Source organism: Geodermatophilus sp. SYSU D01119 (assembly GCF_054049975.1).
In genome coordinates this window covers 55,937-111,520 of the sequence record NZ_JBJGYL010000011.1, presented here as the reverse complement: position 1 = coordinate 111,520, position 55,584 = coordinate 55,937, and the positions used below count along the sequence as shown (strand labels likewise).

Here is a 55,584-nt window from a genome sequence, read left to right as displayed (position 1 = left end):
CATCCCGAGCACGTAGCTCTTGAAGTCCCAGCCGTCTACACTGCCGCGCAGGTCATTAGCGATGCGCCAGATCGTCTTGTGCAACTCGGCCCGCTGCTTTTCCTTGGTATTGCTCATAGATGACTCCAATTATAAAGCATCGGCAGGTCAGTGGTTGCAGCTTAGACGCCCGGGCCGACAGAACCGGTGAGCAGCGCCCGGTGTCGCCCGTTTGCAGGGCCGAGCGTAGCGATCAATGCCGGGCGAGGCTCTCACTGAGCAAGCCGCGGACCACGGCGTGAGGGAGCATCAGGCACGGTGTCCGACGCTGTCTCCCCGTGCCCGTGCGCGCGGTCGCTTACATCGCGTCAGTCAGGCTCGCGACGGGATGATCAGCCCGTAGCTGCAGCAGCGAGCGATTGAGGACCACTGCCGGCGACTGTCGCGTTGCTCATCGCACCGAGCTGACAGAGTGCGGCGGCTAGCGGTCCTCGTCGCGCCAAGTCTCGACTTGCGCTTCATTCTCGAAGCCGGGCGGTAGGGCAATTGCACCCGGGGCTGGGTCGGCGTATCGCCCGACCCCAATGAGGCCATCCGGGTAGTCGATACCGATCACCAGCTCGACGAGCAGCTGGATACTACCTCTTAGTCTTTCGTAGAAGCCTTGCTCGAGTGCGTCCCGGAAGTCAGGGCGGTCCGCGGCATACAGTTGCGACGCCACATCAGACGGGAGCGGCCGGTCCGTCGCAAGTAGTCGCGTTTCTGGATCGAAGTCGGCAGCCTCCCCGACAAGTATTTGCAGCATCAGCGCCACGTCCAGCAAGTCAGTACCAGGCTGCGGCCAGTGCGTATGCACGACGTACTCAAAGAGTCTGCGGACACGTCCCCAATCAGTCACGCCGGACCCCTCGAGCCGGAGGTGTCGCAACCTCGGCACGTCGCTCAGCAGTCCGGTACTGAGCGCTTTGACGGCCCAGTCGCGCCGTTCAAGACTAAGGTCCAAGACGATTCGAATCAGGCGGTCGGTTTCTGCTTCGCCCCCGGACTTGTATGACCATCGCCTCGGCCGCCTGCTTGGGGCGGAGTGGTTGCGCTTCGCACGGCGACTGTTCGCTGGAGACAAGGGCGCCAGCTAAGTGGGTATACGCCTCGTCCTCTAAGCGCCGATACGCCCGCTCGCTGCGTTGCATTTCCTTCTGTAGCGCTCTGCGCCGGAAGTCCAAGTCACTGTCGTCCGGCCCGTGCAGGTTGAGCGTGCGGGTGAGGATGATGTTGAGCCTGGTCCTCATGACCAGCTTGTCGACGGCGCAGCGGATGACGTTGTACGCGGCGACGTGGCGGTCGCCCTGAGCCAGCCGGCGCAGGGTGAGCTCATGCGTGGTTGCGCGCAGGCGCCGCAGATGCGGGCAGCCGTCTTCGATCTTGCGCATCGAGATGCCCTCGCGCTGCCTGAGGAGCTGCAGCTCCGCGAGCACGTCCTTGGAGGCGGCCGGTGGTGGCTCGATCTCCTCCGAGACGGTCTCGCTCACGACGTCATCCTGCCTTGCGTCGCGGTGGGTGGTCATGTTCGAGGGTGCCCCGGTCACTGGCGTGCCCTTTGCAGGCACAACCGGCGAATCAACGGGTCTGTGGCGAGCTCGTCCTGCACGGCAGCGTCCTCCTTGTCGCCGACCGGAGGCATAAGGCCGCCGGTCCACCGATTCCCCGAAAGAGGTCACGGTGAGCTCCCTCAGCACCTACTCCGCCAACCTCCCCAGCCGGCCGTCTCGGCGCGGCCTCCGCGCGATCGACGGACTGACAACGGACGGGCAGGTTCGACAGACGGCCGTCGACATCGAGACGGACCTCGCGCTGGCCAAGTTCGACTCCTTGACCACCGCCACTGGAGCGGCCTTGGGTGCCGTCACCCGTGTGGCCCAGGCACAGACGGCGATGGAGCAGCTGACGCCGCAGGCCAGCGGCCGGCTCAACTTCATCGCGGACATGCACGCCTCCGCCGTCGCCAGCGAGCTCGACCGGCTGCACCAGCGGATGCGGCGGCTGTGACATGGTCACGCTTGTCGTAGTGCTCATCCTGATCACCCTGATCGCAGCCCTGGTGCTGCACGACACGGTCAGGTGGCGCCGCGTCCAGCACCGCGAGGCGCGGTTGCAGCTTGAAGCCGAGCTCGCCCGTCGTCGGATTGATGTACTGACGCGAGCGACAATCTCGGCGATGCGGGCGGTCGTCCGAGAGGACGGCCGCAGGAGGCGCGGCGGCATCTCATGACCGACGCTTGCTGCAAACGCAAGAGACTGCCGGCGTGAATACCGGCCCGCGGTCGTGGACCACCAGCATCGTGGGTTTCGCGCTCATGGTGCTGGTGGTCTCCGCGGCCCTCAATCTCGCTGCCGAGCTGCTGCGCGAGGCGCTGCCTGTGCTCATACCCACTGCCATCGTCGTGCTTATGGGCTACGGAATCTGGCACTGGCGGACACGCGCTCGCGGCTGGTGAATGCGTCGCAAATACTGCTGTTCGATACGTTCCAATCGCTGCCGTGCTATGCACAACGATGATTGACCGTTGATTTATCGCAACGTATAACAAAAGGACGTGCGTTGATACAAGTCAACACTAAGGCGGCACGGCGAAAGGAGGGAATGTGAGCAACAAGCAACAGCAAGGAAGGCAAAAGGGCCGGGGGACGCGTCGCATTTCTGTCCGGGCCGTTCGCCGCGACCAGCCCGACGTGCACAAGCTCAGTCGGGCGCTGATCAAGCTCGCCATGGAGCAGGCAGCCGCCGAGGCGGCGGCTCAGCAAGAGGTCGGTCGGCACGACAGGGAGGCTGCCGATGGCTAGCGCCGGCTCTCCCGTCTGGCACGAGCTGCACTGGCGCCGCCCGCTGGATGTCGACCGCGCCGCTTCCGTGCTGCGTGCCTGGGCAACTGACCGGCGCAGCCCCGTCGTGTCGCTGGAAGCCCGTGCCCGTCCTGAGGGTGTCCGCTACTTCCTCGGTGCTTGGCCCGAGGCACTACCGATCCTGACTGCGCCGCTGCACGACCTCACGGCGACAGCGGCCACCAAGGCCACGCTCGCCGACCGCGCGCCCGTGCAGGCCGTCGGCAGCCTGCGTTTGAACACCCGTCATCGGCCGCTGCGTGTGACAGCACCCGAGGCCGATGTCTTCACCGTCCTGGCCGCCCTGACACGCCTCCGTCCCGACGAGGAGCTTGTCCTTCAGCTCCTCCTCGGGCCGCGGCGCATCCCGCTGGCCGTGCCGACGGCCAGCCCGTCCTCAACCACTGCACCCTGGTACGTCACTGCCTGGCACGGCGACGGAGCAGGCGAGGCACCTGGACCTGTCCCGATCGCCTTGGCGCTGGCCGCTGCGGCTCGGTGTGCCCGAGCTGCTGCCCCTGACGCTCTGGCCGCTCGGTGACGCCGTCCTGCCGGGACAGCCCGCTGTCCATCCACGGCAGCTGCCGCCGACGCCGGGCACCACCGGCAGTCGTCGGGTCCTGGCCGCCGTCACGGCACCGGGGCAGGGCGGCAGGCTAGCGCTCGGCCTCCCCCAGGCACTCAAGCACCTGCATGTCATCGGGCCGACCGGGACGGGCAAGTCGACGCTGCTCGCGAATCTCATCAGTCAGGACATCACCGATGGCCGCGCCGTGGTGGTCGTTGAGCCGAAGGGCGACCTTGTCCGCGATGTCCTCGCCCGGGTGCCGCGCGAGCGTTGGGACGACGTCGTCGTTCTCGATGCGCAGGACGCCGCCCCCGTCGGCCTCAATCCGCTGGCCGCCCACGGCCGCCGACCGGAGCTGGTCGCTGACAGCGTGCTCAGCGTCTTCAAGCAGCTCTACGGCGCCAGCATTGGCCCGCGCAGCCAGGACATCCTTTACGCCAGCTTGCTGACGCTGGTCCGCCAGGGCGACGCCACGCTGGCCCTGCTGCCGCTGCTGCTGACGCATCCCGGCGTCCGTCGCACGTTGACCGCCGGCATCCACGACCCGCTGCTGATCGAGCCGTTCTGGGCGACCTTCGAGAGCTGGTCGCAGGCGGAGCGTCTGAACGCCATCGCGCCGGTCATGAACAAGCTGCGGCCGCTGCTGCGGCCTGGACTGCGCGATGTGCTGGCGCAGCGCCGGCCGCGCTTCTCGCTTACGCAGGTGCTCACCGAGCGGCGCATCCTGCTGGTGCCGCTGCAGCGCGGCGTCGTCGGCGAGGATGCCGTCCGGCTGCTCGGCTCGCTGCTTGTCGCTGAGCTGTGGCAGACCTTGCAGTCCAGGGCGGCCATCCCACCGGAGCGCCGCCACCCCGTCATGGTCTACATCGACGAGGTTCAGGACTACCTGCATACCGGCACACCGCTCGACGAAGTGCTGGCTCAAACCCGCGGCTACGGCGCTGGCTTCACGCTGGCGCACCAGTTCCTCGGCCAGCTGCCGGACGGCATGCAGCGTGCCGTCCTCGCCAACGCCCGCTCCCGGGTGGCCTTCAGCCTGAGCGAGGCGGACGCCCGGGTTATCGCCCGCGGCCATCCCGAGCTCACTTCCGACGACCTGACGGCACTTGGCAGCTACGAGATCTACGCCAGTCTATACACCGGCGCCGGCGTCAGCCCGTTCGTCTCGGGCAGGACGGTGCCACTGCCGCCGCCGACCGCTGATCCTGCCGAGCTGCGCCGCCGCAGCCGCGAACGCTGGGGCCGACCTGTTGACGAGATTGAAGCCGACCTGGCGAGGCTCCTGCCGGACACCAGCGGACCTGCGGCACCGACGGGCCGCCGCCGGAGGCCGTCATGACGGCGGATCAGAGGTGGTCCGGTCGCCCGTCCGCTCGCGTTGAGCTGAGCGAGATGAACGGCGAGGTCGGCAGCCGCTACCGCGCTGCGAAGGCGCCCGAAAGTCTGTCCTCCCGTGGACTGTCCGGAGGGTCTGTCACGCGGCGGCGGACAGGCGCCCGGCGACTGCTCCGGCTGCAGGCCGACCTCAGCCCACGGGAACGCGGCGTACTGCTCAGCTTGGCCGAGAGCCGGTTGCTCTCGACAGGTCAGCTGCAGCGCCTGCACTTCGCCGACCATGCGACCGAAGGGGCAGCCAGCCGCATCTGCCGACGTGTACTGGCACGCCTGCACAGCCTCGGCGTCGTCGAGCACCTTGACCGCCGAATCGGCGGAGTGCGGGCCGGCTCGGCCTCCTACGTCTGGCGCGTCGGCCCCGTTGGTGAGCGCCTGCTGCGCCAGGACGCCGATACCCCGCGCGGCCGGCACAAGCAGCCCGGCCTGCGCTTCGTCGATCACACCCTGGCCGTCGCCGAGTGTGCCGTCGGGCTCGTGGAGGCCGACCGCCGCGGTGACCTAGAACTGCTCACCCTGCAGCACGAGCCGGCGAGCTGGCGGCCCTACCTCGGGCCGCACGGCGCAAGCGAAGTGCTCAAACCCGACCTCTACGCCGTCACGGCGGGTGCGGAGTACGAGGACAGCTGGTTCATCGAGCTGGACCGGGCGACCGAGAGCCTGCCGACGCTGCTCCGCAAGTGCGCTCAGTACGCGCGCTACCGGCAGACCGGACGCGAGCAGGCAGCCCGCGGCGTCTTCCCGGCGGTGCTCTGGGTGGTGCCGGACGACCGTCGCGCCACTGCCGTCGCCCAGGCCATTCGTCGCCAGTACGGCCCGGACCACGACCTGTTCCGGGTGACGACGACGGCCTGCTTCGTGCCGACCGTTACCGGCCAGGGCTGCGAGCGGACAACAACTAATGGAAAGGAGGTGACATGAGTGAGACACAACATGACCGCGACAAGCTGGAGGACGCCTGGAACGTCTTCCAGATCTGGACCGGCGGCCGCAACGCCGACCACTTCCGCCGCAGCTATCTCGGCCACTATCCCAGCCGCGACGCCTTCGGCCAGGACCTATTGGCCCGGCTCGGCGCCGATGGCCGCATCCAGCGCCTGCCTAATTGGCTGCGGGCCTACATCCGATTTGACGGCGAAGCCGTGGTGCGGGACTTCGAGGCGTCCGGCCATTTCTACGTTTACGACGCACCGCGCCGCGCCGGCACCTTCGTCTTTGACGCTTTCGAGTTGGCCGCGGAGGGCGTATCGGGACAGCCCCAATCGGCGTTGTGAAATAGGCGGCCAATCGTTGCTCCAAATCAACAATGGCGCAATAATAGAAGCACTAACCGGAGCCCTGCCTATGACCACCGCCCAACGCACCGCCCTCGCCGCACTGCTCGTCAGGCGGCGCACCAAGCAGGGCATGTCCATCCGTGGCGTCGCCAGCGCCGCCGGCGTCGACGCCGCCACCGTCCTCAAGCTGGAACAGGGGCGGATCGAGCAGCCGAAGGCCGCCAAGCTGCAGTCCATCGGCAAGGTCCTTGGCATCCCCGCGGCTGAGTTGTACGGGGTCGTCGGCTGGCTGCCACCGGCCGAGCTGCCGGCCTTCCGGCCCTATCTCAGGAGCAAGTACCGCGACCTGCCGCCCGAGGCCGTTCAGGAGATTGAGTCCGTCTTCGACCGCGTGGCCCGCGACTACGGCCTGCAGGGCCCCCAGGACGGCGAGGACGAACGCCCCTGACCAACACCGCAACCACTAACGAAAGGAGGAACGCCATGAATCAAGCACCCACAACTGAGAACCACAGTGTCCTGGCGTCCCTCCGGGCCGTCATACCCGTGCGCGCGCTGGAGCCCGGCGAAGCCCTGCAGGTCGCCGAACTGCAGGCCGCCCGTCTGCTGGAGCTGACGGACAACACCGAGACGCCCCTCGACTGGACCGTCATCGCCGGGCTGCCACGCATCCGTGTCCGGCGCGAAGAGCTGCCGACGTCGGGCATGAGCTTCTGGGACGGCCGGAGTTGGATCATCGTGCTGAACGCCAGCGAGCCGCGCACCCGCCAGCGCTTCACCCTTCTGCACGAGTACAAGCACATCGTTGATCACGGGGCGACCGACCGGCTGTATCCCGACCACCGCCGCCGGACGGCAGATGACCAAGCCGAGCAGGCCGCCGACTACTTCGCTGGCTGCACCCTCATGCCGAAGCGCCTGCTCAAGCGGCTGTGGGGGCGCGGCGTGCAGCGACCGGCTGAGCTGGCCCGCTACTTCGACGTCTCGGAGCGAGCCATCACCGTCCGACTGGCGCAGCTCGGCCTGAGTGAGCCGCAGCCGCGCTGCACGCCGCCGTCCACAAGTCGGACGAGCTTCCGGCCGCGCCGGGCCTACTATCGCCAGCTCTCCCCCAGTTGGCTACGCCAGCCCGCGCGCGAAGGGGTCCCCGCATGATCAACCGCCGCCTTGAGGCGCCGCAGCGGGCCGTGCTGTACCTGCGGGTTAGCACCGTCAGCCAGGTCACCACGGACTACGACCCCGAAGGCATCTCCATCCCGGCGCAACGGGCGGCTTGCCAGCGCAAGGCCGAGCAGCTTGGCATCGAGATTGTCGACGAGTACGTCGAGCCGGGCCGCTCCGGCACGAGCATGAAGAGCCGCCCGGCCTTTCAGGCAATGCTCAAACGGCTGAAGGCCGACCGCGACATCGATGCCGTCATCGTCTACAAGCTCAGCCGGATGAACCGCAACTGGGAGGAGAGCGCCCAGGTGATCATGCAGCTGCGCGCCGCCAAGGCGCAGCTGCTGTCCGCCACCGAGAACATCGACGAGACGCCGGTCGGCCGCCTGACGCTCGGGATCATGAGCGCCATCAACGAGTTCCGCTCCGCCGAGGACGGCGAGGACATCCGCTACAAGATGGGTGAGAAGGCTAAGCGCGGCGGCACGATCAACAAGGCACCCCTCGGATACAAGAACGTCCGCGAGGACTTCGAGGGCAGGCTCGTCCCCAGCGTGGCGCTTGACCCGGAGCGCGCCCCGCTGGTCCGTCAGGCGTTCGAGCTGTACGCCACCGGTGAGTACAGCTTGGACCGCCTGACGCAGACGATGGCCGACCTTGGGCTGCGGTCTCGTCCGACGAAGCGCTTCCCGGCCAAGCCGGTGTCGCTGGAGCAGCTGCGGCAGATCCTCGCTAACCCGTACTACACCGGCGTGCTGGCCTACCAGGGTGCGCTGTACCCGGGTCGGCATGACCCGATCGTGGACGGGCCGCTCTTCGAGCGCGTCCAAGAGGTCGCCGACCAACGCTCCCGCCGGGGCTCCCGTGACGTCGTCCACCAGCACTTCCTCAAGGGCATGCTGTTCTGCGGCCGCTGCCAGCGGGCCGGCCGCGAGCACCGGCTGATCTTGACGCAGGGCAACGGCCGTGGCGGCTCGTATTACTACTTCCTCTGTCGCGGCCGGCAGACCGGCGTCTGCGACCTGCCGTACCTCCGCATCGAAAGCGTTGAGGACGCTGTTGAGCGGGAGTACGCGAACCTGGCGCTGCCGGCGGACTTCGCCGCCAGCGTCGAAGCCCGCGTCAGCGAGGCGATGGCCGACGAGCAGCGTTCGACCCGGCAACTGTGCAGCACCCTCAGCGCTGAACTGGAGCGACTGAGCTCCGCTGAGGAACGCCTCATCGACCTGGCCGCCGAGGGAGCGCTGCCGGTCGCCAAGGTGCGCAGCCGCCTGACGAAGTTGGGACAGGACCGGGACCGCCTGCGTCAGCAGCTGGAGACCGTTGATCAGGACCTGACGGAAGGGGCTGAGTCCCTGACGGCCGCCCTCCGCCTGCTCGACAAGCCGCAACAGCTGTTTCAGAACGCCGGCGACACCACCCGTCGACTGCTGACGCAGACCTTCTTCGAGCGCCTATACATCGACGATGACGACGTGACTGAGGTGCGCTTCCAGGAGCCCTTTGGTGACCTGCAAGGGGCCGGACGGGCGTGGCTGGATCAAGCCGGTAGCCGTCGCCGACCCAGGCGCGGAACAGCGAAGAGCCCCGACACCAACGGTGCCGGGGCTCTTCATGGGGGCTGGGCCGGCTTGCTCGCCTCCGCGTCCTTGGACGTGGGTTCGAGTAAGACGGTCCTGGTGGGGTCTTCGTGGATCAGTGAACTGAGAGGTCAGGGCATCCGTTTCTACGAACGCGCCGCGGGCTCCGCACCCATCGGGGCCGAAATCAGCACCCCCTGCCGAACAGCTGAAGCGGAGCTACCGCCCGTCGACCGGCTTGGAGCGGAGAACCCAGCGGCGAGAGGTCTTCGCACCCACTGGGCCGCCCTTGAGCAACTGCTCGATGACGCGCTCCGTGGCCACACGGCCCTTGACGCTCTTGATCTTTCCAACGATGGCGCCTTCGGCGGTGTGGATCACAATGTCGGCCTCGCCCTGACGAGGTCCTCGCTTTACGCCGTTCTCGGCGACGCTGTCTGTGGTCATCCCGCCTCCCTTCATGGTGGTGCGCACGCTAGGTGGTCCGTACGACAGAACGGTAGAGGCACGCGGCCTCGAGGACAGCCCAGGTCTGAACCCCGGCGATCAGCGCCCAGGCGATGCAGGTCCACGGCGACGTCAACGGCACCGTGACGACCAGCGCCATGCCGAACAACACGAAGGAGGACACGACCAGTACACGCCGCAGCGGCCAGTGGAGTCGAGCCACCATCACGTGCTCTGGCGCACGACTGAGCCAGGACAGCAGCAGCGCCGGACCCGCCAGCAGGATCGACGCAGGGGACGATCCCGCCGGACTCTCGGCGATGAAGACGTCCGGGAAGGCCCGGGCCATCAGCGCGAGCGCTACCAGCACGCCGGTCAGCACGGCACCCCAAAGGGAGACACGGGGCAGCCCCCGGCGTTGCGGCGTGAGCACGATGTCGGCTGTCGCCGTCGTGAGGCGGTGATCCGGACGGCAGGCAACATGCGCGACGGTCTCCGGGTCCCGACGGGGAGCCCGGTCCTCCCATTCGTTGCCGAGGGTCCCGTCGATGTCGTACTCCCGGACGCGCAAGGCGCGAACACCGAGGCCCGCCGGAGCTTCGACCTCGAAGTGCCAGCTCGCCGCGATACCGAACTGGGGGATGCTGCGGGCGATGGTGGTCGGGATGCTGACCTTTCGGATCTCCGGCAGTTCGTCCTCGTACGAGTACTTCACGATCGAACGAGTCCCGACCACGGCGGCTTCGACTTCGACGGCGAACAAGAAGTTGTGCGCCAACTGGGCGGTCATGGAGGCGAAGACCTCCTGCGCGGGCCCGGACTCCATGTCTTCCTGTGAACCGAGCCAGGCCTCGAACTGCGCGACGGCCTCCGGAGCGCCGTTCGGGGAGCAGTACACGACCCCCTCGAGCATGTTTCGGCACTCCTCGGACGAGACGATCGTGTCCGGCAGCACCTGTCCGGCCAGCGCCAGCAGCATCTCGACAGCCAGGCTGCCGTTCTCTTCGGAGTCCAGGATGGGTAGCGGCTGACCGGATGCACCCCGGGTGTTCACCTTCCGCAGCGCGCCCTTCCGGACGAAGCCGAGGGGTAGGAGGACCCGCTTCCCGCTGCGCTCGATCGCCGGAGAAGGCAGCGTGTAGTCCAACGACACGTGCAGCGTCGTGCCGCCGTTGGCGTCCATGCGCAGCGACTCCACCCGCCGGTGCATCCAGGTGTTCGAGCGCAGCATGAGACCGGCGAGGATGACCCCGGTGCTCGGCCGTGCGGTCAGCCGTCGCAAACGAGATGTCAGGTTCCCCACGCGCTCACGCGGAGAGGTCGTCATGCGACCGGTTCGGCGGCAGGGCCCTCCGTCGTCGACATGACCGACACGGGTTCCCTCCAGCTCGTCCGTCGGATCCTGGCAGGCCCAGGCCCCGGCAGCCTACGGAGGCGTCAGCTGACCGACGACAAGCCCCCCTTGCCAGGTTTGCCCGGGCATCGGCGCGTCGGGGGCAACTGCCACTCCCCCGCCACCGGGGCCCTCCACCGACGCGGTCAGCCAGTCCGAGTCGGGTGCAGCGCGTCCAGGGCCGGGGCTGCGCCATCCCACAGCTGGCGGAAGGCGATCAGGACGTCCTGGATAAGCGCGTCGGGAGCCAGCGGCGCGCCAGCCGGGGGCAGCACGTAGCGCCAGAACGGGAACGTCCGACTCGACGACCCCTTGAGCTGTGCCCGCACCGGTCGCATGGCGTCACTGATCTGTCGCCGGCGTTCCTCATCGGCCGCGTCAGCGGGCAGCCGCACGGCAACGTACGGCCACTCGTTAGAGCCCGGTGCAAGTAGGCGGGCACGTTCCCACTGGATGACGACGCTGACGTCCGCGGTTCCGTTGTGCTGCCAGATCGGACGGCGCAGGCCAGCTCTGGGCCAGGAGCCGGAGTCCAGATCGTTGGTCTCCAGCTCAGCGTCGAGTTCCTCGGCGAGTTCTTCCAGCTGCGTCACGACGCCGACAAGGTGCTTATCCAGGAGCTGGCGGCCTTCTGAGCGCAGAGCAGCCCAGGTCTCGATGTCGTGCCGGTGGTCGAGGTAGAACCACGCCTTCGCGTCGGCATCTTCGCGCGTGGGGATGGTCGGGTCAGACACGGTGGTACGCCTCCAGGGTGGCGATGTAGTCGTGGACGCCGGGTGCCGCCCCGGTCATCGAGGTGGCAGCCGCCCGGGCGATGTCGGCGACCTGCTCCCACGTGAGGGCTCGCCACTGGCCGCGGCTGTCCACCGCGGTGGTCGGTGGGCGCTGGCCGCGGGTGAGGAAGACGAAGCAGGGGGCCGACTCGTCCCGCCAGTGCGCGTACAGGCGGTCCAGTTGGCGGTCCTGCTCGACGGCGAAGGTCTTGGCCTCCAGCACGATCGTCCAGTCGCCGCCGTAGACGATCAGGTCAGCGCGGGTCTCGTCCCGCTGTTCCTCCAGCACCACCCGCACGCCGGCCTCTGCACCGGAGCCGTCGATCGCGAGGTGGTCGAGCAGCCCGTCGAGCACAGCGGGGCCGAGGCCGTGGTGGCCATCCGACCGCAGCAGCCAGGCCAGCCCGGCGGTCATGGCTAGTTCCCGGTACTGCTGGTCGAGGGCCGCGAGCAGCGTGCGCGGGCCGCCCCTCCAGCGGCCGGTCTGCACGAGGTCCCGCTGGGTGTCCTGCAGCTGGCCGAGGCGGTCCTCCCACTGCGTCACCACTGCAGCGCCGTGCGCCCGTTCGGCGACGCTGAGGGCGCGCCACCCTTCGGCCAGCGCCGCGTGGCGCTCTCGCCATCCCTGCATGACGTCGACGGGCGCAGCCGACGCTGGGAGCTGGCCTGTCACTGGCCGGGAGCGAACGTCGCGTCCACTGTGAACGCGAGGTCCTCGTATCGCTTGTACTCACCGCCGAGGCTCAAACCGAGCTCCCTCAGCTTCACGGCTGCGCCGGCGTTCACCGATGCCGACTGCTCCGTCTTGATGCCGAAATGGAACTGCTCGGCGCCAGCGTCGGCAGAGGTGCGCATCAGCTTGAACATCGGATCTCGGCCAGGCCAGATCAGGTCATCCAGGACTGGCCTCGCCTTGCCCGCGCCGGTGATGCGGATGGCCAGCTTGCCGCTGTCATCGCGACCGAACCCCATCGCGAGCGAGATGTCCTCAGCGTTGGGCAGGTCGATGCGCCCTTCAGCCTTCGCTGCCTTGCCGCTCGACTCCCGCCAGGTGATCTCGATGTCCCGCGCGCCCAGCGACAACAAGTACCTGGCGGCCTCGACTGACTTCTCGTTCAGAACGAGGCGATGGAAAGCGGCGTAGGGCACGTAGTCGCGGCGTCGCAGTGGATGCCTGGCGTAGACCTGACCGCTGCTGGGTCCGCCCTCTGGGAAGAAGAGGAGATCCCGCTGGACGAGGTTTCGTGCGTCCTCCACCTCCATCAGTGCAGCGTGTGGCGGTTGCGCCGACCCGGTACGACGTCCCGTCAGCATCAGCACAGCCAGAGGAACCGCCGCAAGGCCGCCGGTGGCCACGCCGACCGTCGCGGTGACAACATCAGTCGTTGTCCAAGATCGGTCCTTCTTGATGAGGGCGTCGGGCGTATCGACGACGGCGAGTACGTCGCCCAAGTCCCAGCTGTCCAGGTCGACCCTGTGCTCAGGTGATGGAGCTGCGCTCACGCGGTGACTCCGCCGTGGCGAAGTAGGGCAGCGTGTTTCATGTAGGCGGCGCCTTCCTGCTTGTTCGGTGGGCAGCAGTGCTTCGTCATCCGTGCCGTCACGCGACCGTGACGTCGGGAAGAGCACGCTCTCTGACCTGGTGAAGAACGGTCACGATGCCGTCCACGTCATCCTCGGTGAAGATCGAGTCTGGGCCGTGGGGCGCGCTGTCAGTGAACGGCGATTCGTACAGACGGCCCACGTCCATGACCCCGTTCGCGGTCAGGTGCTCGACGATGAGCTGGACGAACCGGATCTGGTTGGCCGAGTACGCACCGGCGGACAGGTAGCGGTCGAACGCGGCGGTCGCGGCCTCCCGGTCGAGGCCGACCAGGGAGCGGATGAACAGCCCGAGCCCGTGGGACTCCTCGCGGGCGCGGGCGATGTCGGCCTCGCTCCCCGCGCCGGACTCCACCAGCATCCCCTCCAGCGACGCCAGATCCTCCGGCGTGAGCTGGAGGTTGCGGCGCAGCCGCTGCAGGGCCAGGTGGTCTTCGTGGTCGCGCAGGTAGGCGCGGGCCTTCGCGCGGAACCGTTCCCAGTTCGTGCCGGGGGTCACGCCGGGCAGTTCGACAATGCTGCTCTCGCCGAGCTCGTCGGCGAAGTTCGAGTAGACGACGGCGCGCCGGGACTTCTCCACGAACCGCACGAGCGCGCGGATTCGGCGCCGGGCAAGCTCGAGCATCGGGAGGGTGACGTCGACCCACCACTCGTCGCCGGACAGCTCCTCGAGTAGCTGCTCCTGCGCCTTGACCGAGGGGATCGTGGTCTGGCCAAGCAGCGCGGCGGCGATGTCCTGCACCTGCGTACGCAGCCGCTCGAACAGGACGGCATCGCCGTCGAGTCGGGCCAGCTGCAGCCGCAGCAGGATCAGGTCGAAGCGCTTGGCGTCCTCGTCGTCGTCCCGCTTGGTGGAGGGCAGGCCGGCGAGGTGGTGGGCGATGTCGCCGACCTTCTCTGGGGTTAGCTGATGCCAGGCATCCCAGTCGGAGTACGTCTCGACCCATTGCCGAGCCGGGCGGACCAGGAAGTTGTCGACGTTCATGCCGACCACCACCTCGTGCAGCGTCCAGGCCACGTCCACGCGCAGGCCGCGCTCACTGGCCTCACCCTGGCCGACCTCGGGCTCGCCCCCGGAGTCGGCGCCGGCGCCGGTCTGGTCCAGTGCAGCGAGCAGTCCCAGGCGGGCCTCGAACAGCCGCTCGGCGAGCGACTTCTGCAGCGACCCGCCGGAGTCGGGCAGGTCCTGGCTGAAGAACTCGAGGTTGCCGCAGAAGTCGAAGACGTAAAAGTTCTTCTTGTCCTCGCCCGGGCCGTACAGGTCGGGGCACAGGCGGGTGCCGCGGCCGATCATCTGCCAGAACTTGCTCTTGGCGCGGATGAGTTTGAAGAAGACGAGGTTGACGACCTCGGGGACGTCGATGCCGGTGTCGAGCATGTCGACGGAGATGGCGATGTGGGGCGCCTTGTCCTTGCTCGAGAAGTCGTCGATGAGACTCTGGGCGTAGGCCACCGAGTGGGTGATGACGCGGGAGAAGTGGCCGGCGTACTCGGGGTAGTTGACGTCGAAGCGCCTTTGTATGAACTCGGCGTGGGCCTGGTTCTTGGCGAAGATGATGGTCTTGCCGAGCCGGTCGCCGCCGGCGACCTTGTGGCCGTCCTTCATCAAGGTGGCAAGGACCTTGTCGACGGTGTCGGCGTTGAAGAGGAACTTGTTGAGCTCCTCTGCCGAGACGGCGTCAGGGATGTCGCCGTCCTCGCTCCACTCGAGCGAGTCCCAATCGTCCTTCTCCTCCTCGCTGAGCTCGTCATAGCGGATGCCTTCGCGGAGGAACTTCGTGGGCACCGACACAGCCACCGGCGGCACGAGGTACCCCGCGGCCACGGCCTCGTCGAGGCTGTAGGCGTCGGTGGGAACCCCGTCTTCGAGGTTGAACAACGAATAGGTGTTGCGGTCAACCTCGTCCTTCGGCGTGGCGGTGAGGCCTACCAGCAGCGAGTCGAACCAGGAAAAGATGGAGCGGTACTTCTGGTAGACCGAGCGGTGGGCCTCGTCGATGACGATGAGGTCGAAGTAGCCCGGTCCGAACAGCCTCCGACCCGCGTCGGTCTCGTTGATCAGGTTCATCATCGTGGGGTACGTCGAGACGTACACCCGGCCGTCGGCGACCTTCTCGGTCACCAGGTTCACCGTGGTCACGTTCGGCAGGTGGGTTTTGAAGGCCCCGACGGCCTGATTCACCAGGGCAGTGCGGTCGGCGAGGAACAGCACCCGCTTGACCCAGCCGGCGCGCATCAGCTGATCGACCAGCGCGATGACGGTTCGGGTCTTGCCGGAGCCAGTGGCCATCACCAGCAGGGCGGCGCGCTGCTTCGCGATGAAAGTCTCTCCTACCGCCCGGATGGCCCGCTGCTGGTAGTGGCGCTCGACGATGCTCTTGTCGATGGGCGCGTCGGCCAGCGGCAGGCGGCCGGTGCGGCGCTGCACCATCAGTTCGAGCTCATCGGCGGTGAAGAAGCCCTCGACCCGGCGCGGCGGGTAGCCGGCGGCGTCGTCCCATAGCCAGGTCTGGTAGCCGTTGGTGTAAAGGATCACCGGCCGGCGGCCGGTCATCTGCTGTAGGCAGTCGGCGTACAGCTTGGCCTGCTGTTGGCCTACCGCCGGCTCGACGGTGGTCTTCTTCGCCTCCACGACCGCGAGCGGCAGCCCGTCGCTCCCCCACAACACGTAGTCGACGTAGCCCTTGCCCTCCGCGTTGGGCATGCCGGTGACCTCGAACTCGCGGTCCCGGACATCGGTGAGCTGCCAGCCCGCCTCGCGGAGAAGTTCGTCAATGATGAGGTCGCGGGTCTGGGCTTCGGAGTAGTCGTGCGTGTCGGTCAGCGTGTTCGCGGCCTGCGCGGCCTTGATCTGCTGGCGCAGCTCCTCGATCTCGGCGTCTTTCGCCGCGGCGAGCTCATCCCGCTCCCTCATCGCGCGGGCGTGGGCCTCGTCCTGCTCCTGGAACTTTGCCGCCAGCTTGACGACGTCGGCGCGGCTCAACGGAGCTTGACTGCCGGCGAGCCTCGGATCGAAGACGGCTCCGGTCGGCACCACCGCCGGGTTGGTGGAGTAGCGGAAGGCCGTCCACACCACCACGTGGTGCAACTCGCGGAGAACGTCCACGGCGGCTCGGGCCGGGATGGGCTGCGTGTCGTGGACGGCCCGGTTGCCGAGCTTGCGGATCAGGTTCAGCTTCTGCCCGATGCCGACGCCGACCCGCCGCTGGAACGCCGGCTCGTTGATGCGGGCTGAAAGGTCGTCCTTGTAAGGGATGGCAAGCCCGTCGACGTCGTAGATGAGCCCGACGAGTTGCTCGGCCGCGCGGCGGGCGTAGAAGCACGCTGACCTCGGATCCGACGCCAGATAGCCCTCCGCCCGCACACAGTCGACATGGATCTGCGGCCACTCTGCCGCGACGAAGCCGAAGTTGCTCACCGGTCAACCCTCGCAGGTATCCATCAACGGAAACTCGAGAAAGCGCCCGCTCGCAGGGCACCGAACAGTTCGCCTAACACATGCAAGTCCATGATCCCGCGCACTGCTTCGATGCGCTGAACCTGATCAGCGAACGCCACCTGCAGCTCGATAGGGGGAACCGGCATGAGAAGGGACCGCAGCAGGGCCTGACTCAGATTCGGCTGGGCGCCACCGGACCTCTTCAACAAGAGCGACGCATTCATGGCCCGAAGCGAAGCGACCAAATAGCGACGGTCGAGTCGCGGCCCCGGGAGCACGGAGCAGATCGCCTGGTTCGTCGCGGCCTCAATCCCCAGGACCGAGACCGCGCCAGCGGTTGCTCCGTACATGGCGACCAAGACCGTGCCAACCGGCATCAGCTTGGCCGCACTGCCCGCCAAGCCTTCCTCCGTAAGGCTCTCTTCTGTACCGAACACGACACCTGCATGAAGCTCGCCCGATTTCACCCACGGGATGGTTCCCCCATAGTTCTCGGGCCTGGCTCGGCTCGGTGTCCCTCCGCTCGTGGTCGTAGCCAGTGAACCGAGCTGGTCGGTCGGCCAGCCTCTGTCGTTCGTCACCGGGTTGCCGAACATCTCGAAGTAGGTCGCATCGACCAGTTCCTCCAGGCACTGCAAGGCCTGGCGTCGCTTGGCATGAAGGGAGTCAGCCTGGTCCAAGACCGCCGCGATGCGGCGCTGCTCGTCGACGGATGGGAGTGGAACATGCACGGAGGGAAACGCCTGCTTCGTGGACAGATTCTTCATCGTGGTTCCACGAATGAACGGTTGAAGCGCTCCCCGGAAAGCTGCTGTCTGCATGAAGTGGAATAGGTACTTCGGATGAACCACATCCGGATCCACCCGCAGAACCCGAATGAAGTTGCTCGCACACGTGATCTGCGCTGGCGCCTCCTCGACCATAGCAACAACACCGCAGTCACCCGAGGTGGTCAGCAGCAGATCGCCCGCGAGTAGCCGACTCTTCGCGACTTCAGACGATCGGAAGCCTCGCTGTGGAAGAGCGGCCCAGTTCACGCCCCGACCTGGTTTGATGTCACCATTGCGGACGACGAGCACGTCAACGTCGCCGCCGCTGGGTTCGGATCCCCAGAAGCCGGCGGCGGCTGAGACAAGAAGATCCTCAAGCGACTTTGTGATCACGAAAGTCTGGCCTTCAGGTCGATGAGGCCCTGCTGAATCTCGGCTTCGAGCCTCTCCAGGTCGGCGATGATCTCGAGGGGAGGTCGGTGTTGAGCCTCATCGCGGACGACTTCCTTGTATCGGTTCAAGGACAGGTCGTACCCCTGGGCGGCGATGTCGGACTTGGGCACACAAAAGCTCTGTTCAGCGCGGGTGCGCTTCAGTTCCAATCCGTCGCGCTGAGCCCAGCGGGCGAGGACGTCGGGAAGGTCATTCGCTTCCGTCGGTGTCCGCTTGTCGTCCAGGCTGAAGCCGTCGGCCTGGACGTCGTAGAACCAGACGTCCTCGGTGCCCCCGCTGTTGGTCTTACTGAAAAGCAGGATCGCAGTCGACACGCCGGCGTACGGCCGGAATACACCCGGGGGCAGCTTCACCACTGCGTCGAGTTTCTGGTCCTCGATCAGAACCCGGCGCAGGGTCTTGTGGGCCGTCGATGATCCGAAGAGGACTCCGTCGGGGACGATGACCGCCGCGCGCCCGCCGGGCTTGAGCAGCCGCAAGAACAACGCGAGGAAAAGCAACTCGGTCTTCTTGGTCTTCACCACCCGCTGCAGATCCTTCGACGTCGACTCGTAGTCGAGGCTGCCCGCAAAGGGCGGGTTCGCCAAGATCAACGAGTAGAGGCCTTCCTCCCCTGACGCCCCCTCCGAGAGAGAGTCGCGGTAGCGGATGTCCGGCTGCTCGACCCCGTGCAGCAGCATGTTCATGCTCCCGATGCGGAGCATGGTGGAGTCGAAGTCGTACCCGTGGAACATGCTGCGGTGGTAGTGCTGCCGCTGCTCCTCGTCCGTCATGACGGTGGGGTGCTCGCGGCGCACGTACTCGGAGGCAGCGACGAGGAAGCCGGCGGTGCCGCACGCCGGGTCGCAGATTTCGTCCGACGGTTGCGGAGCGGTCATCGCGACCATCAGCTGGATGATGTGCCGCGGCGTCCGGAACTGGCCGTTCTGACCGGCGCTGGCGATCTTGCTGAGCATGTACTCGTAGAGGTCGCCGTTGGTGTCGCGGTCCTGCATGGGGACGTCGTCGAGCATGTCGACAACTCGAGAGAGCAGGGCTGGCGTCGGGATGGTGAACCGGGCGTCCCTCATGTGCTCGGAGTAGGTGGATCCGTCAGCCCCGAGCTGGCGCAGGAAGGGGAAGACCCCCTCTCCGATCACCTGGTGCATGACTCCGGGCTCGAAGTCCTTGAACCTGGACCAGCGCAGGTCCGCCTCGCCGGGTTGGAAAATCGGGTCCTCGATCGGCTTACCGGTCCGGTTGGCTTTCCGCTCCTTCAGCGTCTGAAGGTCGTCGAGCCGACGTATGAAGAGCAGGTAGGTGATCTGCTCGATGACCTCGAGGGGGTTGGAGATGCCTCCGGACCAGAAGGCGTCCCAGACCCTGTCGATCTTGCCCTTCAGATCGCCGGTGATCATTCTGACACCCCCGTCACCGGCGCCAGCAGCAGCATCGGGGCGCGAAACTGGTGCGCTGCCGTGAACAGCGCGTCCTCCATCGTCAGCGGTTCGGACCCGTTTTGGTTCGCGCGCGGCGGCACGTGCAACTCCCTCTGTCGGTTCAAGCACAGGCACGGTAGCCCGACGACCGCCGCACAGTGGAGAACCGGACACGGTCGGTCACGCCAACGAGCGGTTCACCTCCTCTCGGCGTCGTCATGACTCACATGCGTCTCCAGCGTCCAGGCATCAGCGGGTCCGGACGGCGCGCGACTCGGGCGATGGCGCCGTCGAACATCACCTCCTCTGGCGACGGCTGCCAGCCGCCGGCGACCCGGCGTCTGTCGATCTCTGTGAATTTGTCAAGCTGCGATCGGCGGCACCTCGGGACGCCGCCGCCGGCACGGTCACGGGGCGCTTTCCTTCGTCAATCTGGCTGCCCAGTCGAATGCCCGGACGGATTTAGCCGGCACAGCTGAGGGCGCGGATCGTCCGCCGCGGCCCATTGGGTCGCCAGCAACCGGAGGTGCCGGCATGTCCGTGCTCCCCTTCCCGTCCGTCGACAACGGCCACCGGCCGTGGCCGGCGGATCGCGTCGCCACCGCCTCGGACCAGGCTGTGCTCGCCCGCGTCGCGGATCTGGTGGGCATCCCCGCTCATCTGCTGCCGCTTCCGCTGCGCTGGGGTCCCGGCCCCGCGCAGCTGGCGGTCCTCCGGGTCACCGCGGAAGTGCTCCTGTCGCGGCTGGAGGAGACCTCCGGTGCATGCTCCGACTGCGCTGGCTCCGACCGGGCGATGGACTGCGCCCGTGAGCTCGGGAAGCTGGAGGCGCGGCTGGACGCGCTGGCCCATGACGCCGAGCTGGTGCTGGGCTGGATGGCGGCGCCGAAGGAGCGGTGACCGGGGCTTGTGCCCTGGGAAGCCGCGCGGAGGGGTGACGCGGACGGGCCTGGGCCCGTTCGCATCACCCGCACCGCCGGTGCCGGGGACGCCGATCGGCACGGAGAAGCCGATGACCCTCAACTCACACACCCAGGGCGCCGTCACGCCTGAGCCGCTGCGCGACTACCGGCTGAGGAAGCTCCTGGTTCGCCGGCAGGCGCTCGCCGACGCCGCGGTCGAGCACCTCTGCCACGACCTGCCCGGCGCGGACCTTCTCTGGAAGAGCCTGCACCGCGTCGAGGAACGGCTGCGGCAGGAGTACCCCGCCGTCTGGGCCCAGTCGAACGACGAATGGGTGGCGGCCGACGCCGCCCGGCTGCACACCGCTGGCCGGCCGGCATCGGAGTCCTGCCGGCTCTGTCGGCAGTGGCACGTATCCGACGTCGAGGTCCGCCCGGCGTCCTGATCGCCACCGTGGACCCGCCCGCAAGGGCGGGGCCACACCCATGTCCGGGTCGGGTGCGCCGCCGGTCCACACCAGCAGCGGCAGCCAAGCACCTTCCCCGCGGCCGGATCGACCTCATTGCCGATCCGCCCTTTCGCCGGACCCGTACCGGGCATGACCGCTACCGCCGACGGCCGGGGTCCCCGGCTCGACGACCCCGCTGAGCTCGACCGCTTTCTCGCCGACTACGCCCCGACCGGCGTGGCCGCCCAGTGCTGGGCTGTTCTCGCGCCCGACGCCATCGCCCTGGTCAAGAAGGCGGGGCCGCTGACCCGGACCCGCGTGGAGAAGGACATCCAGGCGCTGGGTGCGGTCGCCGCCCGACTGGTCGAGCGCAACCGCAACCTGTCGCTGGGCGAGGCCCTTGCGGACACGACGCTGCTGGACTTCGACCTCGCACTGGCGCGGGGCGACGCGTCGGACAAGACCCGGGAGAACCGCCGCGGCATCCTGCGCCGGCTGCAGGCAGCCCACCACGACGTGCCGTGGCGGCAAGCCCGGCGTCCGGACGGCGAGCGGGTCGACGCCCTACCTTCACCGTCGCTCGCGAGCGAGATCGCCCGCCTCTTGGCGGTCGCCGAGACGGACCACGGCGCCGACGCGGCCGCCTTCGTCGCCGCGGTGGATGCGGCCCGTCGCGCTCGCCGCGGGCACGGCGAGGCGGGCACCGACGACCCGGCGGCCTGGCGGCGGGCCCGGTCGTTCGCGGAGCGCCACGGACTCGGACTCACCCAGCGGGTGCTGGCCGCGGCGGTCACCCACGAGGTGCTGCTGACCGAGCAGCCGGTGGCGGTGCTGATCGCCGCGGCGGGGCTGACCCGGCGCGACCTCGACCTCGGCCTCACCCACGCCGCAGCACTGCCGGACCAGCCGTCCGACCGGCACAGGGCGGTGCTCCGCGGCGCCTGACGACGGCCAGTCGCGGTGATTGCCGTGCCGAGCGCCCCCCGCACGGTCCCGGCCCGAGCTGCCCGGAGAGGCCGGGCAGCCGGACCGGGGAGCCGACCTTGACGAGCAACTCCACCCGACCGCGCAAGCCCAGTAAGGCGGCGATGGCCCGCCAACTGGCACAGATGCAGGCCCAGCACGAGCAGCAGCGCGAGCTGCCGCCGGTGCTGGCGCAGCTGATCGACGACTACGCCGGTGCCAGCTACACGGCCGTGCAGATGGCCGCGATCCGGCCGTTCCTCCGCACCGTGATCACCGCCAGCACGCTGACCGGCGTCGAAAGCGTTCGCAAGCACTGCACGCACATCGCCGGACTGGCGGCCTACGCGATCCGGCGCGGCGTCACCCTCGAGCCCGTCCAGGTGCTGACCACAGTCTTCATCGACGAGTACGTGCGCCTCGGCATGGCAGGAGCCGGCGACTCGGTCAAGGCCGAGCGCCGGCGGCGCCTGCTCGCCCTCGCCCGCACCGTCAACCCGGGACCGACCACCCCGGCACGGCTCACCCCGATCGGGCACAGCGCGGTCAAGCCGCCCTACACGCCGACGGAACTGGCGGTCATCACTCGCGTCTGCCGCACCCAACCCACCGACAGCAAGCGCCGCGACCTGTCGACCGTCGTGGCCCTCGGCGCCGGCGCCGGCCTGGACAGCGTCGACCTCCGCCATCTGCACATCGAGCACATCGAGGACCTCGGCATGCAGGGCCTGCAGGTCCACGTTCAGGAGCCGAGGCCGCGGATCGTGCCGGTCCGTGGGCGGTTGGAGGACCTCCTCCGCTCCGCCGTCGACGGCCGGCGGAGCGGCGAGCTCGTGCTCGGCGACAAGGTCGACCGGCGGAACACCGCGGCCCGTGCCGTCGAGAAAGCCGCGCTCTACAACGTCCCGCACATCGAGGCGGCACGGCTGCGCGCCACCTGGATGGCCGACCTGATGACCGACACCGTCCCCATCGGCGTGCTGCTGAGTGCGGCCGGGCTGAAGTCCGCCCGCACGCTGGTCGACCTGGTTCCCCACCTGGGCCCGTGGCTGGAGCACAAGGGCCTGTCCACGCCCGCCGCCGACGCGCTGCGCGGGGGCGCCCGATGAGCGCCAAGCACCTCACCCCGGCCCTGGTCGACCGCACCGTGCACGTCATCGACAGCAGCGGCATCCTGGACCTGGCTTGCCCGCCCCGACAGCCCGGCAAGCCCGGACGGATCGGCAAGATCCGGGACAACACCCGCCTGCTGCTCATCGGCATGCACCTGTGCACCCGGCTGGGGCACGAGACCACGCTGGCCAGCATTCACCAGGTACTCACCGAGGCCCTGCCCCGTGACAAGCAGTGGGAGCTCGGCGTGCTGCGCCCGCCGACCACGACGAAGCGCACCAACGCCAAGCCGTTCGACCCCGACGCGCCCGCGCTGGTCAAGAACGGCAAACCCCGCAAGAGGATCTGGGCCGAAGACGGCGTCGAGGAGATCGGCTACGACGACCTGTCCAACGCCGCCACCGCGCTGCGGAAGCGGCTCGACTACGGCCACGGCGCGGCCCCGCAGCTCGACGACGCCGAGCGCGCCGTCCGCCAGGGGACCGTCGCGCAGATCATCGACGCGCTCATCGCTGTCACCACCATCTCGCGGACCGGCAGCACCAGTGCGCTGGACGCCACCGGGCAGTGGGCCTGGACCCGCGGCCCTGGCAAGCGGAAGAAGGAGCTGGAGAAGGACCTCGCCGACGGCGTCACCGACGGGGCGGACCCGGACGCGCTCGAGGTCGCCGGCATCGCCACCGACGACGAGGGCGCCACCGCCCCCGAGGACCAGAGCGCGCCCGCGCCCGCCGCCGCCCGCGGCCGCTGCCTCGACGCGGCCTGGGGCTACAAGACCAGCAAGAGCGGCGAGAAGGAGGTCGGCTTCGGCTTCCACCAGCACACCATCTGCCGGGTGCCCGACCCGAACGCCGACGACGACGCCGAGCCGGTGCTCATCGACGGGTTCGTCCTCACCCCCGCGAACGCCGACGTCGTCGAGGCCTCGCTCGGGCTGATCGACCGCATCCGCAGCCGGCACCAGATCACCCGGCTGGTGGGCGACATGCTGTACACCAACCTCAAGGGCGGCCGGTGGGCCGTACCGCTGGCCCAGCGAGGCATCGAACAGGGTCTCGCCATGCGCACCGACAACCACAGGGTCGTCGACATCAATGGCGCGCAGATGCAGCACGGCTGGCTGCACTGCGCCGCCGCTCCGATGGACCAGCGGCCGCTGCCGCCGGAGCGCGCCACCGCCGAGGAGTGGGAGACCTTCCACGACACCGTCGACGAGTTCCAGCGCAACTGGGCCTTCGACCGCAAGGAGAGCGGCCTCGGCAAGAACCTGACCAGCAAGTGGATCTGCCCCGCCCGAGCCGGCCGCGCCGGCTGCCACGCCCTCGGTGCCGCGCAGGTGGAGGCGGCCACCCAGCTGGGCCTGCCGATCATCACCCCGCCGGAGGACCACACCACCCGCAAGTGCTGCACGAACAAGACGATGGACTTCACGCCCGACCCGGACGACGCGAACCACCAGCGCAAGCTGATGCAGCCCGAGTACTACGGCAGCCGCCGGTGGCGGCGGCTGTTCAAGCGGCGGGCGCTGGTCGAGGGCGTCTTCGGGATCCTCAAGAACGCCAGCCGGCAGCGCCTGCGCCGCGGTCAGAACCGGCTCCCCGGCCTGGCGATGGCCTCCATCGTCGCCGCGGTCAAGGCCAGCGTCTTCAACGAGGAGCAGCTCCGCAGCTGGCACGACCGCACCGGCCGCGGCCCGGCCGACCACCCGCTGCTGCAGCCCGACCCGCCCTACTGGGGCTTCCGCGACCTGACGAAGGAGGAGGCGAAGGCCGTCGACGCCGAGCACCTGCGTCGCCTCCGCGACGGCCACATGCAGCCGGTCCTCGAGGCTGCCTGACACCTGCGTGAGACGACGAACCGCCCCGGACCTGTAGGTCCGGGGCGGTTCGTCAATCTACGAAGAGTCTCCGCACAATCTGCGAAGACCTCCTGGTGGAGGTGGCGGGAATCGAACCCGCGTCCTGCGACGCATCACCAGGGCTTCTCCGAGCGCAGTCCGCTCTGCCTCTGCTCGACCCTCCCGATCGCACGAACACGTCGAGATGACAGGCCCAGTCGCTGTTCGGTGTCCCGTGAGCGCCCGCGACCGGCGCTCACGGTGAGTCATCTAGCTGATGCCAGGATCCGGGCCGATGACGAACCCGGGCTGACAGAGTCGCCTCGCTACTTAGGCAGCGAGGGCGAACTCGCGCTGACTGGAGTCGGCGCTTGTGTGTTTTCCGACGCGTGGTTAACGAGCTCATCGTCGGCTTCCTCGGCTCGCTTCCCCTGGTCACCCGACCGCAGTCGAGACCAATCACCCCCTGTGCAGTTGTGCACCCATCGTAACCGGGGCGGCCACCTGGTTGTTCCCCGGCGTCCCGGCGCGGTGGCGGCCCGTCGGCGGAGCGCCGGCCTCAGATCCAGTCGCGCCGCTTGAACACCGCGTACAGGGTCAGGCTCACGCCCAGCATCAGCACGAGCGCGAACGGGTAGCCGAGGTGCCACGAGAGCTCGGGCATCTCGTCGAAGTTCATCCCGTAGACCGTGCCCACCAGCGTCGGGGCGAACAGGATGGCCGCCCACGCGGAGATCTTCTTGACCTCCTCGCCCTGCGCGATCGAGGCCTCGGTGAGCTCGCGGATCTCGTCGTTCTGCCGCTGCGCCACCAGGGTCGCGTTCACGGTGAGGATGTCGCGCAGCTGCAGCCGGAACGCCTCGATGCGCTCGGTGACCTGGGTGACGTGGTCGGCGACGTCCCGCAGGTAGCTGCGCAGCTCCTCGTCGACGCCGTACTTGTCGAACCCGGCGGTGATCGCGGCGAGGATCCCGGTCAGCGGCTGGGCGGCGCGCTGGAACTCCAGGACCTCCTGCGACAGCTCGTAGATGCGCCGCGAGACGCCGGGGTCCCCGCGGAAGACCTCGGTCTCGATCTCGTCGATGTCGTTGGCCAGGCCCGCGACGACCGGGGAGTACCCGTCGACGACGGCGTCGAGGATCGCGTACAGCACCGCCTCGCTGCCCCGGCCGAGCAGGTCCGGCTCGCTCTCCAGCCGGCGCCGCACCCGCGCGAGGTCGGGCGACTCGGAGTGCCGGACGGTGATCGCGAACTGCCTGCCGAGGAACAGGTGCAGCTCGCCGAACTCGACCTCCTCGGCCGCGTCCAGGTAGCGGGCGGCCTTGAGGACGACGAACAGCGTGTCGCCGTAGCGCTCGAACTTCGGCCGCTGGTGGGCCTGGATGGCGTCCTCGACGGCGAGCTCGGGCAGCCCGTACTGCTCGGCGAGCTCCCCCAGCTCGGCGGGCTCGGGCCGGTAGAGGCCGAGCCACACGAGGCGGTCGTCGAAGCCCTCGGTCAGCCAGTCGTGGCTCTCGGCCGCCGACGGCGGGGTCGCGATGCGCCGGCCACCGGCGTAGACGGCGTTGTCGATGAGCTTCGACTGCCGCACGACCGGCGCGGGCGGGGCCGGCGGCGGGACGGGGCGCACGACCGGCGGCCGCGGGCGGCGGCCCAGGGTGGACAGGGCGGTGAGGGGCGCGAGGCGACGGTCGGCCATGACGGGCTCCCGGGAGGACGCTGGGCGGAGGACACAGCTCAGGTCCTCCACGCGGGCCCGGGCGCGGCGGCGCCGGGAGCTAGGCGGGGAGGACCTCGGGACTGGGACTGGGGGGTTCGCTGCGCATGCGCTCGCCCTCCCTCCGTCGACCGGCGCCCGTCGTCGTCCGGGCCGTCGTCCATCGTGACACGCCGTCCGGCGTGCGGGCTCGCCGGAGAGGGAGACTTCCCCCTCCGTTCACCCCCCGCTCAGACGTCGAGGACGAGCCCCACCATCAGCGGCAGCAGCACCACGATCAGCAGCGCGCCGAGCACGTCGAACGAGATCCCGGACCGGATCATCTTCGTGATCGGCACGACGCCGGAGCCGTAGACGATCGCGTTCTGCGGCGTGGACACCGGCAGCATGAACCCGAAGGACGCCGCGAACGTGGCTGCGAGGGCGGGCACGAACGGGTTGATCCCGGCGGCGACGGCGACCGGGATGATGATCGGCACGACGACGGCTGCCGACGCGGTGTTCGAGGTCGTCTCGCTGATGACGATCGCCAGGATCACCGCGAACACGGTGATGGCGAGGGTGCTGCCGAGGCCGAGGGTGTCCGCCGAGGCGTTGCCGATCGTCTCCGCCAGGCCGGTGTCGGCCAGCAGTGAGCCGAAGACGATCCCGGTGCCGAACAGCAGCACCGTGCCCCAGTCGATCGTCGCGGCGTCGGACCAGCGGAGGGTGAACTCCCGCCGCTTCCAGTCGGTGGGCAGCAGGAACAGCAACGAGGCACCGAGGACCGCGACGATCCCCTCGTCGATCCGGTCGCTGATCGTCGTGTACAGGTCGGAGTCGGTGCCGGCGGTCAGCGCGATGACGCCGGGGAAGATCCACAGCGCCACGGTGATCCCGAAGGCGACCAGCGTGTTCTTCTCCGCCCGGGAGACCGGGCCGAGCTGCGCCCGCTCGGCCTGCACGTACTCGTGCACGCCCTCGATGCGCTTGATCTCCGGCCGGTTGAGCAGCAGCAGGACGGCGGCCAGCGCCACGAACATGAGCGCGCAGATCGGCAGCGCCATCAGCATCCACTGGAGGAACCCGATCCGCTCCCCCGTCGCCTCCTCGATCAGCCCGCGGCCGATGAGGTTGGGCGGCGTCCCCACGGGCGTGATCAGCCCGCCGACGCTCGCGCCGTAGGCGAGCATGAGCATCAGCGCGACGCCGACCCGCAGCCGGAGCGGGTCGAAGTCGGGCTTCACCAGACCCTTGTCCTGCAGCAGCTTGGCGATCACCGAGAGGATGCCGAGCGCCGTGGGCAGCAGCATCGCGACGGTGGCGGTGTTGGACACGAACGCCGATAACAGCGCGGTGATCAGCCCGAAGGCGATGACCAGCCGAGACGTCGAGCCGCCGACCCAGCGCAACGACAGGATCGCCATGGCGAAGCGCCGGGCGACGCCGTGCTTGAGCATGGCGGCGGCCAGGATGAACGCGCCGATGAAGGTGAACACCGTCGTCGACCCGAAGGGCGCCACGGCGTCGTCCGCCGGCACCACCCCGAGGACGACGATCGCCCCCAGCCCGATGAGGCCGCCGATCGGGATGGGCACCGGCTCGGTGATCCAGAGGACGATGACGCCGAGGAGGACAGCGGCGAGCAGGTGCTGGTCGCGCGGCAGGTCGAGCGGGAGCAGCGCGAAGACGATCGTCACGACCGGCGCGAGGAAGAGCCCGACGGTGCGGCGCCCCTTCTCGAACCGCTCCTCCGCCGGGCTCAGCTGCTGCTCGCCCAGGCTGCGGTAGGTGGCCGAGCCGCGGAAGGCGGCGTCGACGTCGGTGCGCTGTCCGGGCTGTCCCGGACGATCGGTCAGCGTCATGGCGGCTCCCCGGGGCGCGGTGGTGAGCCACACCATAGGGACGGCGGCGCTACCCGGCGACCTCTCCGTCCGACGGCGGCACCCGCATCGCGACGAGGAACCGCGACACCATGCAGTAGCCGCCCACCAGCACGGTCAGCTCCACGACCTGCCGGTCGTCGAGGTGCTCGCGCAGCGCGGTGAAGACCGCGTCGGGGACGTCGACGGCGCGGGCGGAGGCGTCGGTGAACGCGAGGACGGCGGTCTGCACGGGCGTCCACACCGGCTCGGCCGCGGGCTCGGCGGCGCGCAGCCGGCGCAGGTGCAGGTCGGTCAGCCCGGCGCGGCGGCCGATCGGCTCGTGCGCGGTCCACTCGAACTCCGCGCCGGTGAGGACGGCGACCCGCAGGACGACGAGCTCGCGCAGGTCGGCGGGCAGCGTGGTGCCGCCCCGCAGGACGCCGAGCAGCGCGTTCCAGCCCTCGGCCACCGGCGGGCTGTGCAGCAGCAGCCGGTCCAGCACGGTCAGCGTGCCGCCGCGCCGGGCGCGCAGCAGGTCGGCGGTGGGCCCCTCGCCGGGCGCCTCGGGCAGGCGGGCGGTCACCGGCCGGCGAAGACGCCGGCCGGGTAGGCGCCGTTGGCCACCAGCGTGCTCGACAGCGCCTTGCCCAGGGCGATGACGCGGGCGGTGCGCTCGGGGCCGAGGTGCGCCCAGGGCGTGGTGGACAGCGCGTCGGTCTCGGTCTCGAGGTCGGCGCGCAGCTGCTGGCCGGCGTCAGTGAGCCGGTCGCCGTCGAGCAGGCCGCGGCCGGCCAGCCGCGCGGCGGCGGCGTCCCACTCCTCGTCGCTCCAGCCGCGGGTGGCCTTGGCCGAGGAGGGCAGGAACCCGCGGCCGGTGGCGGTGTGGGTGACCAGGGCCTCCAGGCCCGACAGGTCGTGGCGCACCAGGACGGCGACGTGCCCGTCCCCGCGCCACTCGCGCAGCAGCGAGGCGGCGTGCCAGAGCCGGCTCACCACGTCGGCGGGCCAGGCGAGGTCGGCGTGGCCCGCGTACAGCGGGCGGCCCTCGGGGGTCAGCACGCTGCACGCCTCGGCGAGCAGGCCGGCGAGCTCACCGACCTCGGGCGCGGCCGCGGCGTCCTCGCCGCCGAGCAGCCGGGTGAGCGAGGCGCGGGCGGCGGCGAACCGGGCGGCGACGACCTGCTCGGGGGTGGCCAGCGTCCACGCCCGCGGGATGTGGCGGGCGACGATCGCCGGCGAGAAGTTGGAGAACGTCGCGGTCACCACGCCCGGCCCGACGGCGCCCATCGGCGCGGCGCGGCCGGCGAAGTAGACCATCCGCCCGGGCCGCAGCCCGGCCGCCGTCAGGTGCTGGTCGGTCTCCGGCACGAAGTAGACGTGGTTGTGCAGCGGCTCGACGGCGCGGTACGCGCGGGCGACGAGGGCGGGCTCGAGGACGGGCTGATCGGCGCTGACCATGCCGGCGACCCTAGGCGGGACCGACCGGGCGGCGGAACAGCAGGTAGGCGCCGTCCTCCCCCGCCGGCGCGAAGCCGGTGGCCTCGTACAGCGCCCGGGCCGGGTTGTCCCGGTGCACGCCCAGGCGGACCTCCGCCAGTCCGGCCTCCCGCGCCTGCGCCTCGACCACCTCCAGCAGCCGGCGGCCGTGCCCGCGGCGGCGGTGCGGCGGCAGCACCTGCACGGTGACCACGAGCGCGGCGTCGCCGTCGGGCGTCCACACGACGAACCCGGCCGGCCCGCCGTCGGCCTCGAGCACCGTGGTGCGCGCGAGGTTCTCCCGCCACAGCGCCCGGTTGCGGTCGAGCGCCGCCGTCCAGCCGGCCTCCTCACCGGGCTCGACGTCGCGGATGTAGGCCCGCTCGGCGTCCTCGACCAGCGGCAGGTCGTCCTCCCGCGCCGGGCGCGTCACCGGGCGGCCGGCGGGACCACGTACGCCCAGGCGTGGTGGGTGCGGGACACCCGGAAGCCGACCCGCTCGTAGAGGGCGAACGCGCCGGTCGTGTTCTCGGTGTCGACGTCGAGCGCGGCCTGCGCGTACCCGGCCTCCTGCGCGGCGGCCAGCGCCGCGGCGATCGTGGCCGAGGCGACGCCGCGCCCGCGGGCGGACGGCAGCACGCCGATCTGGCCGTAGTGCGCGGTCCGGATGCCGGTGGCGCGGGTGTCGGCCTCGTACTCGTAGGTGAGCACGTAGCCGGCGACCGCGCCGTCGGTGATCGCGAGGACCGACAGGTCCGGCCGGAACGACTGCCGGCCGGTGAACCAGTTGCGCCAGGCCTGCTCGTCGCGCTCGGTGGAGCCGTGGTGCTCGGTGAAGGAGGCGTTGTGCGCCCGGCGGATCTCGTCGTCGCGGTCCCAGGTGAAGGGCACCAGGTCCACGCCGGGCGGCGGCGTCACGGCGGGCAGCCCGGTGAGCGGGCGCTCCATCGAGGCGAACAGCCGCTCCACCTCGAACCCGGCGCGCCGCAGCATCGACTCCAGCGACGTCATCGCCGGCCACACGGAGGTGACCAGCCGGGCGGGCAGGCCGGGCGGGCCGAACTCGGCGTGCTGCTCGGCGCCGCGGCGCAGCTGCCAGGACAGCAGCGCCCGGCCGATGCCGCGGCCGCGGACGTCGGGGTGCACGCGGCCCTCGGTCCAGATGCGGAAGGCGTCGCGTCCGCCGCGCGGGGCGATCGACGTCGCCCAGGCGACCAGCCGCCCGTCGGCGTCGACCACGGCGCGGCCGTCGCGGGGCAGCTCGACCAGCTCGCGGTCCCACCACTCGGTCAGGTCGGCGGCGTCCTCGTGCTCGCCGGTGTCGTCCACGGCCTCGGCCGCCTCGAGCAGCTCGGCCGCGGCGGCCGCGTCGTCGAGGGTGAGCGGGCGGGCGGTGAGGCCCTCGGGCAGGCCGGTCACGTCGGCGGTCACGTCGGCGGGGAGGATCTCGGGCACGGGGCCCGAGGCTAGGCGGGGTCCTCCGGTCCCGGCGACGCATTTGCGAGCCGGACGAACAGGCAGAACGGGTGCCCGGCGGGGTCGGCGTAGACCCGCACGAGCTCCTGCGGGTCGTCGTAGCCGCCGATCCGCCGGGCCCCGGCCTCCTCCGCCAGCGCGCAGGCGGCGTCCAGGTCGTCGACCAGCAGGTCGAGGTGGGTCTGCATCTGCTGGGTGCCCGGCTCCGGCGGCCACACCGGGGGCACGTGGTCGCGCTCGAGCTGGAACGACAGGCCGGTGCCGCCGTCCTCGGGGCGCAGCGTCGCCCACTCGTCGGAGTCGTCGCGGAGCGGCCAGCCGAGCAGCCGCTGGTAGAAGCGCGCAAGCCCGCGCGGGTCGGGGGTGCCCAGGACGGCGGCGGCGAGGCGGATCGTCACGGCCCGCGGCTACCCCGCCGGGGGCGTGGTGAAGACGACGGCCCAGTGCCCGTCGACCACCCGCTCGAGGTCGGGCCGGCGCACCAGCCCGGCGGCGAGCGCGGTCCGCCGCGACCCGGTGTTGTCCACGGTCGTGAACGCCAGCACCGGCACGTCCGGCTGCCGCCGCCGCGCCTCGGCGACGACCGCGCGCGCGACCGCCGTCGCCACGCCCCTCCCCCACACCTCGGGGACGAAGCGGTAGTAGAGGTTGAGCACCGGGGCCCCGTCCCACGCCGACGTCCGGACGCCGGAGAAGCCGACGACCCGTCCCTCGCCGGTCTCGACGGCGGAGTAGCCGAACCCGTGCCGCGCCCAGTGGTCGAGCCACTCGTGCAGGCGGTCCCGGCTGGCCGCGACGTCGGCGTCCGGGCCGGCCGGGTTGTGCCGGTTGGTCCGCGGGTCGCCGTGCACGGCCCAGACCGCGGGGAGGTCGGCCGCGACCGGGCGGCGCAGCAGCAGCGGGCCGACCGCCGTCGCCACCCGCAGGTCGTCCTGGGCGGCGGGCATCAGGCAGGCAGCCCGAACAGGCGGGCGCCGTTGTCGTGCAGCACCGCGCGCAGCCAGTCGTCGCCGAGGCCGAGCCGGGCGAGTGCGGCGAGCTGGTGGGCGTAGGGGTACGGGATCGACGGGAAGTCGCTGCCGAGCAGCACCTTCTCCCGCAGCGCGCCGAGCCGAGGCCGCAGCGCGGGGTCGAAGGGCATGAGCCGCTCGGTGAAGTCGGTGGCGAACATCGTGGTGTCCAGGTGCACCCGCTCGTACCGCTCGGCGAGGTCGAGGAACTCCCGGTACTCGGGCATGCCGAGGTGGGCGACCACCAGCCGCAGGCCGGGGTGCCGCTCGAGCAGCCCCTCCATCGGCGCCGGCCCGGTGTGCTCGCCGCGCAGCGGACCGGATCCGCAGTGGATGACCACCGGCGTCCCGGTCTCCTCCAGCCGCGCCCACACCGGGTCGAGCAGGGCGTCGCGCGGGTCGAAGGAGCCCACCTGCACGTGCACCTTGAACACCCGGACGCCGGACTCGAGCGCCTCGGCGACGTAGTGCGGCGCCTCGGGCTCGGGGAAGAACGTCGCCGAGCGCAGCACCTGCGGGTTCGCCGCGGCGAAGGCGGCCGACCAGTCGTTGAGCCAGGCGGCCATCCCGGCCTTGTGCGGATAGGGCAGCGTCGGGAAGGCGCGGACGCCGAGCCGGGCCAGGACGGCGAGCCGCTCGTCCTCGGGCAGCGGGTACCGCACCGGCCAGTCGGCGCCGTAGTGCGTCCGCGCCGCCTCGAAGTACGCCCACACCTTCGCCTGCACGCGCGGCGGCAGGAAGTGCACGTGGACGTCGACCAGGCCGGGCAGCCCGAGCTCGCGCCAGAACCGCGGGACGTCGTCGTCGTCGACCGGCGGCGGGACGCTCATGCTGCGCTGCTCATCTCAGCGTGACGACGACCTTGCCGCGCACGTGCCCGCCGGCGACGAGGTCGTGGGCCTCGGCGGCGCGCTCCAGCGGGAACGCCTTGGCGATCGCCACCCGCAGCTGGCCGGCGTCGGCCATCCGCCCGAGCTCCTCGAGGTCGTGCCGCTCGGGCCGGACGAACACGTAGCGCCCGCCCATCTCGTTGACCGCCGGGTCGACGACGCTGGCCACCCGCGCGACGTCGCGCACCTGCCGGGGCGCGTCGGTCAGCGCGTCGCCGCCGTTGAGGTCGAGGACGGCGTCGACCGGCTCGGACAGCTGCGCGCTGATCGGCCCGGCCGAGTAGTCGAGCACCTCGGCGGCGCCGGCGTCGCGGAGGAAGCCGTGGTTGCGCGGGCTCGCGGTGCCGATGACGTGCGCGCCGAGCGCGACGGCGATCTGGACGGCGAAGAACCCGACGCCGCCGGCCGCGCGGTGCACCAGCACCCGGTCGCCCTCGCCGACGTCGAGCGCCTCGGTGAGCGCCTGGTAGGCGGTCAGCCCGGCCAGCGGCAGCGCCCCTGCCTCGGCGAACGACAGCGCCCCCGGCTTGCGCGCCAGGCAGCGCTGCGGCGCCGGGACGAGCTCGGCCGCCGTCCCCCACTGGACGTCGTCGCGGCGCAGGTAGCCGAACACCTCGTCGCCGGGCGCGAGGTCGTGGACCGCCGGCCCGACCGCCTCGACGGTCCCGGCGAGGTCCCAGCCGGGCACGATCGGGAAGTGGTGCGGGAAGAGCCCGGCCAGGTGCCCCTCGCGGATGCCGACGTCGACCGGGTTGACGCCCGTGGCGTGCGTGCGGACGAGCACCGTGTCCGGCCCGACGGGCGGGTCGGGGAGGTCGTCGCGCAGCGTCAGGACGTCGGAGCCGCCGAACCGGTCGTACGCGATGCCCCTCAACGCATGCCCCTCAACGACGTCCCTTCACGTAGCGGCCGAACGCCTTCTGGATCTCGCGGCGCGAGTCGCGCTCGGCGAGGTCCTGGCGCTTGTCGTAGGACTTCTTGCCCCGGGCCAGCGCGAGCGTGGCCTTGACCTTCCCGTCCTTGAAGTACAGGTCCAGCGGCACGAGCGTCAGGCCGCCCTCGCGGGTCTTGCCGATCAGCTTGTCGATCTCCTCGCGGTGCATGAGCACCTTGCGCTTGCGGCGCGGGGCGTGGTTGGTCCAGGTCCCCTGCGTGTACTCGGGGATGTGCACGTGCTGGAGCCACACCTCGCCGTCGTCGACGGTGGCGAAGCCGTCGACCAGCGACGCCCGGCCGGCCCGGAGGCTCTTCACCTCGGTGCCGGTGAGCACCAGGCCGACCTCGTAGGTGTCGAGGATCGAGTAGTCGTGCCGCGCCTTCTTGTTCTGGGCGATGAGCTTGCGCCCCTGTTCACGCGGCATGTCCCCAGGCTACTGCCGCACCCCGGCGGCCGTGATCTCCCGCCGGAGCTGGGTCACGGTGGGCGCCTGCACTGGCAGGAAGGCCGCCTCGCGCACCCGGCGGGCGGTGTCGCTGCCGGCCCGGTAGCCCCCTCCCCCGGCGACCGAGCACTCCAGCCGCACCGCCTCGGCGGCCACGTCCATGGCGGCCAGCCGCAGCCGGGCGAGGTCGCCGGGCGCGAGGCCCACCCGGTCGCCGGCCAGGTCCTCGGCCCGCCGGGCGACGTCGTCGCGCTGGTCGGAGAGGTCCTCGGCGTCGCGCCGCAGCAGCGCGCCGGGCACCAGGTGGGTGTCGACGGCGGCGAGCGCGGCGTCGGCCAGGCCGAGGGCCAGCGCGGTCTGCATGAGCAGCATCGCCGGGCGGCAGGTGCCGAGGAACGCGGCGAGGTCGTCGCTGAGCACCCGGTCGGGGCCGACGGCGACCCCGTCGAGGTGCAGGCCGCCGGTGCCGGTGCCGTTGAGGCCGAGCAGGTCGTAGGGCCCGTCGGGGGTGACGCCGGGGTCGGTGCGGCGGAAGAGCACGACGAGCCGGCCCTCGTCGGACGTGCGCGCCGGGGCGACGACGACGGCGTCGTCGAAGAGGTTGGACGCCCAGCCGATGGAGCCCGACAGCCGCCAGCCGGCGCCGTCGCGGGTGGCGGTGACCGGGATCGTGCCGGTGCCGGCGAGGTCGGCGATCGCCGGGGCGAGGGCGGTCGCGCCGGTCACCTCGCCGGTGCGCAGCGCGGCCGACAGCCCGTCGTCGGGCTGCCGGGCGGCGCGCAGGTACTCCACGACCATGCGCTGCGACCAGGCCGAGAAGGCGGTGGCAAGGCTGACCGCGGCCACCTCGCGCACCAGCCGCACGGCCGCCAGCAGCGCCGTCGTCGGGTCCTCGCCGTCGTCGCCGAAGGCGCCCACCGCCCCCAGCCTGCGCAGCGCGGCGCGGACGTCGGCCCGCCCGCTGTCGACGTCGCCTGCCGGGGCCACCTCGTCGGTCGTCATGCCTGGCGCCCTACCCCCGGAACGCGCGAGATCTGCACACTCGGGGTCTTCCGGGCGCGGAAGACCCCGAGTGTGCAGATCTCGGGAGGAGGAACCGGGACTACAGCCGGACGTAGAGGCGCAGCGTCACGTAGGCGGCGATGCCGGCGAGGCCCACGCCGGCCGCGGCGATGATCGGGCTGATGGTGGCGATCGCGCCCCAGTCGACCGGCGGGATGATCCCGGCCTTGATCGGCCCGGCCAGGGTCTTGTCGACGAACAGCACCTTCGCCAGCACCAGGCCGCCGACGGCGAGCAGCGCGCCGATCAGGCCGGCCAGCGCCGCCTCGAGGATGAACGGCAGCTGCGTGTACCAGCGCGAGGCGCCGACCAGCCGCATGATGTTGGTCTCGTTGCGCCGGTTGAACGCCGCCAGCTGGATCGTGTTGGAGATCAGCAGCAGCGCCGCGAGCGCCTGCACCACCGCGACGGCGATGGTGGCGTTGCGGGCGCCGTTGAGCAGGCTGAACAGGCGATCGAGGAAGTCGCCCTCGTCACGCACCTGGTCGACGCCGTTCTGCCCGTTCGGGAACTCCGCGGCGATGACCTCGTAGCGCTCGGGGTTCACCAGCTCCACGCGGAAGCTCTCCGGCAGCGCGTCCGGCGGGGTGTTCTCGACCAGCTCGGGCTGCTGGGAGAACTGCTGCCGGAAGCGCTCGTAGGCCTCCTCCTTCGACTCGTAGAGGAAGCTCGCGACCTCCGGCGAGTCGGTCAGCTGGGTCTCGATCGCGGTCCGCTGCTCGTCGGTGACGTCGTCGGCCAGGAAGATGGAGACCTGCACCTTGTCGTAGTAGATCTCCTTCATGTCGGAGATCATCCCGGCGATGAGCAGGCCGGTCCCCATGAGACCGAGCGAGATGGCCGTGGTCAGGATCATCGCGACCGTCATGGTCAGGTTGCGACGCAGCCCGGTGGCCACCTCGGAGAGGACGAAGTTGACGCGCATGGGTTCCCTTGCGTGAGGTGCAGGTCGGGGAGGCGGACCGTCAGCGGCCGACGCCGTAGACGCCGCGCGACTGGTCTCGGGTGATCTGGCCCCCGTTGAGCTCGATCACGCGGCGGCGCATCGAGTCGACGATGTGGTAGTCGTGGGTGGCCATGATCACCGTGGTGCCGGTGCGGTTGATCCGCTCCAGCAGCAGCATGATCCCCTCGCTGGTCTCCGGGTCGAGGTTGCCGGTGGGCTCGTCGGCGAGCAGCACCAGCGGCCGGTTGACGAACGCGCGGGCGATCGCGACCCGCTGCTGCTCACCACCGGAGAGCTCGTGGGGCAGCCGGTTGGCCTTGCCGTCGAGGCCGACCATCTCCAGCACCTCGGGGACGACGCGCTTGATGGTGCGGTGCGGCTTGTTGATCACCTCGAGGGCGAACGCCACGTTCTCGGCCACCGTGCGGTTGCGCAGCAGGCGGAAGTCCTGGAAGACGCAGCCCATCGTGCGGCGCAGCTTCGGCACCTGCCACTTGCTCATGCCGTTGAGGGTCTTGCCGTTGACCGTCACCGTGCCGCGGGTCGGGTCGTCCTCCTTGAGCAGCAGCCGGAGGAAGGTCGACTTGCCGGAGCCCGAGGAGCCGATCAGGAAGACGAACTCGCCCTTGTCGATCTCCGTCGACACGTCATCGAGGGCCGGCCGAGCGCTGGCCGGGTAGAGCTTGGTGACGTGTTGCAATTCGATCACGAGGGGCCACGGTACCTGCCCGGGACCGCACCATGAGCGGTTCGCGGCGAGACGCACCGGGCGCGTTGCGCGAATCGGCTGCACTACCCCGGGAGGGCGCCGGTCGAACCCCCGCCGACTGTGACGGGGTCGACGCCGTCAGGACGCGGGGACGCTCTCCTGCTGCCGGCGCCAGCGGATGCCGGCCTCGATGAAGGCGTCGATGTCGCCGTCGAGGACCGACGACGGGTTGCCGGTCTCCACCTCGGTCCGCAGGTCCTTGACCATCTGGTACGGGTGCAGGACGTAGGACCGCATCTGGTTGCCCCAGCTGGAGCCCTCGCCCTTGAGCGCGTCCATCTCGGCCCGCTGCTCGGCCTGGCGGACCGCCAGCAGCCGGGCCTGCAGCACCCGCAGGGCCGCGGCGCGGTTCTGGATCTGGCTCTTCTCGTTCTGGCAGGACACCACGATGCCGGTGGGCAGGTGGGTGATCCGGACGGCGGAGTCGGTGGTGTTCACGCTCTGCCCGCCGGGGCCGGAGGACCGGAAGACGTCGATGCGGATCTCGTTCTCGGGGATGTCGACGTGGTCGGTCTGCTCGACGACCGGCAGCACCTCGACGCCGGCGAACGACGTCTGCCGGCGGCCCTGGTTGTCGAACGGCGAGATACGCACCAGCCGGTGGGTGCCCTGCTCGACCGACAGCGTGCCGTAGGCGTAGGGCTGCTTGACGGCGAAGGTGGCCGACTTGATGCCCGCCTCCTCGGCGTAGGAGGTGTCGTAGACCTCGACCGGGTAGCGGTGGCGCTCGGCCCAGCGCAGGTACATCCGCATGAGCATCTCGGCGAAGTCGGCCGCGTCGACGCCGCCGGCCTCCGAGCGGATGGTCACCAGCGCCTCGCGGGAGTCGTACTCGCCGTTGAGCAGCGTGCGGACCTCGAGCTCGTCGATCTCGCTGCGCAGCGCGGCCAGCTCGCGCTCGGCCTCGGCGGTGACGGACTCGTCGGACTCCTCCAGCGCCATCTCGTGCAGCACGCCGACGTCGTCGAGCCGGCGGCGCAGCTCCTCGACGCGGCGCAGGTCGCCCTGCAGGTAGGACAGCTTCGACGTCAGCGCCTGGGCGGCCTCGACGTCGTTCCACAGGTCCGGCGCGGCGGCCTGCTGCTCGAGCTCGGACACCTCGCGGCGCAGCTTGTCGACGTCGAGGACGGACTCGATGCTGGAGAGGGTCGTGTCGAGTTCGTCGAGGACGACGGAGAAGTCTGCGGCCACGTCGATCCAGGGTAGTGCGCCGGGGCGTCAGCCGGTCGGCTCGCCCATCCAGCCGGGCACGGCGTCCGGCGGGCGCGGGTAGGCGCGCAGCTCGGCGGCGAGCGCCCCGGGGGGCAGCGGCGGGCCGGGCGGGAGGGCCTCGGCGTTGAAGATGGGCAGCAGCCGGCCGGTGGCGAGGTCGAGGACCATCTCCGTCTGCAGCCAGGTGCCGCGCTCCGGCGTCCACATGGCGCGCTTGAGTTCCTCGACCGCGCGGCGCACCGCGGCCGGCACGGGCAGCTCGTCCCCGGCGGCGGGCTCGGCGGTGAGCTGGTCGCGGCGGACGTCGCCGACGACGACGGCGCGGTAGCGCAGCCGCGCGGTGCCCGCCGGCGCGGCGGCCCGGAGGGCGGCGCCGAGGTCGCGCAGGACGGCGGTCGAGTCGCGGGCGGGCGGGGTCACCGGGCCATCCTCGCAGCGGCCGATCCGGGTGGCCGGGGCCGGCACCGGGTACGCCCCTCCCATGAGCGAGCCGCGGCGGAAGCTGACCCGCGAGGACTACGAGCGGGGCCTGCCCGACCACCACGACCCGACGGCGGGGCTGCTCGGCGCGGCGCCGGCGCAGTCGGCGCTGACCCTGCGGCTGGTGCTGGCGGCGTTCGGCCTGGTCGTCTGCGTGGTGCTCGGGGTGCTGTGGCTGCGCACCGACCTGCCCGCGTGGCCGGCGGTGGTGCTGTTCGTCCTCGGCGCGGTGGCGCTGGTGGACCTGGCCGTCGTCGCCCGGCGGAAGCTGCGCGGCGAGCCCGGCTGACGCTCGGCGGACGACGGTCCTCCGCGGACGGCGGTCCCGGGCCACGCGGCGAAGGCAGCGGCGTGCGGCCGGTCCGAGCCGGCGGCAGGGCCGGCCTGCCAGCGGGCGAGCCGGGCGCGCGCCGCGGGCAGGTCGCCGGTCAGGGCCTCGAGCGCGGCGACGGCCTCCGCACCCCGATGACCCGCGGCGGCTCGCTCACGGGGCGGGCTCGCGGGTCTCGGCCACCACCCAGCGGAGGTAGGCGTCGTCGCCGCCGGACACCGGCAGGGCGAGCACGCACGGGACGTCGTAGGGGTGCAGCTCCGCGGTGCGCGCGACCAGCTCGGGCACCAGCGACGCGCGGGTGTGCAGGGCGACGCGGGCCTCCGGCTCGTCGTGCACCGCGCCCTCCCAGCGGTAGACGGAGCGGATCGCGGCGAGCTGGTGGCCGCAGGCGGCCAGCCGCTCCTCGACCAGGGTGCGCGTGTAGCCGGCCAGCCAGTCGGCGTCCGGCCCGGTGACCACCACCTCGACGACGTCCACCCGCTCATCCTCGGTGCGTGCCGCGGGCCGCGCCGGGTAGGGGCCGCCCATGAGCGACGACCTGACGATCGAGATCGACAGCGAGACCTACGTGGTCCGGCACGGCGGCGAGGCACTGCGCATCGGCCGCCGCAACGGCGACGACGTGGCCTGGCTCGACGACGTCGACCCCGCGCTGCTGCCCGAGGACGCCCGCGCCGCGCTGGCCGAGGGGGACACCGGCAACGAGGCGCTGCGCACCGCGATCGGCGGGATCGTGCAGGCCGAGGTCGAGCGCGGCGGCTGACCCGCGGCGGGGACGGCCGCCCCGGGCGGCCGTCCCCCTCCTCAGCGGTACACGTAGGGGGCGAGCGCCGGCTCCTCCGGCACGTCGGGCGCGTTGCCGGCGGAGTCCGTGGCGTAGGCGAGGAACGCGGCGTAGGTGGGCGCGAAGGCGAGCGGGTCGACGCCGGGCTGGAACGGCTGCAGGCAGGTGCCCAGCGGGATGCGGGAGCGCACCGCGGGCCCGTCGTGGGTGAGCGCGTCGAGGGCGATCGCGTAGCCGACGGGGTCGGAGCTGCCGATGGCGAAGTGGTCGGCGGCGTTGGCCGGGCAGACCTCCTGCGTGGCGATGTTGGCGACCGCGCCGTCGCCGGTGCGCAGCGCGGAGCTGGCGATCCCGGGGGTGTTGGGGACGACGACCTCGTCGAGCGCCGTGTAGGCGACCGTGTAGTCGACGCCGGCGAAGGTCTCCGCGCCGCTGTTGAGCGCCTGCAGGAACCGCGAGCCCGCGGCCTGCTGGTGGAAGGCGGGGTTGCAGTCGCCGCAGGTCACCTCCGACAGCGCCGTGCCGTGGTTGGACGGCGAGAGGCCGACGAGGTCGTCGACGAGCGCCCGGGTGTCGGGCCAGAACCGCAGCGCCCAGCGCGGCACCATGCCGCCCTGGCTCCAGCCGACGACGTCGACGTCGCGGCGCGACTGCTGCGCCATCGTGCGGATGGCGTGCACGAGGTACTCGCCGGCCACCTGGACGTCGCCGGTGGCGTCGAACGGCAGCGTGACCGTGCACCAGCGCCAGCCGCGCTGGTCGAAGGCGCGGGCGTAGTTCCAGTCGAAGCCCACGTGCGGGTCCATCGTGGTGCCGGGCACCAGCAGGATCGGGTCCTGGACCAGACCGCGCAGCGGCCCGTTGCACTCGAGGCTCGCGTCGAGCGCGTCGCGCGGCACCGACAGCCGCGGCCCGGGCCGGTCGAGCGGGGCGAACTCCCCCGTGTCGGCGGCAGCGGGGGCCGGGGCGGCGGTGGCGGTGCCGCTCCCGAGCAGGACGGCGGCCGCGGCGGTGGTCAGCGCCGCGGTCAGGGCGGTCAGCAGTCGGGACCTCGTCATCGAGGGTCGCGTCTCCTCGCGGTCGGGCGCCCGCGTCGTCGCGCGCGCTCGTGCAACACAACGACCGAGTGTCCCCGCAGATGTGGCCGGCGCCACCCGGACCGGTGAGGGGATCCCGCGCGTCGGCCTCGTGGACGTCCCGGTCGTGCGACCGTGCCGCCGTGACCCGTCCCGCCCCTTCCCTGCATGCGCCGATCGCGGCGTCGGCCGTCCTCACGGCGGCCGCCGCGGTGGCCGGGCTGCACCGGTGGCCCCGGCCCGAGTGGGCCCAGGACAGCCCGTGGCTCGTGGCCGACGTCCCGGCTGCGCTGTGGGTGCTGTCGGCCGGCGCGACGGTGGCGGGGGCCGTCGTCGGTGCGCTCACCGTGCGCGGTGCGCTGCGGACGGCCGGCCGCATCGCCGCGGCCGTCTGGCTGGTCGTCGTCCTCGCCGCAGCCGCGGCGCTGACCTGGAACGCGCTCTACGCCGCCGCCCTCTCCGACGTCGGGACCGGCGCGGTGATCCCGGTCTTCCACTGGCTCTTCACGCTGGCCCCGGCCGTGCTCGCGGGCTGGGGTGCACCACGCGCGGACGCCGGGGTCCGCCGGGCGCTGGCCGTGGGCACCGGCGTCGTGACCGTGCCGCTGTCCGCACTCGGCTGGGCGCTGCTGGCCGGCCCGGCCCCGTCCGGGCTGCCCGGTGTCCTCTGGACGACCGTGCTCCTGGGGGCGGCACCACTGGCAGCCGGCGCGGTCCTGGTCGCCCGCCGGGACGGTGGTCCCCTACCGTCCGCGGGGTGACCGCCCCGGTGGAGGACGCGACCCTGCGCGGCGAGGACTGGTGGGGCGAGGACCTCTCCGGCCGGTCGTTCGTGCGCTGCACGCTGCTCGACGTCGACCTGTCGGAGACGACGTCGGTGGGCGCCACGTTCGAGGACTGCTCGTTCACCGGCTGCCGGCTGTCGGCCGGGCGGCACGAGGCGTCGGCGTTCCGCGGCTGCCGGTTCACCGCCTGCTCGTTCACCACTGCCGAGTTCACCGACTGCGCGGTGCTCGGCAGCGTCTTCTCCTCCTGCTCGATGCGGCCGCTGCGGGTGAGCGGCGGCGACTGGTCGTTCGTGACGCTGGTCGACGCCGACCTGCGGGGCACGGAGTTCGCCGCGGTGCGGCTGCGCGAGGCCGACCTGCGCGGCGCCGACCTCACCGGCGCCACGCTGACCGACTGCGACCTGTCGGCCGCCGTGCTCGACGGCAGCCGCTGGTCGGGCGCCGACCTGCGCGGCAGCGACCTGGCCGCCTTCGACCCGCGCGAGGTGCCCCTCGACGGCGCCCGGATCCGCGCCGAGCAGGCGGTCGTGCTGGCGCAGGCGCTCGGCCTGACGATCGGCTGAGCGCCTGCGCCGCGCCCGCTAGGGCAGGGTGACGAACCGGGCCAGGAAGGCCCGCGCCGAGGCGGTGTCGAGCCGGTAGGTGCGGTCGGTGGCCCGGCACATCGCGTCGCCGGTGACGGTCAGGCTGACCAGCAGGTGGCTGTTCTCGCCGCCGAGGAAGTGCGGGCCGCCGGAGTCGCCGTAGCAGGTGCCGCCGTCGCCGGTGGAGGGCTGCATCGACAGCGTGAACCAGGTCTTCTGCAGCGACAGCGCCGTCTGCAGGGCGAAGCGGCGGATGCCGTCGGGCGGGAACAGGTTGTGCGGCCCACCGGTCTTGTCCTCCCGGATCGAGCCGTAGCCGACCGCGGTGAAGGTCTGGCTGCGCAGGCCGCGCTGACCGAGCGCGTCGAGCAGCCCGGCGGTGGGCAGCTGGGCCGGGGTGATCCCGGCCGGGGCGGAGGCGAGCTCCACGACGGCGATGTCGTGGGCGTCCGCGCCGCCGCCGGGTGCGCCGAACTCGGGGTGGCTGTGCGCGGTGCCGGGGATCGCGCCGGTGGCGTCGGGGGTCTCCTCGTCGTACTCGGGGTCAGAGGTGACCCAGAGCGGCGCGCCCGTGGCCTCGGCCTCGACGGTGCAGTGCGCGGCCGTGAGGAACACCGTCGGCGCGATCAGGGTGCCGGAGCAGATGACCTCCGGGCCCGGGCTGCCCGGGTCGACGTCGGTGAGCAGCGCGCCGACCTCGGGATGCCGGTTGCCGTCGGGCTGGCCGAAGGTGATCGCACCCGCCGGGTTCGCCGTCGCCGTGACGACGGCCGCCGCCAGGGCGGTGGTCAGGAACAGTCGCCGGTGCTTCATGGGGTCCCCCGCTCTCTCGATGGTGGAGCGGAACGGTAGGAACCCGGCGGGTGCCGGACCAGGGACCTCCGACCCTCCGGGACCGCCCGCGGCCGCCCTAGCGTGGCGGCACAGGCGCACCCCCGGGAGTCGTCATGACCGCACCCGTCGACCATCCGCCCACCGAGCAGCCGGCCGGCCAGGCGCCGCCGCCGACCCCTGCGGAGAAGCGCGGCATCGAGGAGCGCGGCTGGCTCCTGTTCGCCGCCGTCGTCCTCTTCCTCGCGCTCGCCTTCATCGGCATGGTCGTGCTGACCGCCCTCGGCGGCGGCACCACCTACGTGCGCTGACCCCCCTCCGGCGGGCCGGGTCCGGAGGACCACCACGGGCCGCCGGGCGGCCCTACCCTGCCGCGCGTGAGCGACCGCACCCCGCCCGGCGACCCCTCCGGCCGGCCCCTGCCGCCGCGGCTGGACCCGCGGGCGGGCCGGCCCGCCCGGCACGCGGCGCCCTCGGCGTCCCGGGCGTCCGCGGCGGAGCCGCGCGCCCGCTCGCACCGCGGGGTCGTCGTCGCCCGGGTGGTGGCCGCGCTGCTGTCGGTCGTGCTGCTCGCCGGCAGCGGCTGGGGCTGGTACCTCGGCCGGGTGGCCGAGGCCGGGGTGAACCGCACCGACGCCATCCCCGACGACGGCAACGCCGACTCCGGGGACGCGCCGGAGGCGATGAACCTGCTGCTGGTGGGCAACGACAGCCGGGCCGACCTCACGCCCGAGCAGCTCGCGGAGCTGAGCGCCGGCGTGGACTCCGGCGTCAACACCGACACGATGATCCTGGTGCACCTGCCGGCCGACGGGTCGAGCGCGTCGTTCGTCTCCTTCCCCCGCGACTCCTACGTGGAGATCCCCGGCTACGGGATGGACAAGCTCAACGCGGCCTACGCCTACGGGTACTCGGAGGTGGACGAGTCGGCGCCGCTGACCGAGCGGCAGGCCGGCGGCGCGCAGCTGCTCATCCAGACGATCAACCAGCTCAGCGGCCTGCGCATCGACCACTACGCCGAGGTGGACCTGCTCGGCTTCTTCGAGCTGACCAGCGTGATCGGCGGCGTGGAGGTGAACCTCTGCTACGCCGTCGACGACTCGGAGTACTCCGGGGCGGTGTTCCCGGCGGGGAAGCAGACGATCTCCGGCGTCGACGCGCTGCGGTTCGTCCGGCAGCGGCACGGCGAGCGGCCCGACGGCACCGACGCGCTCCCCCGCGGCGACCTCGACCGGATCGTGCGCCAGCAGGTGTTCCTCAGCGGGGTGCTGCGCAAGCTGCTGTCGCAGGACGTGCTGCTCGACCTGGGCACGCAGCGGGAGCTGGTGCGGGCGGCGTCGGAGTCGCTGACCGTCGACGAGGACCTCGACCTGCTCGACCTGGCCGCGCAGATGCAGGGGGTGACGGCGGGCAGCATCGACTTCCAGACCGTGCCGATCGCGAACCCCGACGCCCGCGACGAGAACGGCAGCTCCATCGTGGAGCTGGCCGACGACGCCACGCTGCGCGCCTTCTTCGCCAGCCTGTCGGCCGAGCCCGAGGCGCCGGCGTCCGACGCCCCGGCGCCGGACCCGGTCGAGCCGTCGGAGGTGTCGGTGGCGGTCTACAACGGCTCGGGCGTCGGCGGGCTGGCCGCGTCGGCCACCGCGGCGCTCGAGGCGGCCGGCTTCCCGGTCGTCACCACCGGCAACGCCGACTCCAGCGACTACGCCCGCACGCTGATCCGGCACGCCCCCGGCGACGAGGCGCTCGCCGCGACCCTGGCCGCCCAGGTGCCGGGAGCGGTGACGGAGGTGGCCGACGACGCGACCGCGGGCACCGTGCAACTCATCCTGGGCGCGGACTTCACCGCGATCGGGCAGCCCACGGAACCGACGACGCCCGCGCCCACGGAGGACGCCGGGCCCGTCCGCACCGCCGACGACGAGAGCTGCATCAACTGAGCGCTCGTCGCCCACGGCCTCGCGCAGGCGGGTGTCGCTGCCGGCGCGCGTCACGGCTCCTCCCCCGTCCCCGTCGACCCGGGTCGGTGTGGCGGGCCGGCCGGACGGTGTCCCGGTCCTGGTGACCGGGACACCGCCCATCCGGTCAGTCCGCGGTGAGGGCGGCGCAGACCCGCTCCAGTTCGTCGTCCGTGGTGTTGGCCGGCTCGTGGAGCACCTCACCGGTGTCCGGGTCGATCTTGAGGACTCCGGTGAACTGGAACGGCAGCTGCCCGATGATCGACAGGACCAGCGTGCCGTCGGGCTCACGCCGCAGCAGGTCACCGCCGACGTCCCGGAACCGGACGGTGTTGTCCCCCGCCGTGGCGGTGAGGCTGACGTTGACCGTCGTCAGGACGAGCGGCCCCGTGCCCTTGCGGTCGAAGGTCCGGGTCGTCACCTGACCGACGGCCCGGGTCGTGACGTCGACGCCGCACTCCTCGCTCAGGAACTCGTCGGAGAAGGTGTCGTCGAACTGGACCCGCTCGAACGTGGGAGGCGCCGCCAGGGCCGGCGCCGCGAGACCGAGCAGGACTGCACTGGCGCCGACGGTGACGGCGGCCAGGCGCGCGGCGGAGTGGGACATGACGACCTCCCGTGACCCCGGGCCGGCGGGTCCGGCCCGCAGGGACCGGACTGTGACCCTCCGGCCCGCCCCCGGACGGGAACCCCGGCGTTCCGGAGGTCCGCGGCGGCGCGCCGTCGCGTCGGTCAGCGGTCGAGGTAGCGGTCGGTCCCGACGACGGACGCCCGGCCACCGCGGCGGTCGGGGAACACCTCACGGAGGTGCGTCATCCGGTCAGCGGAGCTCGTCGACGGCCTCCCCCCACGCCAGCCACTCGTCGAGGTGTTCCCCGAGATGTGCAGCAGCCTGCTCCAGCAGGTCCACACGTCCGGTCTCGTAGCCCGCGGCCAGGTCCTCGTAGCCGGTGACGGCCAGCTCGAGGGCGGTGGTGCAGCGCGCGTGCACGGCGTCGACCTCGGGCGAGCCGGAGGAGTACGCGCGAGCGCTGGCCAGCAGGTCCCGCGCCGCCGGGATCACCTCGGCCCGGTAGCGCTCTGCCCGCTCCGGGGCGGTGGCCGGACCGTTCTCGATCTCGAGCGTCGTCTGCCAGAGCTCGTCGGAGGCGGAGAAGAAGGCGGGGCCGAGGCGGACACGGTAGTCCAGCTCGGCGAACTCCGGGTCGGCCTCGGATGCCGTCGCGTCCCCGACCGGCACGAGGGCGTCCCGGACCACCACGACGGTGGAGGCCGCAGCGACGGTGACCACCGCGACGAGCACCAGGACGGCGGCCTCCGATCGCACCGTGCCCCGGAGCGGGAGCCAGGCGATGGCGAGCAGCCCGATCAGCCCCAGGGCCAGCGAGCGCTGCAGCACCGTTCCCGTCGTCGAGAGATCCAGTCCGCCGCCGAGGGCCGCGTTGAGCCCGACGATCCCGAGCCCGGCGACCGCGGTCGCGACCGGTGCCGCGAGGGCCGCCGCCCCCAGCCCCTGGGACCCGGAGGAGGCGAGCAGCGCCAGGCCCGCGCCCGTGCCGGTGGCCGCTGCGACGAAGAGGAACAGGAAGGCCCGCTGCACGAGCGCGTCGTCGCCTCCAGCCGGACCGGCGGCGAGCCGGAAGGCGACGATGATCGCCGCCCCGGCGGCTCCGGCCAGGAGCCCGGCGAGCAACGCGGTCCGCAGCCGGGGCGCCGCGACGGGTCCTCCCGCCCACGCGATCCCCGGGGACGCCGGGACCAACCACGCCGGAGGAGGCCCGCTCCGGGATCCCGCGACGAGGGCGGCGCCGGCCGCGGCGGCGAGCGCGACGGCGACGACGGTGACCGGCCATCCCGAGAGGGCCACCTGCAGGACCTCGGATGTCCCGGGCCAGCCCACCTCCCCGAGCGAGATCTCCAGCGAGCCCGCCACCCAGGCCGCGACGGTGGACGCCGCCGCGCCCAGGACCACGGCGGGCAGCCAGACCGCGGCCGGTCCCCGCCACCGACCGGCCGCTCGCACCCACAGCGCTCCCAGGCCCGCGCTGAGCGCGGTGGCACCGGCCAGCCCCGCGGGCAGCAGCAGGACCGTCCACAGCGGGTCGCGACCCGATGCGGCGCCCAGTCCGACGCCGGCCAGCGAGACGGACTGGCCGACGAGGGCGCCGGCGGCCATGCCGGCGACCACGGGTCCGGCGGGAGCGGGCACCCCGGCCGCGCCGGCCACGAGGGCCTGGCGCCACAGCCCCAGCCCCACCGTGGCGCCGAGCAGCACGCCGGCCGGCAGCACCGAGAGCACCACCACCCACTCGCGTTCCGGAGCGCCGCCGATGGTGGAGGCGCCGGCGGCACGGAGCACCGGCAGGACCGTTGCGGCCAGGAAGCCGGCGGCGAGCGCGTCCACGAACCCCAGGCGGGCCGCCCGGTGTGGTGCCGCCAGGGCCGCCCCGCGCTCGGCCGGCGAGGGGTGCGTGGCCAGCAGCCGCGCCCACGGACCGAGCGAACGGCGGTCACGACCACGGGCGGTCCCGGCGGCCATCACCGCGGGGTCGGTGCCCCTGCGCACCGCACCGAGGTCGGCGTCGACCTCCCGGGCGCGCAGCAGGCCGGCCCGCACCAGCTGGACCACCACGGCGAGGACGGCCGCTCGGGCGAGGTAGCCCGGGACGACCTCGAGGTCCCCGACGACGGCGGACACGACGACCGGTACGACGAGCAGCGGGCCCAGCACGTACCAGCTCCCTCTGGCCAGCGCGCCGGAGAGGTGGTCCCGGTGGGCGACGTGCGCCAGCTCGTGCCGCATGACGGCGTCGGAGGCCGGGGTCCCGGCGGTCATGAGCAGCTTGAGCGGCACGGCCACGCGCGGGTCCCCCGGACGGCCGTAGACGTGCGCGTGGACCACGCCGTTGAGCCCCTCACCGCGCATCAGCACGGGGGCGCGGCGCAGCCCCGCCTCGGCCGCGAGCTCCGCGAAGCGGGCCCGCCCCCGCTCGAAGCCCGCATCGAGGGGGCGCAGCCCGCGGCTCCGGTCGTGCAGCAGGGGCGCGATCAGCACCACCGCCCAGACGAGGGCGAGCACGAGAGCCGCGGTCGTCACCGCGACGCCGACGCGCCGCTGCTCCGCCGGCGCCATGCACGCCGCGAAGGCCGCTCCGAGGACACCGGGCCCAGCCTCGGGGACCTGCCGGCACTCCCGGAAGCGGTCGTCCCACGCCTCGGCGAGCAGCAGGTTGTGCAGCACCGTGCCGACCACGAGCCCCGCGCCCGCCAACGCGGCGACGAGCAGCGACGTCCGCAGCGTCGTCGTCCGGGGCAGGGAGAGGACGTCGATGCGCGGCGCCGCCCCCGGCGGGGCGACGGTCGACCCGGTCACCGGCTCATCGGCCGACGACGAGCGCGCCGGCCACCTGGTCACCGATCGAGCGGGCCTCGGCATCGGACACGCCCAGCGACTGCAACCGGTCGACGGTGATCTGCCAGGCCGTGCGTGCCTGCTCCGCCGTCAGGCCCGCGCCGGGGGCAGCCGCGGCCTCCGCGGAGTCGCCGCGGCGGCCGAAGAGGGCCCGGATCCGGTCTGCCACCATCGGTGTGAGCGCCTCCTTGGCGCCGTCGGCCACCAGGCCGCCCAGCCACTGCACCAGCGGGACGGCGACGGCGAGGACGTAGGGGGCCAGCAGCTCGAGGCCCACGCCGAACGCGTGCTCCTCGTCCCGGTCATCGCGCTGGAGCGCGAGTCGCGGGTCGGCGAAGAACTCCGCCGAGAGGTCGTCGAGGGCTGCCACCTCGTCCGGTGCGGCCTCCGCCAGCACGGCGGCCGTGAGTTCGACGGCCAGCTCCCGCTCCTGGGCGCTGGCGGTGGCGACGGCGTCGATCGACATGCGGATCCTCCTCGGCTCCTGGAACCCGTCCGTTCCCGAGCCGGAGTCTCGGGACGGCGCGTCACCGCGGCGTCACCACCGGGCCGCGGGCGCCGTCCGCCGTTCGGCCCTCAGCGGTCGACGTAGCGGTCGGTCTCGACGACGAACTGGCCGGTGGCGGTGTTGGCGTCGATCCACTCCGGCAGCAGCGGGATCCGCACGGTGACCGTGGCGCAGACGGAGAACTCCTCCCCCGGCACCAGCGTCGGGGTCCACCCGCCCGCCGAGCCGCAGTCCGCGCCCGCCGGCGCGAAGGCCAGCCGCACGTCGGTGGCGTCCACCGACTGGTCGGCCACCGCCAGCTGCGCCGCCTGCTCGGCCCGGGCCAGCCCGGAGCCGAGGTCGGGCGCGGTGGCCAGCGCGCGCCCCGCCTCCCGCGCGGCCGCCGTCGCGGCGAACACCCCGCGCTGCACCGCCGAGAACCCGGCCACCACGTAGACCAGCGGCACGAACACCACCAGCGCGATGAACACGAACTCCACCAGTGCCGACCCGCGCTCGCCCTCGATCTGCCCGAGCCGGGCGCGCAGCCACCTCACGCCGCCTCCTCCACCGCCCGGCCGGTGACGTCGAGCGGCAGCAGGTCGCCCAGCCCCGCCAGCAGCGTCGGCACGGATCCGCGGCAGCGGACGGTCACCAGCACCAGGCCGGTGCCGTCGACCTCCTCGGCCGCGGTGCACACCAGCCCCTCGGCGGTGCGGGCCGACGTCGCCCGGGCCACCGCCTCCAGCGTGCGGCCGGTGGCGGCAGCGGCCGGCACGTCGGCGTTGGCCCCGTACCGGGCGCCGTCCTGCGCGCTGGCCGTCACCACGTTGCGCACGTGCACGTAGACCGCGACCTGCAGCACCGCCAGCAGCAGCACGACGACGAGCACCGACACCAGCACGAAGTCGACGACGGCACTCCCGCGCTCGGGGTCGTCGTGGTCGGATCGGCTAGCCACCGGCCGTGACGGAGGCCAGCGCGTTCTGCACCGCCGCCACGATCGCCTCGCGGAACGGCACGAGGATCGCCAGCACGAGCGCCGCCGTCATCACCGTGATCATCACCCAGCCGGGGACGTCGCCCCGCTCGGGATCACCGCCGGTGCGCAGCCGTGCGGCCAGGGCAGCCGTGAGCGCGAGAAGCCAGGCCAGGGCCCGCATCCGTCGTCCTCCTCCGTTGTGCACCAGCGCTCAACGCGCCAGCGAGACGATGCTGATCAGCCCCGGGAACAGGGCGAACAGGACGGTGACCGGCAGCACCAGGAAGACGACCGGCACCATCATGGCGATCTCCTTGCGACCGCCGGCCTCCAGCAGCCGGCGCTTGCCGGCCTCCCGGACGTCGGCGGCCTGGGCGCGCAGCACCTCCGCGAGCGGGGTGCCGCGCTCGATGGCCACGAGCAGGCCGTCGACGAAGCGGGCCAGCGCGTCGACCGACGTCCGGTCGGCCACCTCCTGCAGCGCCTGCACCAGCGGGACCCCGGCCCGCGCCCGGCCCAGCGCCCCGCCGAGCTCGCGGGCCAGCTCGCCACCGGACAGCCGGGTGACCCGCGCGATGGCGGCAGTCGGGCTCTCGCCCGCCGTCACCGCCAGCGCCAGCAGCTCGGCGACCACGGGGAACTCCGCGAGCAGCAGCTCCTCGCGCCGGCGCACCTGCTGCGTGAGCCACCAGTCGCGGCCGAGCACCCCACCGAGGAGCCCGGCCAAGCAGAGGAGTGCCACCGACAGCACGTTGACGCCGCCGGCCACCAGCGCGCCGGTCCCCGCGAGCAGGGCCGCGCCGAGCAGCCCGATCCCGCCCCACACCACCTGCTCGACGCGCAGGTCCTCCACCGTCTGCTCGGCGCCCAGCGCGTCGAGGCGCCGGCGCACCGCGGACCGGCCGCCGAGCACGCGGTCGACGAACCGGGCGCCGTCGGCCACCAGCGGGCCGAACACCCGGCGGACGGCGACGAGCAGCCCCGGCTCGGTCGCCGTCCCGAGCAGCCGCGACGGCGGCGGGGCGTCGTGCACGTAGGGCGCGAGCCGGTCGACCAGCCGCACCGAGCGGAACGGCGGCGCGAAGGTGACCGCCAGCAGCAGCCCGAGCGAGGCCGCGAGCCCGAGCAGCATCCCGCTCAGCGACGCGCTCACTGCAGCACCCGCACGTCCTGCGGCAGCCGCCCGATCCGCAGCATCAACCGGTAGGCGACCAGGCACACCGCCCCGCCGCCGACGAGGAGCGCGGTCCCCGCCGGGCTGTCGTAGGCCGCCAGCGTCGTCGACTGGGTGGCGAGCAGCAGCAGGACCACCCAGGGCGCCCCGACCGCCAGCCGCGCGGCCTGCACCACCCAGCCCTGCCGGGTCTCCAGCTCGGCGCGGGCGCGGGCGTCCTCGCGCAGGAAGGTCGCCAGCGTCCGCAGCACCCGGCCGAGGTCCGAGCCGCCCACCTCGCGCGCCACCCGCAGCGTCTCCACGATGCGGTCGCCCACCGGGTCGGCCAGGTCGGCCTTGAGCCGGTCGAGACCGTCGCCGAACCGGCCGCTGGAGCGGTGGTCGGCGGCGAAGCGGGCAAACGGCGGCCGCAGCACCTCCGGCCCGCGGACGGCGAGCGCCGACAGCGCCTCCGGCAGCGACAGCCCGGCGCGCACGGCCGACGCCAGGTTGTCGACGACCTCCGGCCACACCTCGCGCAGGTCGGCGCGTCGGCGGGCGGCCAGCCGGCGCACCTGCACGTGCGGCAGGGCCGCCGCGAACACCCCGAAGGCGACGCTGACGCTGACCGTCCCGGTGGTCAGCAGCACGACGACGGTGGCGAGGACCCCGAGCAGGACCTGCAGCGCCACGAGCTGCGCCGGGTTGATGCCGGTCAGTCCGGCCTCGGCCAGCAGCTGGGCCCGCCGGCCGGGCGGGCGCGGCGTGGCCGGCCGCTGGGGAGCCCGCGGTCCGCTGCGCCAGGCGAGCAGGAGCCCGACGCCGAACAGCAGCCCGAGGAGGGCGCCGGTCACCGGCGGGCCTCCAGCAGCGCGGGCAGGTCGAACCCGGCGGCGGCGAAGCGCTCGGCGTGCGGCGGGTGGCCCTCCGCGCGCACCAGCCGGCCCTCGCGGGTGGTGAAGACGTCGGCCAGCTCGACCACGCCGCCCTCGACGCGCCCGGGCACCGCGACGACCTCGCGCACCCGCCGCTGCCCCGACGCCTCGGTGGCCACGTGCACCACCAGGTCGACGCTCGCGGCGACCGTGGGGACGACGAACGCGTGGCCGATGTTGTCGCCGGCCAGCAGCGGCAGCGTGCACATCTTGACCACGGCCTCACGGGCGCTGTTGGCGTGCAGCGTGCACATTCCGGGCAGGCCGGAGTTGAGCGCGATCAGCAGGTCGAGGCACTCCTCCTGCCGCACCTCGCCGACGACGATGCGCGAGGGCCGCATCCGCAGCGCCTCCTTGACCAGCCGCCGCAGCGGGATCTCCCCGGCGCCCTCGAGGTTGGGCTGGCGGGTCTGCATCGCGACGACGTCGGGCAGCGGCACGCGCAGCTCGAACACCTCCTCGCAGGTGATCACCCGCTCGCGGGCCGGGACGGCGGCGACCAGGCAGTTGAGCAGCGTCGTCTTCACGACGTGTCGCTAGTGTCACCGCATGCAACGGAGGAGATCGGTCGCGGTCTACGCGCGGATAAGTCAGGACCGCGACGGTGACGGCCTGGGCGTCAAGCGCCAGGTCGACGACTGCATGGCAGAGGTTGAGCGTCGCGGCTGGGCAGCGGCCGAGGTCTACGTGGACGACGACGTGAGCGCCTACACCGGCAAGACACGGCCTGCTTACGCCCGGATGCTGGGCGACCTCGCCGATGGATTCCGCGATGCCGTGGTCGTCTGGCACGTCGACCGGTTGCACCGACGGCCCGTAGAACTGGAGCACTTCGTAGCGACCTGCAAGCAAGCCGGGGTGACTGACGTAGTCACGGTGCATGGCGACTTCGACCTCGGTAGCGGGGACGGGCTACTCATCGCACGGCTACTGTCGGCGGTCGCCGCGAACGAGAGCGATGCCAAGCGGAGGCGGGGACGGCGCAAGATGCAGGAGATCGCCGAAGCCGGAAGGCCACATGGCGGCGGCACTCGGCCGTTCGGTTTTGAGGCCGACAAGGTGAGTCATCGAGCGGACGAAGCTGCTGTCATCCGCGCCTTGACTGCTCGCGCGCTCGCCGGGGAGAGCCTGACGTCGTTGTCGCGATGGTTGGACGCTGAGGGGGTGCGCACCGTGACGGGGCGCCCCTGGCGCACGACCACAGTGCGGCAGCTGCTGCTCAACCCACGCACGTACGGCATGCGCTCTCACCGCAACGGCGAGAGCCTGACTCCCGCCGTCTGGCAACCGATCATCAGCGCCGCCGACGGCGAGAAGCTGCGACTGCTGCTGACGGACCCCGCGCGTCGCACCAACCGGACCGCCAGGCGCTACGTCCTGTCAGGCCTGTGCCGTTGCGGCCTGTGCGGCAGCGTCATGTACTCCGTCCCCCGCTTCGATACCCGCCGCTACCTGTGCCGCTCCGGCACGGACTTCGGCGGATGCGGCCGCATGGCGATCTACGCGGACAAGTTGGAGCGCTTCATCGTCGATGCCGTACTCCTGCGCCTCGACAGTCCGGCCATGGCCAGCGCGTTGACGGGCAGCGGTCACGACGACGAGCAAGCGGCCAGCCTCGCGACCGCCATCGAGTCCGACACCGAACGTCTCGACGAGCTAGCACTCATGTACGCGGAAGGCGAGATCGACCGAGCGGGCATGCGCAAGGCACGTGAGCGCATCGAAGGCCGCCGGGTAGCGAATCGACGCGCACTTGCCCGGATGACCCAGACGACGACCCTCGACGGCCTCGTCGGGCAAGGCGAACAGCTTCGCCAGCGCTGGGCTGAACTGAACTTGGGCCGGCAAGCCGCGATCATCAAGGCCGTTCTGGATCACGTCATCGTCAACCCCGCTGCCACCCCCGGCCGTAGAGGACTGGACATCAGCCGCTTGCAGCCGGTCTGGCGTCTCTAGTCCTCAGCCCGCCCAGCATCGTCCGCACGCTCCGCGCGCTCCCCGAGGCTGGGCTGGCCTGAGGTCAGCAGCGCGCGAACCCGCTCAACGGTGGCCGGATCGGAAACCTGCAACGGCAGGCCCTGCGCCTCCGTCGATGCCCTGACCCAAGCCAGCAGGTCCTCGGACCGCACGTCGCTCAGGCCCATGCGAACCACACCGCCGGCGGACGGTCCCAATCCTCGACCTCCGACGACGACCACGCGCGAATTGGCGGCAAGCCCATGACTTCAACCGCCTGATGAAGCACGTCATCCGCACTCGCACCCGACAGCCGCCGCACCGGAGGCTGGAATCCCTGTGCGACGTCGTAACGGTGCCGCCCGAACAGATGGGGCGCATCGAAGGTCTTGCTGACGTACTTCGAGAGGTAGCCCGCCGCCGCTCGCGCTGCCTCACGGCCGGTTGATCCCACGGGCAAGTCCGACAACAGCTTGATGTGGACGAAGCCGCGACCCCAGGCCGATCGCAGGAGGCTCTTGCGGATGTACTTCCCGACGGCGAAGTGCCCGTGCAGCCCGTGGTCGGTTCTGTGCCACTCAGGCACCCACAGGTAAGCCAGCGGCTCCCCGCCGAGCGCGGCACGCAGGTTCCGGAAGAACTCGCCCAAGTCGGCCCGCAGCTGGCATGGGTCCTGACACCCGCCCCCGGCGTAGGTCAGTGTCGCCAGCCGACTCAAGCCGTTGTGCGCGCAGTAGCGGCGCACTCTGGCCCGTGCACGTCGAGCGGCCTCCGCTCGAGCTCGGGCCGGATCAGCAGCAGGCTGCCCCGGTACCCAGGAGCGAGGTGCCTGACGGGGTGGGCGGAAGCAGCCGCCGGCTTCGCCAGCGGTCGGGTAGAGGGACAACTGCCAAGCCGCGGGAGGCCGCACGGCAGGGACGCGAACGGACACAGACGTTCCCAAGGACGAGCCGACAAGGACTGACGGCCCCTCGCGCCACACTGTCCGGATTGGCTCCGGCGGGGTGTCACGAAACGAGGGGCCCAGCCCACCTGCCGTCCCTGCCGGAGTTTCGCGGACTCACGGAACGACTTGCTCGTTCGATACCTGGCACGGCCTTGAATGAAGTGCCCGCGCACATGGCTTGTGCGCTAGGGGGGGTTGGCAGCCCCAAGTAGTTGTATGTGTTCCCTGGCGCGGTGGGGCACCAGAGAAGCCGGTCTCGTGTCCGCGACACTGGCAGGGTCGCGTCGCAGCGTCAATTACTGACCGGGGGACGGCGTGTCGCCGACGAAGCGCCCACCCCACCGGCGCAGCCTCCGGCCGGTCCTCCGGCTGTCAAGGGTTCGCTTCGCCGCTCCGCGCCCTTGACACCCTCCCCCCTGGCCTCCAACAGCACCCATGGGGAGGACGCGGTGGGATGACTGCGGAAGTGGACGGGGGGTGACGGAGTCTCCGAGTTATGTTGCTTCTTCAAGTCAAGCAGGTGGCCCGGGGCTACGCCCCGGGCCACCTGTGCCAGCACCCGCATCGCGAGTCCCCGGAACGGAGCACCGACCATGAACCTCCGGGAGTATCTGCTCGAAATCGGCCAGCACTACTCGATGGCCAACGGCTTCGACACACAGCCACAGAAGCTGCTTAGCAATGCCAAGAATGAA

Annotated in this window: 63 protein-coding genes and 1 other RNA gene (2 of these 64 only partly in view); 24 read left to right on the top strand and 40 right to left on the bottom strand. The window is 71.7% G+C overall.

From position 1 onward, the window contains the following. The 3 genes from ACI79X_RS11195 to ACI79X_RS11185 form a co-directional block, all read right to left on the bottom strand. Positions 1–117, bottom strand: partial view of a type I restriction-modification system subunit M gene (locus ACI79X_RS11195; RefSeq protein ID WP_457025473.1) — the start only. 1,455 nt of this gene lie to the left of the window's left edge; only the first 117 of its 1,572 coding nucleotides appear in the window; its start codon is at positions 115–117; its stop codon lies off the left edge, out of view. A 343-nt stretch (positions 118–460) separates the two neighbouring features. Beyond that, positions 461–793: a hypothetical protein gene (locus ACI79X_RS11190; RefSeq protein WP_457025472.1), complete on the bottom strand. Its 333-nt coding sequence runs from the start codon at positions 791–793 to the stop codon at positions 461–463. A gap of 178 nt (positions 794–971) precedes the next feature. After that, positions 972–1,508 (bottom strand): hypothetical protein, encoded by a 537-nt coding sequence (locus ACI79X_RS11185; RefSeq protein WP_457025471.1) that lies wholly within the window; start codon positions 1,506–1,508, stop codon positions 972–974. Between the two features lie 382 nt (positions 1,509–1,890). Here ACI79X_RS11185 and ACI79X_RS11180 point away from each other — a divergent pair, with 382 nt between their 5' ends. From ACI79X_RS11180 to ACI79X_RS11130, 11 genes are all read left to right on the top strand, one after another. After that, a complete protein-coding gene (locus ACI79X_RS11180) occupies positions 1,891–2,025 on the top strand; it encodes a hypothetical protein (protein ID WP_457025470.1) in 135 nt (44 codons plus the stop codon). A 19-nt stretch (positions 2,026–2,044) separates the two neighbouring features. Continuing rightward, positions 2,045–2,248 (top strand): hypothetical protein, encoded by a 204-nt coding sequence (locus tag ACI79X_RS11175; RefSeq protein ID WP_457025469.1) that lies wholly within the window; start codon positions 2,045–2,047, stop codon positions 2,246–2,248. Positions 2,249–2,282: 34 nt separating this feature from the next. Further along, the gene (locus ACI79X_RS11170; protein ID WP_457025468.1) at positions 2,283–2,474 is read left to right on the top strand and encodes a hypothetical protein; all 192 of its coding nucleotides are present in this window, start codon (positions 2,283–2,285) and stop codon (positions 2,472–2,474) included. A 148-nt stretch (positions 2,475–2,622) separates the two neighbouring features. Beyond that, the gene (locus ACI79X_RS11165) at positions 2,623–2,820 is read left to right on the top strand and encodes a hypothetical protein (RefSeq protein ID WP_457025467.1); all 198 of its coding nucleotides are present in this window, start codon (positions 2,623–2,625) and stop codon (positions 2,818–2,820) included. Continuing rightward, a complete protein-coding gene (locus ACI79X_RS11160; protein WP_457025466.1) occupies positions 2,813–3,400 on the top strand; it encodes a hypothetical protein in 588 nt (195 codons plus the stop codon). Before ACI79X_RS11165 ends, ACI79X_RS11160 begins: the two co-directional genes overlap by 8 nt. Next, the gene (locus tag ACI79X_RS11155; RefSeq protein WP_457025465.1) at positions 3,360–4,766 is read left to right on the top strand and encodes a type IV secretory system conjugative DNA transfer family protein; all 1,407 of its coding nucleotides are present in this window, start codon (positions 3,360–3,362) and stop codon (positions 4,764–4,766) included. The genes ACI79X_RS11160 and ACI79X_RS11155 overlap by 41 nt, the downstream gene beginning before the upstream one ends. 53 nt (positions 4,767–4,819) lie before the next feature. Continuing rightward, positions 4,820–5,740, top strand: coding sequence for a replication-relaxation family protein (locus tag ACI79X_RS11150; RefSeq protein ID WP_457025464.1), 921 nt, complete (start codon positions 4,820–4,822; stop codon positions 5,738–5,740). Then, positions 5,737–6,093, top strand: coding sequence for a hypothetical protein (locus ACI79X_RS11145; RefSeq protein ID WP_457025463.1), 357 nt, complete (start codon positions 5,737–5,739; stop codon positions 6,091–6,093). Before ACI79X_RS11150 ends, ACI79X_RS11145 begins: the two co-directional genes overlap by 4 nt. 70 nt (positions 6,094–6,163) lie before the next feature. Beyond that, complete coding sequence (locus ACI79X_RS11140) at positions 6,164–6,544, top strand: helix-turn-helix domain-containing protein (protein WP_457025462.1); 381 nt, start codon at positions 6,164–6,166, stop codon at positions 6,542–6,544. A 98-nt stretch (positions 6,545–6,642) separates the two neighbouring features. Next, positions 6,643–7,251 (top strand): ImmA/IrrE family metallo-endopeptidase, encoded by a 609-nt coding sequence (locus ACI79X_RS11135; RefSeq protein ID WP_457025461.1) that lies wholly within the window; start codon positions 6,643–6,645, stop codon positions 7,249–7,251. Beyond that, positions 7,248–9,431 (top strand): recombinase family protein, encoded by a 2,184-nt coding sequence (locus ACI79X_RS11130; protein WP_457025460.1) that lies wholly within the window; start codon positions 7,248–7,250, stop codon positions 9,429–9,431. The genes ACI79X_RS11135 and ACI79X_RS11130 overlap by 4 nt, the downstream gene beginning before the upstream one ends. On the opposite strand, the gene ACI79X_RS11125 is transcribed toward ACI79X_RS11130, so the two are convergent. The 7 genes from ACI79X_RS11125 to ACI79X_RS11095 all read right to left on the bottom strand — a co-directional run bounded on the left by ACI79X_RS11125 (position 9,313) and on the right by ACI79X_RS11095 (position 19,111). After that, positions 9,313–10,515: a hypothetical protein gene (locus tag ACI79X_RS11125; protein ID WP_457025459.1), complete on the bottom strand. Its 1,203-nt coding sequence runs from the start codon at positions 10,513–10,515 to the stop codon at positions 9,313–9,315. The genes ACI79X_RS11130 and ACI79X_RS11125 overlap by 119 nt on opposite strands. Positions 10,516–10,823: 308 nt before the next feature. Then, positions 10,824–11,411 (bottom strand): hypothetical protein, encoded by a 588-nt coding sequence (locus ACI79X_RS11120; RefSeq protein WP_457025458.1) that lies wholly within the window; start codon positions 11,409–11,411, stop codon positions 10,824–10,826. Further along, positions 11,404–12,081: a PD-(D/E)XK nuclease family protein gene (locus tag ACI79X_RS11115; RefSeq protein ID WP_457025457.1), complete on the bottom strand. Its 678-nt coding sequence runs from the start codon at positions 12,079–12,081 to the stop codon at positions 11,404–11,406. The genes ACI79X_RS11120 and ACI79X_RS11115 overlap by 8 nt, the downstream gene beginning before the upstream one ends. A gap of 38 nt (positions 12,082–12,119) precedes the next feature. Next, complete coding sequence (locus tag ACI79X_RS11110) at positions 12,120–12,953, bottom strand: hypothetical protein (RefSeq protein ID WP_457025456.1); 834 nt, start codon at positions 12,951–12,953, stop codon at positions 12,120–12,122. A gap of 97 nt (positions 12,954–13,050) precedes the next feature. Beyond that, positions 13,051–16,470 (bottom strand): DEAD/DEAH box helicase family protein, encoded by a 3,420-nt coding sequence (locus tag ACI79X_RS11105; protein ID WP_457025455.1) that lies wholly within the window; start codon positions 16,468–16,470, stop codon positions 13,051–13,053. 23 nt (positions 16,471–16,493) lie between these two features. Then, complete coding sequence (locus ACI79X_RS11100; protein ID WP_457025454.1) at positions 16,494–17,654, bottom strand: restriction endonuclease subunit S; 1,161 nt, start codon at positions 17,652–17,654, stop codon at positions 16,494–16,496. After that, positions 17,651–19,111, bottom strand: a complete 1,461-nt coding sequence (locus ACI79X_RS11095; protein WP_457025453.1) for a type I restriction-modification system subunit M — start codon at positions 19,109–19,111, stop codon at positions 17,651–17,653. The genes ACI79X_RS11100 and ACI79X_RS11095 overlap by 4 nt, the downstream gene beginning before the upstream one ends. A gap of 555 nt (positions 19,112–19,666) precedes the next feature. On the opposite strand from ACI79X_RS11095, the gene ACI79X_RS11090 reads away from it, so the two are divergent. From ACI79X_RS11090 to ACI79X_RS11070, 5 genes are all read left to right on the top strand, one after another. Further along, entirely contained in the window at positions 19,667–20,032 is a 366-nt protein-coding gene (locus tag ACI79X_RS11090) for a hypothetical protein (RefSeq protein WP_457025452.1), read from the top strand. A 112-nt stretch (positions 20,033–20,144) separates the two neighbouring features. Beyond that, complete coding sequence (locus ACI79X_RS11085; RefSeq protein WP_457025451.1) at positions 20,145–20,480, top strand: hypothetical protein; 336 nt, start codon at positions 20,145–20,147, stop codon at positions 20,478–20,480. Between the two features lie 153 nt (positions 20,481–20,633). Continuing rightward, entirely contained in the window at positions 20,634–21,428 is a 795-nt protein-coding gene (locus ACI79X_RS11080; RefSeq protein ID WP_457025450.1) for a hypothetical protein, read from the top strand. Between the two features lie 98 nt (positions 21,429–21,526). Continuing rightward, positions 21,527–22,555 carry a hypothetical protein gene (locus tag ACI79X_RS11075; RefSeq protein WP_457025449.1) on the top strand — a complete coding sequence of 343 codons (1,029 nt, stop codon included), beginning with the start codon at positions 21,527–21,529 and terminating at the stop codon, positions 22,553–22,555. Continuing rightward, the gene (locus tag ACI79X_RS11070; RefSeq protein ID WP_457025448.1) at positions 22,552–24,396 is read left to right on the top strand and encodes a hypothetical protein; all 1,845 of its coding nucleotides are present in this window, start codon (positions 22,552–22,554) and stop codon (positions 24,394–24,396) included. Before ACI79X_RS11075 ends, ACI79X_RS11070 begins: the two co-directional genes overlap by 4 nt. A 93-nt stretch (positions 24,397–24,489) precedes the next feature. On the opposite strand, the gene ssrA is transcribed toward ACI79X_RS11070, so the two are convergent. From ssrA to ACI79X_RS10985, 17 genes are all read right to left on the bottom strand, one after another. Further along, positions 24,490–24,863: a transfer-messenger RNA gene (gene ssrA / locus ACI79X_RS11065) on the bottom strand. A 92-nt stretch (positions 24,864–24,955) separates the two neighbouring features. Continuing rightward, the gene (locus ACI79X_RS11060) at positions 24,956–26,095 is read right to left on the bottom strand and encodes a magnesium and cobalt transport protein CorA (protein ID WP_457025447.1); all 1,140 of its coding nucleotides are present in this window, start codon (positions 26,093–26,095) and stop codon (positions 24,956–24,958) included. Between the two features lie 248 nt (positions 26,096–26,343). Then, positions 26,344–27,957, bottom strand: coding sequence for an SLC13 family permease (locus tag ACI79X_RS11055; protein WP_457025446.1), 1,614 nt, complete (start codon positions 27,955–27,957; stop codon positions 26,344–26,346). Between the two features lie 49 nt (positions 27,958–28,006). Then, positions 28,007–28,540: a carboxymuconolactone decarboxylase family protein gene (locus ACI79X_RS11050; protein WP_457025445.1), complete on the bottom strand. Its 534-nt coding sequence runs from the start codon at positions 28,538–28,540 to the stop codon at positions 28,007–28,009. Further along, the gene (locus tag ACI79X_RS11045; protein WP_457025444.1) at positions 28,537–29,415 is read right to left on the bottom strand and encodes an SCO6745 family protein; all 879 of its coding nucleotides are present in this window, start codon (positions 29,413–29,415) and stop codon (positions 28,537–28,539) included. The genes ACI79X_RS11050 and ACI79X_RS11045 overlap by 4 nt, the downstream gene beginning before the upstream one ends. Positions 29,416–29,425: 10 nt before the next feature. Continuing rightward, on the bottom strand, positions 29,426–29,866 hold the full coding sequence (locus tag ACI79X_RS11040; RefSeq protein ID WP_457025443.1) for a GNAT family N-acetyltransferase: 441 nt from the start codon (positions 29,864–29,866) through the stop codon (positions 29,426–29,428). Continuing rightward, the gene (locus tag ACI79X_RS11035) at positions 29,863–30,888 is read right to left on the bottom strand and encodes a GNAT family N-acetyltransferase (RefSeq protein ID WP_457025442.1); all 1,026 of its coding nucleotides are present in this window, start codon (positions 30,886–30,888) and stop codon (positions 29,863–29,865) included. Before ACI79X_RS11035 ends, ACI79X_RS11040 begins: the two co-directional genes overlap by 4 nt. Before the next feature lie 11 nt (positions 30,889–30,899). Beyond that, positions 30,900–31,307, bottom strand: a complete 408-nt coding sequence (locus tag ACI79X_RS11030) for a VOC family protein (RefSeq protein ID WP_457025441.1) — start codon at positions 31,305–31,307, stop codon at positions 30,900–30,902. A gap of 9 nt (positions 31,308–31,316) precedes the next feature. Further along, a complete protein-coding gene (locus ACI79X_RS11025) occupies positions 31,317–31,856 on the bottom strand; it encodes a GNAT family N-acetyltransferase (RefSeq protein WP_457025440.1) in 540 nt (179 codons plus the stop codon). Next, positions 31,856–32,749: an amidohydrolase family protein gene (locus ACI79X_RS11020; RefSeq protein WP_457025439.1), complete on the bottom strand. Its 894-nt coding sequence runs from the start codon at positions 32,747–32,749 to the stop codon at positions 31,856–31,858. The genes ACI79X_RS11025 and ACI79X_RS11020 overlap by 1 nt, the downstream gene beginning before the upstream one ends. A 10-nt stretch (positions 32,750–32,759) precedes the next feature. After that, the gene (locus ACI79X_RS11015; RefSeq protein WP_457025438.1) at positions 32,760–33,683 is read right to left on the bottom strand and encodes an NADP-dependent oxidoreductase; all 924 of its coding nucleotides are present in this window, start codon (positions 33,681–33,683) and stop codon (positions 32,760–32,762) included. 10 nt (positions 33,684–33,693) lie between these two features. Next, complete coding sequence (gene smpB / locus ACI79X_RS11010) at positions 33,694–34,170, bottom strand: SsrA-binding protein SmpB (RefSeq protein ID WP_457025437.1); 477 nt, start codon at positions 34,168–34,170, stop codon at positions 33,694–33,696. Positions 34,171–34,179: 9 nt separating this feature from the next. Next, positions 34,180–35,193 (bottom strand): hypothetical protein, encoded by a 1,014-nt coding sequence (locus tag ACI79X_RS11005; protein ID WP_457025436.1) that lies wholly within the window; start codon positions 35,191–35,193, stop codon positions 34,180–34,182. 100 nt (positions 35,194–35,293) lie between these two features. After that, entirely contained in the window at positions 35,294–36,178 is an 885-nt protein-coding gene (gene ftsX, locus ACI79X_RS11000) for a permease-like cell division protein FtsX (RefSeq protein WP_457025435.1), read from the bottom strand. Positions 36,179–36,218: 40 nt separating this feature from the next. Beyond that, a complete protein-coding gene (ftsE, locus tag ACI79X_RS10995; RefSeq protein ID WP_457025434.1) occupies positions 36,219–36,908 on the bottom strand; it encodes a cell division ATP-binding protein FtsE in 690 nt (229 codons plus the stop codon). Positions 36,909–37,046: 138 nt separating this feature from the next. After that, positions 37,047–38,159, bottom strand: a complete 1,113-nt coding sequence (gene prfB / locus ACI79X_RS10990) for a peptide chain release factor 2 (protein WP_457025433.1) — start codon at positions 38,157–38,159, stop codon at positions 37,047–37,049. A gap of 27 nt (positions 38,160–38,186) precedes the next feature. After that, entirely contained in the window at positions 38,187–38,600 is a 414-nt protein-coding gene (locus ACI79X_RS10985; protein WP_457025432.1) for a hypothetical protein, read from the bottom strand. 61 nt (positions 38,601–38,661) lie between these two features. Here ACI79X_RS10985 and ACI79X_RS10980 point away from each other — a divergent pair, with 61 nt between their 5' ends. After that, positions 38,662–38,949, top strand: a complete 288-nt coding sequence (locus ACI79X_RS10980; protein WP_457025431.1) for a DUF6343 family protein — start codon at positions 38,662–38,664, stop codon at positions 38,947–38,949. 195 nt (positions 38,950–39,144) lie between these two features. On the opposite strand, the gene cutA is transcribed toward ACI79X_RS10980, so the two are convergent. Continuing rightward, on the bottom strand, positions 39,145–39,471 hold the full coding sequence (cutA, locus tag ACI79X_RS10975) for a divalent-cation tolerance protein CutA (protein ID WP_457025430.1): 327 nt from the start codon (positions 39,469–39,471) through the stop codon (positions 39,145–39,147). Positions 39,472–39,520: 49 nt separating this feature from the next. Between cutA and ACI79X_RS10970 the strand changes: the two genes are divergently transcribed. After that, positions 39,521–39,757, top strand: a complete 237-nt coding sequence (locus ACI79X_RS10970) for a hypothetical protein (RefSeq protein WP_457025429.1) — start codon at positions 39,521–39,523, stop codon at positions 39,755–39,757. A 41-nt stretch (positions 39,758–39,798) separates the two neighbouring features. Here the strand turns inward: ACI79X_RS10970 and ACI79X_RS10965 are convergent, their stop codons facing one another. Next, on the bottom strand, positions 39,799–40,836 hold the full coding sequence (locus ACI79X_RS10965) for an esterase/lipase family protein (protein ID WP_457025428.1): 1,038 nt from the start codon (positions 40,834–40,836) through the stop codon (positions 39,799–39,801). 161 nt (positions 40,837–40,997) lie between these two features. Here ACI79X_RS10965 and ACI79X_RS10960 point away from each other — a divergent pair, with 161 nt between their 5' ends. Beyond that, entirely contained in the window at positions 40,998–41,615 is a 618-nt protein-coding gene (locus ACI79X_RS10960) for a hypothetical protein (protein ID WP_457025427.1), read from the top strand. Continuing rightward, positions 41,612–42,205 carry a pentapeptide repeat-containing protein gene (locus tag ACI79X_RS10955; protein WP_457025426.1) on the top strand — a complete coding sequence of 198 codons (594 nt, stop codon included), beginning with the start codon at positions 41,612–41,614 and terminating at the stop codon, positions 42,203–42,205. Before ACI79X_RS10960 ends, ACI79X_RS10955 begins: the two co-directional genes overlap by 4 nt. A gap of 18 nt (positions 42,206–42,223) precedes the next feature. Here the strand turns inward: ACI79X_RS10955 and ACI79X_RS10950 are convergent, their stop codons facing one another. Continuing rightward, positions 42,224–43,039, bottom strand: coding sequence for a trypsin-like serine protease (locus ACI79X_RS10950; protein WP_457025425.1), 816 nt, complete (start codon positions 43,037–43,039; stop codon positions 42,224–42,226). Between the two features lie 134 nt (positions 43,040–43,173). Here ACI79X_RS10950 and ACI79X_RS10945 point away from each other — a divergent pair, with 134 nt between their 5' ends. Then, positions 43,174–43,368 (top strand): hypothetical protein, encoded by a 195-nt coding sequence (locus ACI79X_RS10945; protein WP_457025424.1) that lies wholly within the window; start codon positions 43,174–43,176, stop codon positions 43,366–43,368. 66 nt (positions 43,369–43,434) lie between these two features. After that, complete coding sequence (locus ACI79X_RS10940; protein ID WP_457025423.1) at positions 43,435–45,000, top strand: LCP family protein; 1,566 nt, start codon at positions 43,435–43,437, stop codon at positions 44,998–45,000. 145 nt (positions 45,001–45,145) lie between these two features. Here the strand turns inward: ACI79X_RS10940 and ACI79X_RS10935 are convergent, their stop codons facing one another. The 9 genes from ACI79X_RS10935 to ACI79X_RS10895 form a co-directional block, all read right to left on the bottom strand. After that, positions 45,146–45,625, bottom strand: a complete 480-nt coding sequence (locus ACI79X_RS10935; RefSeq protein ID WP_457025422.1) for a hypothetical protein — start codon at positions 45,623–45,625, stop codon at positions 45,146–45,148. Between the two features lie 213 nt (positions 45,626–45,838). Then, positions 45,839–48,391, bottom strand: coding sequence for a M48 family metalloprotease (locus ACI79X_RS10930; RefSeq protein WP_457025421.1), 2,553 nt, complete (start codon positions 48,389–48,391; stop codon positions 45,839–45,841). Between the two features lie 4 nt (positions 48,392–48,395). Next, positions 48,396–48,896: a hypothetical protein gene (locus tag ACI79X_RS10925; RefSeq protein WP_457025420.1), complete on the bottom strand. Its 501-nt coding sequence runs from the start codon at positions 48,894–48,896 to the stop codon at positions 48,396–48,398. A gap of 110 nt (positions 48,897–49,006) precedes the next feature. Beyond that, a complete protein-coding gene (locus tag ACI79X_RS10920; RefSeq protein ID WP_457025419.1) occupies positions 49,007–49,474 on the bottom strand; it encodes a hypothetical protein in 468 nt (155 codons plus the stop codon). After that, complete coding sequence (locus tag ACI79X_RS10915; RefSeq protein WP_457025418.1) at positions 49,471–49,878, bottom strand: TadE/TadG family type IV pilus assembly protein; 408 nt, start codon at positions 49,876–49,878, stop codon at positions 49,471–49,473. The genes ACI79X_RS10920 and ACI79X_RS10915 overlap by 4 nt, the downstream gene beginning before the upstream one ends. Further along, the gene (locus ACI79X_RS10910; protein WP_457025417.1) at positions 49,871–50,080 is read right to left on the bottom strand and encodes a hypothetical protein; all 210 of its coding nucleotides are present in this window, start codon (positions 50,078–50,080) and stop codon (positions 49,871–49,873) included. The genes ACI79X_RS10915 and ACI79X_RS10910 overlap by 8 nt, the downstream gene beginning before the upstream one ends. A 30-nt stretch (positions 50,081–50,110) precedes the next feature. Further along, a complete protein-coding gene (locus ACI79X_RS10905; protein ID WP_457025416.1) occupies positions 50,111–51,052 on the bottom strand; it encodes a type II secretion system F family protein in 942 nt (313 codons plus the stop codon). Further along, the gene (locus tag ACI79X_RS10900; protein ID WP_457025415.1) at positions 51,049–51,906 is read right to left on the bottom strand and encodes a type II secretion system F family protein; all 858 of its coding nucleotides are present in this window, start codon (positions 51,904–51,906) and stop codon (positions 51,049–51,051) included. The genes ACI79X_RS10905 and ACI79X_RS10900 overlap by 4 nt, the downstream gene beginning before the upstream one ends. After that, a complete protein-coding gene (locus tag ACI79X_RS10895) occupies positions 51,903–52,514 on the bottom strand; it encodes a CpaF family protein (protein ID WP_457025414.1) in 612 nt (203 codons plus the stop codon). Before ACI79X_RS10895 ends, ACI79X_RS10900 begins: the two co-directional genes overlap by 4 nt. A 22-nt stretch (positions 52,515–52,536) precedes the next feature. On the opposite strand from ACI79X_RS10895, the gene ACI79X_RS10890 reads away from it, so the two are divergent. After that, positions 52,537–53,943 carry a recombinase family protein gene (locus ACI79X_RS10890; RefSeq protein ID WP_457025413.1) on the top strand — a complete coding sequence of 469 codons (1,407 nt, stop codon included), beginning with the start codon at positions 52,537–52,539 and terminating at the stop codon, positions 53,941–53,943. 178 nt (positions 53,944–54,121) lie between these two features. On the opposite strand, the gene ACI79X_RS10885 is transcribed toward ACI79X_RS10890, so the two are convergent. After that, positions 54,122–54,688 (bottom strand): rolling circle replication-associated protein, encoded by a 567-nt coding sequence (locus ACI79X_RS10885; RefSeq protein WP_457025412.1) that lies wholly within the window; start codon positions 54,686–54,688, stop codon positions 54,122–54,124. A 794-nt stretch (positions 54,689–55,482) separates the two neighbouring features. Here ACI79X_RS10885 and ACI79X_RS10880 point away from each other — a divergent pair. Next, positions 55,483–55,584, top strand: the 5' end (the start) of a protein-coding gene (locus tag ACI79X_RS10880) for an MrcB family domain-containing protein (protein ID WP_457025411.1). 1,008 nt of this gene lie beyond the right edge of the window; the window shows 102 of its 1,110 coding nt (coding positions 1–102); its start codon is at positions 55,483–55,485; the stop codon falls past the right edge of the window.

Excerpts from the sequence above, each read along its gene's own strand:
- ACI79X_RS11160 (WP_457025466.1), top strand. The coding sequence starts at position 2,813 with ATGGCTAGCGCCGGCTCTCCCGTCTGGCACGAGCTGCACTGGCGCCGC.
- ACI79X_RS11150 (WP_457025464.1), top strand. The coding sequence starts at position 4,820 with ATGAACGGCGAGGTCGGCAGCCGCTACCGCGCTGCGAAGGCGCCCGAA.
- ACI79X_RS11145 (WP_457025463.1), top strand. The coding sequence starts at position 5,737 with ATGAGTGAGACACAACATGACCGCGACAAGCTGGAGGACGCCTGGAAC.
- ACI79X_RS11140 (WP_457025462.1), top strand. The coding sequence starts at position 6,164 with ATGACCACCGCCCAACGCACCGCCCTCGCCGCACTGCTCGTCAGGCGG.
- ACI79X_RS11130 (WP_457025460.1), top strand. The coding sequence starts at position 7,248 with ATGATCAACCGCCGCCTTGAGGCGCCGCAGCGGGCCGTGCTGTACCTG.
- ACI79X_RS11125 (WP_457025459.1), bottom strand. The coding sequence starts at position 10,515 with ATGCTGCGCTCGAACACCTGGATGCACCGGCGGGTGGAGTCGCTGCGC.
- ACI79X_RS11115 (WP_457025457.1), bottom strand. The coding sequence starts at position 12,081 with ATGCAGGGATGGCGAGAGCGCCACGCGGCGCTGGCCGAAGGGTGGCGC.
- ACI79X_RS11095 (WP_457025453.1), bottom strand. The coding sequence starts at position 19,111 with ATGATCACCGGCGATCTGAAGGGCAAGATCGACAGGGTCTGGGACGCC.
- ACI79X_RS11090 (WP_457025452.1), top strand. The coding sequence starts at position 19,667 with ATGTCCGTGCTCCCCTTCCCGTCCGTCGACAACGGCCACCGGCCGTGG.
- ACI79X_RS11085 (WP_457025451.1), top strand. The coding sequence starts at position 20,145 with ATGACCCTCAACTCACACACCCAGGGCGCCGTCACGCCTGAGCCGCTG.
- ACI79X_RS11080 (WP_457025450.1), top strand. The coding sequence starts at position 20,634 with ATGACCGCTACCGCCGACGGCCGGGGTCCCCGGCTCGACGACCCCGCT.
- ACI79X_RS11070 (WP_457025448.1), top strand. The coding sequence starts at position 22,552 with ATGAGCGCCAAGCACCTCACCCCGGCCCTGGTCGACCGCACCGTGCAC.
- ACI79X_RS11060 (WP_457025447.1), bottom strand. The coding sequence starts at position 26,095 with ATGGCCGACCGTCGCCTCGCGCCCCTCACCGCCCTGTCCACCCTGGGC.
- ACI79X_RS11055 (WP_457025446.1), bottom strand. The coding sequence starts at position 27,957 with ATGACGCTGACCGATCGTCCGGGACAGCCCGGACAGCGCACCGACGTC.
- ACI79X_RS11045 (WP_457025444.1), bottom strand. The coding sequence starts at position 29,415 with ATGGTCAGCGCCGATCAGCCCGTCCTCGAGCCCGCCCTCGTCGCCCGC.
- ACI79X_RS11025 (WP_457025440.1), bottom strand. The coding sequence starts at position 31,856 with ATGCCCGCCGCCCAGGACGACCTGCGGGTGGCGACGGCGGTCGGCCCG.
- ACI79X_RS11020 (WP_457025439.1), bottom strand. The coding sequence starts at position 32,749 with ATGAGCGTCCCGCCGCCGGTCGACGACGACGACGTCCCGCGGTTCTGG.
- smpB (WP_457025437.1), bottom strand. The coding sequence starts at position 34,170 with ATGCCGCGTGAACAGGGGCGCAAGCTCATCGCCCAGAACAAGAAGGCG.
- ACI79X_RS11005 (WP_457025436.1), bottom strand. The coding sequence starts at position 35,193 with ATGACGACCGACGAGGTGGCCCCGGCAGGCGACGTCGACAGCGGGCGG.
- ftsX (WP_457025435.1), bottom strand. The coding sequence starts at position 36,178 with ATGCGCGTCAACTTCGTCCTCTCCGAGGTGGCCACCGGGCTGCGTCGC.
- ACI79X_RS10980 (WP_457025431.1), top strand. The coding sequence starts at position 38,662 with ATGAGCGAGCCGCGGCGGAAGCTGACCCGCGAGGACTACGAGCGGGGC.
- ACI79X_RS10970 (WP_457025429.1), top strand. The coding sequence starts at position 39,521 with ATGAGCGACGACCTGACGATCGAGATCGACAGCGAGACCTACGTGGTC.
- ACI79X_RS10965 (WP_457025428.1), bottom strand. The coding sequence starts at position 40,836 with ATGACGAGGTCCCGACTGCTGACCGCCCTGACCGCGGCGCTGACCACC.
- ACI79X_RS10950 (WP_457025425.1), bottom strand. The coding sequence starts at position 43,039 with ATGAAGCACCGGCGACTGTTCCTGACCACCGCCCTGGCGGCGGCCGTC.
- ACI79X_RS10945 (WP_457025424.1), top strand. The coding sequence starts at position 43,174 with ATGACCGCACCCGTCGACCATCCGCCCACCGAGCAGCCGGCCGGCCAG.
- ACI79X_RS10935 (WP_457025422.1), bottom strand. The coding sequence starts at position 45,625 with ATGTCCCACTCCGCCGCGCGCCTGGCCGCCGTCACCGTCGGCGCCAGT.
- ACI79X_RS10925 (WP_457025420.1), bottom strand. The coding sequence starts at position 48,896 with ATGTCGATCGACGCCGTCGCCACCGCCAGCGCCCAGGAGCGGGAGCTG.
- ACI79X_RS10910 (WP_457025417.1), bottom strand. The coding sequence starts at position 50,080 with ATGCGGGCCCTGGCCTGGCTTCTCGCGCTCACGGCTGCCCTGGCCGCA.
- ACI79X_RS10890 (WP_457025413.1), top strand. The coding sequence starts at position 52,537 with ATGCAACGGAGGAGATCGGTCGCGGTCTACGCGCGGATAAGTCAGGAC.